This window comes from Mesorhizobium kamtschaticum (assembly GCF_056174585.1).
The window spans coordinates 6,605,858-6,663,528 of the sequence record NZ_CM149691.1 but is presented as its reverse complement, the minus strand read 5'-3'; the positions used below and the strand labels follow the sequence as shown (position 1 = coordinate 6,663,528).

The 57,671-nt window shown below is 63.1% G+C and carries 43 protein-coding genes and 1 pseudogene (1 of these 44 cut by a window edge); 15 read left to right on the top strand and 29 right to left on the bottom strand.

Annotation, left to right across the window (positions count from 1 at the left end; translation table 11 throughout):
* The 8 genes from AC0V7N_RS32970 to AC0V7N_RS32935 form a co-directional block, all read left to right on the top strand.
* A protein-coding gene (locus tag AC0V7N_RS32970) for an aromatic/alkene/methane monooxygenase hydroxylase/oxygenase subunit alpha (protein ID WP_197033322.1) crosses the window boundary here: on the top strand, positions 1 to 1,305 show its 3' portion. It extends 369 nt beyond the left edge of the window; 1,305 of the gene's 1,674 nt are visible here — the last part of the coding sequence; the start codon falls outside the window, past its left edge; the stop codon is at positions 1,303 to 1,305.
* Positions 1,306 to 1,358: 53 nt separating this feature from the next.
* Complete coding sequence (locus tag AC0V7N_RS32965; RefSeq protein WP_475452394.1) at positions 1,359 to 2,420, top strand: NADH:ubiquinone reductase (Na(+)-transporting) subunit F; 1,062 nt, start codon at positions 1,359 to 1,361, stop codon at positions 2,418 to 2,420.
* Between the two features lie 50 nt (positions 2,421 to 2,470).
* Positions 2,471 to 3,529, top strand: a complete 1,059-nt coding sequence (locus AC0V7N_RS32960; protein WP_475452393.1) for an aromatic/alkene monooxygenase hydroxylase subunit beta — start codon at positions 2,471 to 2,473, stop codon at positions 3,527 to 3,529.
* A 16-nt stretch (positions 3,530 to 3,545) separates the two neighbouring features.
* Positions 3,546 to 3,917, top strand: coding sequence for an MmoB/DmpM family protein (locus tag AC0V7N_RS32955; RefSeq protein WP_027045792.1), 372 nt, complete (start codon positions 3,546 to 3,548; stop codon positions 3,915 to 3,917).
* A 73-nt stretch (positions 3,918 to 3,990) separates the two neighbouring features.
* On the top strand, positions 3,991 to 5,013 hold the full coding sequence (locus tag AC0V7N_RS32950) for an amidohydrolase family protein (RefSeq protein WP_475452392.1): 1,023 nt from the start codon (positions 3,991 to 3,993) through the stop codon (positions 5,011 to 5,013).
* A 5-nt stretch (positions 5,014 to 5,018) separates the two neighbouring features.
* The gene (locus AC0V7N_RS32945; RefSeq protein ID WP_475452391.1) at positions 5,019 to 5,816 is read left to right on the top strand and encodes an iron-sulfur cluster assembly protein; all 798 of its coding nucleotides are present in this window, start codon (positions 5,019 to 5,021) and stop codon (positions 5,814 to 5,816) included.
* 77 nt (positions 5,817 to 5,893) lie between these two features.
* A complete protein-coding gene (locus AC0V7N_RS32940; protein ID WP_475452390.1) occupies positions 5,894 to 7,525 on the top strand; it encodes a molecular chaperone GroEL in 1,632 nt (543 codons plus the stop codon).
* Positions 7,526 to 7,578: 53 nt separating this feature from the next.
* The gene (locus AC0V7N_RS32935) at positions 7,579 to 8,622 is read left to right on the top strand and encodes an alcohol dehydrogenase catalytic domain-containing protein (RefSeq protein ID WP_496627548.1); all 1,044 of its coding nucleotides are present in this window, start codon (positions 7,579 to 7,581) and stop codon (positions 8,620 to 8,622) included.
* 85 nt (positions 8,623 to 8,707) lie between these two features.
* Here AC0V7N_RS32935 and AC0V7N_RS32930 read toward each other — a convergent pair whose 3' ends face one another.
* Entirely contained in the window at positions 8,708 to 10,726 is a 2,019-nt protein-coding gene (locus tag AC0V7N_RS32930; RefSeq protein WP_496627547.1) for a sigma 54-interacting transcriptional regulator, read from the bottom strand.
* Positions 10,727 to 10,873: 147 nt separating this feature from the next.
* Positions 10,874 to 11,347, bottom strand: coding sequence for a hypothetical protein (locus tag AC0V7N_RS32925; protein ID WP_475452387.1), 474 nt, complete (start codon positions 11,345 to 11,347; stop codon positions 10,874 to 10,876).
* A gap of 415 nt (positions 11,348 to 11,762) precedes the next feature.
* Here AC0V7N_RS32925 and AC0V7N_RS32920 point away from each other — a divergent pair, with 415 nt between their 5' ends.
* Together AC0V7N_RS32920 and AC0V7N_RS32915 are read left to right on the top strand one after the other, a co-directional pair.
* Positions 11,763 to 12,863, top strand: a complete 1,101-nt coding sequence (locus AC0V7N_RS32920; RefSeq protein WP_475452386.1) for an OmpA family protein — start codon at positions 11,763 to 11,765, stop codon at positions 12,861 to 12,863.
* A 7-nt stretch (positions 12,864 to 12,870) separates the two neighbouring features.
* Positions 12,871 to 14,115: a caspase family protein gene (locus tag AC0V7N_RS32915; RefSeq protein ID WP_475452385.1), complete on the top strand. Its 1,245-nt coding sequence runs from the start codon at positions 12,871 to 12,873 to the stop codon at positions 14,113 to 14,115.
* 93 nt (positions 14,116 to 14,208) lie between these two features.
* Here AC0V7N_RS32915 and AC0V7N_RS32910 read toward each other — a convergent pair whose 3' ends face one another.
* Positions 14,209 to 14,802: a DUF6931 family protein gene (locus tag AC0V7N_RS32910; RefSeq protein ID WP_475460612.1), complete on the bottom strand. Its 594-nt coding sequence runs from the start codon at positions 14,800 to 14,802 to the stop codon at positions 14,209 to 14,211.
* A 191-nt stretch (positions 14,803 to 14,993) separates the two neighbouring features.
* Here AC0V7N_RS32910 and AC0V7N_RS32905 point away from each other — a divergent pair, with 191 nt between their 5' ends.
* A complete protein-coding gene (locus AC0V7N_RS32905) occupies positions 14,994 to 15,530 on the top strand; it encodes an OmpA family protein (protein WP_475460610.1) in 537 nt (178 codons plus the stop codon).
* A gap of 111 nt (positions 15,531 to 15,641) precedes the next feature.
* On the opposite strand, the gene AC0V7N_RS32900 is transcribed toward AC0V7N_RS32905, so the two are convergent.
* The 8 genes from AC0V7N_RS32900 to tagH (AC0V7N_RS32865) form a co-directional block, all read right to left on the bottom strand.
* The gene (locus AC0V7N_RS32900; RefSeq protein WP_475452384.1) at positions 15,642 to 17,261 is read right to left on the bottom strand and encodes a caspase family protein; all 1,620 of its coding nucleotides are present in this window, start codon (positions 17,259 to 17,261) and stop codon (positions 15,642 to 15,644) included.
* Between the two features lie 166 nt (positions 17,262 to 17,427).
* Positions 17,428 to 19,860, bottom strand: a complete 2,433-nt coding sequence (locus tag AC0V7N_RS32895) for a M23 family metallopeptidase (RefSeq protein WP_475452383.1) — start codon at positions 19,858 to 19,860, stop codon at positions 17,428 to 17,430.
* On the bottom strand, positions 19,857 to 20,267 hold the full coding sequence (locus AC0V7N_RS32890) for a DUF1036 domain-containing protein (RefSeq protein WP_475460608.1): 411 nt from the start codon (positions 20,265 to 20,267) through the stop codon (positions 19,857 to 19,859). The genes AC0V7N_RS32895 and AC0V7N_RS32890 overlap by 4 nt, the downstream gene beginning before the upstream one ends.
* 108 nt (positions 20,268 to 20,375) lie before the next feature.
* Positions 20,376 to 22,940: a protein kinase domain-containing protein gene (locus AC0V7N_RS32885; RefSeq protein ID WP_496627546.1), complete on the bottom strand. Its 2,565-nt coding sequence runs from the start codon at positions 22,938 to 22,940 to the stop codon at positions 20,376 to 20,378.
* A 5-nt stretch (positions 22,941 to 22,945) separates the two neighbouring features.
* Positions 22,946 to 23,719, bottom strand: a complete 774-nt coding sequence (locus AC0V7N_RS32880; RefSeq protein WP_475452382.1) for a PP2C family protein-serine/threonine phosphatase — start codon at positions 23,717 to 23,719, stop codon at positions 22,946 to 22,948.
* Positions 23,720 to 23,878: 159 nt separating this feature from the next.
* Positions 23,879 to 27,442, bottom strand: a complete 3,564-nt coding sequence (gene tssM / locus AC0V7N_RS32875) for a type VI secretion system membrane subunit TssM (protein WP_496627545.1) — start codon at positions 27,440 to 27,442, stop codon at positions 23,879 to 23,881.
* Between the two features lie 22 nt (positions 27,443 to 27,464).
* Positions 27,465 to 28,952, bottom strand: a complete 1,488-nt coding sequence (gene tssL, locus AC0V7N_RS32870; protein ID WP_475452381.1) for a type VI secretion system protein TssL, long form — start codon at positions 28,950 to 28,952, stop codon at positions 27,465 to 27,467.
* 294 nt (positions 28,953 to 29,246) lie between these two features.
* Entirely contained in the window at positions 29,247 to 30,299 is a 1,053-nt protein-coding gene (gene tagH / locus AC0V7N_RS32865) for a type VI secretion system-associated FHA domain protein TagH (protein ID WP_475452380.1), read from the bottom strand.
* A gap of 248 nt (positions 30,300 to 30,547) precedes the next feature.
* Between tagH (AC0V7N_RS32865) and AC0V7N_RS32860 the strand changes: the two genes are divergently transcribed.
* The 3 genes from AC0V7N_RS32860 to AC0V7N_RS32850 are packed head-to-tail and all read left to right on the top strand — an operon-like array spanning position 30,548 to position 34,474.
* Positions 30,548 to 32,872 carry a type VI secretion system Vgr family protein gene (locus tag AC0V7N_RS32860; protein ID WP_475452379.1) on the top strand — a complete coding sequence of 775 codons (2,325 nt, stop codon included), beginning with the start codon at positions 30,548 to 30,550 and terminating at the stop codon, positions 32,870 to 32,872.
* 10 nt (positions 32,873 to 32,882) lie between these two features.
* Positions 32,883 to 33,305, top strand: coding sequence for a DUF6484 domain-containing protein (locus AC0V7N_RS32855; RefSeq protein WP_475452378.1), 423 nt, complete (start codon positions 32,883 to 32,885; stop codon positions 33,303 to 33,305).
* Positions 33,306 to 33,313: 8 nt separating this feature from the next.
* The gene (locus AC0V7N_RS32850; protein WP_475452377.1) at positions 33,314 to 34,474 is read left to right on the top strand and encodes a hypothetical protein; all 1,161 of its coding nucleotides are present in this window, start codon (positions 33,314 to 33,316) and stop codon (positions 34,472 to 34,474) included.
* On the opposite strand, the gene AC0V7N_RS32845 is transcribed toward AC0V7N_RS32850, so the two are convergent.
* From AC0V7N_RS32845 to tssA, 18 genes and pseudogenes are all read right to left on the bottom strand, one after another.
* The gene (locus AC0V7N_RS32845) at positions 34,475 to 35,524 is read right to left on the bottom strand and encodes a hypothetical protein (protein WP_475452376.1); all 1,050 of its coding nucleotides are present in this window, start codon (positions 35,522 to 35,524) and stop codon (positions 34,475 to 34,477) included.
* Positions 35,512 to 36,597: a DUF2169 family type VI secretion system accessory protein gene (locus AC0V7N_RS32840; protein ID WP_475452375.1), complete on the bottom strand. Its 1,086-nt coding sequence runs from the start codon at positions 36,595 to 36,597 to the stop codon at positions 35,512 to 35,514. Before AC0V7N_RS32840 ends, AC0V7N_RS32845 begins: the two co-directional genes overlap by 13 nt.
* A 3-nt stretch (positions 36,598 to 36,600) precedes the next feature.
* Positions 36,601 to 37,098 carry a hypothetical protein gene (locus AC0V7N_RS32835; protein WP_475452374.1) on the bottom strand — a complete coding sequence of 166 codons (498 nt, stop codon included), beginning with the start codon at positions 37,096 to 37,098 and terminating at the stop codon, positions 36,601 to 36,603.
* Between the two features lie 3 nt (positions 37,099 to 37,101).
* Positions 37,102 to 37,521, bottom strand: a complete 420-nt coding sequence (locus AC0V7N_RS32830) for a hypothetical protein (RefSeq protein WP_475452373.1) — start codon at positions 37,519 to 37,521, stop codon at positions 37,102 to 37,104.
* The gene (locus tag AC0V7N_RS32825) at positions 37,518 to 38,399 is read right to left on the bottom strand and encodes a PAAR-like domain-containing protein (RefSeq protein ID WP_464611910.1); all 882 of its coding nucleotides are present in this window, start codon (positions 38,397 to 38,399) and stop codon (positions 37,518 to 37,520) included. Before AC0V7N_RS32825 ends, AC0V7N_RS32830 begins: the two co-directional genes overlap by 4 nt.
* Complete coding sequence (tagF, locus tag AC0V7N_RS32820; protein ID WP_475452372.1) at positions 38,396 to 38,935, bottom strand: type VI secretion system-associated protein TagF; 540 nt, start codon at positions 38,933 to 38,935, stop codon at positions 38,396 to 38,398. The genes AC0V7N_RS32825 and tagF overlap by 4 nt, the downstream gene beginning before the upstream one ends.
* Complete coding sequence (tssM, locus tag AC0V7N_RS32815; protein WP_475452371.1) at positions 38,917 to 42,453, bottom strand: type VI secretion system membrane subunit TssM; 3,537 nt, start codon at positions 42,451 to 42,453, stop codon at positions 38,917 to 38,919. Before tssM (AC0V7N_RS32815) ends, tagF begins: the two co-directional genes overlap by 19 nt.
* 1 nt (position 42,454) lies before the next feature.
* The gene (gene icmH, locus AC0V7N_RS32810; RefSeq protein ID WP_475452370.1) at positions 42,455 to 43,777 is read right to left on the bottom strand and encodes a type IVB secretion system protein IcmH/DotU; all 1,323 of its coding nucleotides are present in this window, start codon (positions 43,775 to 43,777) and stop codon (positions 42,455 to 42,457) included.
* 4 nt (positions 43,778 to 43,781) lie between these two features.
* A pseudogene (gene tssK, locus AC0V7N_RS32805) lies at positions 43,782 to 45,115 on the bottom strand (type VI secretion system baseplate subunit TssK).
* Positions 45,116 to 45,154: 39 nt separating this feature from the next.
* Entirely contained in the window at positions 45,155 to 45,607 is a 453-nt protein-coding gene (gene tssJ / locus AC0V7N_RS32800; RefSeq protein WP_475452368.1) for a type VI secretion system lipoprotein TssJ, read from the bottom strand.
* A 3-nt stretch (positions 45,608 to 45,610) separates the two neighbouring features.
* Positions 45,611 to 47,083, bottom strand: a complete 1,473-nt coding sequence (tagH, locus tag AC0V7N_RS32795; RefSeq protein WP_496627542.1) for a type VI secretion system-associated FHA domain protein TagH — start codon at positions 47,081 to 47,083, stop codon at positions 45,611 to 45,613.
* A complete protein-coding gene (tssG, locus tag AC0V7N_RS32790) occupies positions 47,080 to 48,165 on the bottom strand; it encodes a type VI secretion system baseplate subunit TssG (protein WP_475452367.1) in 1,086 nt (361 codons plus the stop codon). Before tssG ends, tagH (AC0V7N_RS32795) begins: the two co-directional genes overlap by 4 nt.
* Complete coding sequence (gene tssF / locus AC0V7N_RS32785) at positions 48,129 to 50,003, bottom strand: type VI secretion system baseplate subunit TssF (protein WP_475452366.1); 1,875 nt, start codon at positions 50,001 to 50,003, stop codon at positions 48,129 to 48,131. Before tssF ends, tssG begins: the two co-directional genes overlap by 37 nt.
* A 1-nt stretch (position 50,004) precedes the next feature.
* Positions 50,005 to 50,760: a type VI secretion system baseplate subunit TssE gene (tssE, locus tag AC0V7N_RS32780; RefSeq protein ID WP_475460606.1), complete on the bottom strand. Its 756-nt coding sequence runs from the start codon at positions 50,758 to 50,760 to the stop codon at positions 50,005 to 50,007.
* Positions 50,747 to 51,202 (bottom strand): Hcp family type VI secretion system effector, encoded by a 456-nt coding sequence (locus tag AC0V7N_RS32775; protein WP_027042794.1) that lies wholly within the window; start codon positions 51,200 to 51,202, stop codon positions 50,747 to 50,749. Before AC0V7N_RS32775 ends, tssE begins: the two co-directional genes overlap by 14 nt.
* 48 nt (positions 51,203 to 51,250) lie before the next feature.
* Positions 51,251 to 52,756 (bottom strand): type VI secretion system contractile sheath large subunit, encoded by a 1,506-nt coding sequence (tssC, locus tag AC0V7N_RS32770; protein ID WP_172351722.1) that lies wholly within the window; start codon positions 52,754 to 52,756, stop codon positions 51,251 to 51,253.
* A 3-nt stretch (positions 52,757 to 52,759) separates the two neighbouring features.
* On the bottom strand, positions 52,760 to 53,299 hold the full coding sequence (gene tssB, locus AC0V7N_RS32765; protein ID WP_023767752.1) for a type VI secretion system contractile sheath small subunit: 540 nt from the start codon (positions 53,297 to 53,299) through the stop codon (positions 52,760 to 52,762).
* 6 nt (positions 53,300 to 53,305) lie between these two features.
* Positions 53,306 to 54,478, bottom strand: a complete 1,173-nt coding sequence (tssA, locus tag AC0V7N_RS32760) for a type VI secretion system protein TssA (protein ID WP_475452365.1) — start codon at positions 54,476 to 54,478, stop codon at positions 53,306 to 53,308.
* A 337-nt stretch (positions 54,479 to 54,815) separates the two neighbouring features.
* Here tssA and tssH point away from each other — a divergent pair, with 337 nt between their 5' ends.
* Entirely contained in the window at positions 54,816 to 57,611 is a 2,796-nt protein-coding gene (tssH, locus tag AC0V7N_RS32755) for a type VI secretion system ATPase TssH (protein ID WP_496627539.1), read from the top strand.
* The last annotated feature ends 60 nt before the right edge of the window (positions 57,612 to 57,671 follow it).

Here is a 57,671-nt window from a genome sequence, read left to right as displayed (position 1 = left end):
CCAGGCGAGGAACTCCGGACCGGCTTCACCATGCAGATGATCGACGAGTTCCGTCACTCGACGATCCAGATGAATCTCAAGAAATGGTACATGGAGAACTACATCGATCCGGCCGGCTTCGACATCACCGAGGAAGCCTTCGGAAAGTGCTACGCCACCACCATCGGCCGCCAGTTCGCCGAAGGCTTCATCACCGGCGACACCATGACCGCCGCTTGCATGTACCTGACCGTGGTCGCCGAGACTGCCTTCACCAACACGCTGTTCGTCGCCATGCCTTCGGAAGCTGCCCGCAACGGCGACTATGCGTTGCCGACCGTCTTCCTGTCGGTGCAGTCCGACGAAAGCCGGCATATCGGCAATGGCCACTCGCTGCTGATGGCAGCACTCAAGGAGCCGGAAAACCACCTGCTACTGGAACGCGACCTGCGTTACGCCTTCTGGCAGAACCACGCGATCGTCGATGCCGCCATCGGCACCTTCATCGAATACGGCACCACCAACCGCGACAAGAACAAGGAATCCTACGCGGAAATGTGGCACCGCTGGATCTACGAGGATTACTACCGCACCTACATGCTGCCGCTCGAGAAATACGGCATCAAGGTCCATCACGACGATGTCCAGGCCGCCTGGGAGCGCATCACCAAGAAGAATTATGTTCACAAGGTCGGACAGTTCTTCGCGGTCGGCTGGCCGGTCAATTTCTGGCGCATCGAAGCCCAGACAGACAAGGACTTCGAGTGGTTCGAGCACAAATATCCGGGCTGGTACGCCGAGTTCGGTGACTTCTGGAAATGGTACGCCAAGCTCAGCCACAAGGGCGAGAAGGTGCTGCTGTTCAACAGCGACGTCGGCTACGTCTATCCGCACCGCTGCTGGTCGTGCCTGGTTCCCTGCCTGATCCGCGAGGACATGGTGGTCGGCGAGATCGACGGCCAGCTCCACACCTTCGCCCATGAGCTCGACAAGTGGACCGCAACGGTCGCCTTCGCCGACGAATATCAAGGCCGGCCGACGCCCGCGATGGGCCGCTTCAGCGGCAAGCGCGAGTGGGAGACGCTCTATGACGGCTGGGACCTGGCCGATGCCATCAAGGACCTGAACTTCGTCCGCTCCGACGGCAAGACGCTGGTCCCGCAGCCGCATCTGCGCTTCGACGACAAGGAGATGTGGACGCTCGACGATGTGCGCGGCAACACGCTCGGATCGCCGCTCAACGCGCTGCGTGCCATGTCGCCCGCCGACCGTGAGAAGCACCTGGCGGAATACCGGGCCGGCTTCACGATCAATCCCTGCAACTGATCAGGCCAAAGGGGGGCGGGTTCGTCCCGCCCTCTCTTTCACTGGAGGTCCGTATGTCGGAAACCCACACGGTCAGGCTCAGCCCGGTCGGCGTCGAATTCGAGGTCGAGAATGGCGAAACGGTGCTCAACGCCGCGTTCCGCCAGGGCATCGCCCTGCCGCACGGCTGCAAGGAAGGGCAATGCTCGGCCTGCAAGAGCGTGTTGCTCGATGGCGAAGTCGACATGCTGAAATACTCGACCTTCGCGCTGAACGACATGGAGAAGGAAAGCGGCCATGTGCTGTTGTGCCGCTGCATCGCCTACTCCGACCTGGAAGTCGAGCTCCTCAACTACGACGAGGAGATTCTGGCGAAAGCGATCGCCGTGAAAACGTACAAGGGCCGGATTGCTCGCATCGAGCACCTGACCCACGACATTCGCGGCATCGAGATCGAACTCGGCTCCCCAATGAAGTTCTGGGCGGGGCAATATGTCGACATCACGGTTACCACGCAAAAAGGGGAGACGATTACGCGCTCGTTCTCCATGGCAAATACGCCGGACCAAACCGAAAAACTCTCCTTCATCATCAAAAAATATCCTGAGGGAAAGTTCTCAGGTGAACTCGATTCCGGAGGCATCAGCGCCGGAGCCGAAGTCACCGTCGTTGGACCTTACGGAACCTGTTTCCGTCGCGACGAACGGCAAGGACCCCTGATCCTGGTCGGCGCAGGATCGGGCATGTCGCCGATCTGGTCGATCCTCAACGACCATCTGAAGAGCGGCGAGAAACGTCCGGTCTATTTCTTCTACGGCGCCCGCACCCGCAACGACCTGTTCTATCTCGACAGGATCGCCGAGCTGGTCGGCAATCATTCCGACGTCACCTTCATTCCCGTGCTGTCGCACGCCAATGACGACGCCGAATGGCAAGGCGAGCGTGGCTTCGTGCACCAGAGCGTCGACGCCATGCTCAAGCAACTGGCGGTCGACGGGCAGGGCGATGTCCATGCCTGTGGCCCGCCGCCGATGATCGATGCGCTGCAGCCGGTGCTGTTCATGAACGGTTTCGAAACGGAGCGGATCTTCTTCGACAAGTTCACCACTTCGGCAGGTGCAACGCCGGCTCATTGAGGGGCGGCCGACACCACAGCCAACCACAACTGCAACAAGGGAGAGAGACTATGCCTGCAACCTCGAGTTCAGTCGGATCCGGAGCCGCCGGCGCGGCAATCTTCGCCGACTCCGACAGCCGGAAATACCGGTATTTCGACCCGAAAGGCCAGCGCGCCACCCACTATGAGGACATGACGGTCGACGTCCAGCCCGACCCGGAACGCTACCTGATCCAGGACTGGATCATCTCCTTCGCCGACGGCAAAGGCGCCTATGTCAAGCAAAACACCGCCGCCCAGAGCTCCAACTGGCACGCCTTCCGCGCCCCCGACCAGGAGTGGGAGCGCACGCACTACCAGCGCCAGTCGAAGATCGAGACGATGGTGCAGAGCGTCATCAACAATGCGCGCAAGTCGGGCACCCCGAAGACCTTCGACAAGGCCTGGGTCAAGATCCTGCAGACGCATCTCGGCGCCTGGAAACATGCCGAATTCGGGCTCGGCACCTCGCTGATGCAGGCGCAGCGCTACGGCTACACACAGATGATCAACAACGCGACGCTGACCAACTCGTCCTACAAGCTGAGACTCGCCCAGGACATCACCCTCTACCTTGCCGAGATCGGCATGGACCTGCCCGGCTGGGACGACGAACTCGGCAAGAAGGCCTGGCTCGAGGACAAGAACTGGCAAGGCACACGCGAAGCGGTCGAGACCATCATGGGCGCGACCGATTATCTCGAGCAGTATTTCGCCATCAACATCGTCTTCGAACCGCTGGTCGGCGAGGTGTTCCGCTCCGGTTTCCTGATGCAGATCGCCGCCGCCAACCATGACTTCATCACCCCGGCGGTGATCTCGGCGGCCGAGGCCGACTACGAGCGCAACCTCGCCAACACGATCGACCTCATGCATCTCCTCGCCAATGACGAGAAGCATGGCGTCGCCAACAAGAAGCTCTTCCAGGGCTGGGTCAAGAAGCACGGCGCGCTCGCCGACAAGGCAGCCACCGGCCTGCAGCCGATCTGGTCGATGCCGCATTCCAAGCCGGTCGCCTTCGCCGATGTCCGCGCCAAATCCGAAGAGCGGATTGGCCAGATCCTCAGCGAACTCGGTCTCAAGCGCTGAAACAGGAGAAATCGTCATGTCACTATCTGCACGCGACGCAACCCATTCCAACATCTTCAAGGCGATGAAGGACATCACCTTCGAGCAGACGATTTCGCACCAGTGCGGCGTCACCATGAACGACTCGGTCGAGGCCCGCGCCATCGCCGAATTCATGGGCCAGAAGCCGGGGGTGACCATCACCTACCAGCCGGCGCTGATCCGCATCGACGGCGACGGCAAGCTGATCTTCAAGATGGATGCGATCGGCGAGTATCTCGGCCGCGAGATTTCGGCCGAGACCTTCGAGGTCAACACCTCCACCCATTACGGCCGCATGGTGCGCGTCGACGACAACACCGTGATCCTGTTCGGCAACATGGATGAGATGTTCGAATACATCGAATAGCCACCACGAAAATCCGGCGCGCCGCCGGGTGCGGCGCGCCAAACCGATCAACGCGATTGCTGCGGAGGCAACCATGTACAGAACACCGGAAGGCAAGGACATTTTCGTGGTCGACGGCCACACCCATTTCTGGGACGGCAGCCCGGAAAACCAGAAGAACATCCACGGCAAGCAGTTCATCGAATGCTTCTACGCCTACCACACGGGCTTGAGCCCGAAGGACCAGCTGTGGGAGAAGAGCAAGTTCGAGAAATACAGCGCCGACGATCTCTATCGCGACCTGTTCATCGACGGTCCCGATGATGTGGCGATCGTCCAGTCGACCTATCTCAAGGATTTCTACAAAACCGGCTTCAACACCATCGAGCGCAACGCCGAGGTGGCCAAGCGCTATCCCGAGCGTTTCATCGTCAACGGCGCCTTCGATCCGCGCGATGGCGAGAAGGCGCTGGAATACATCCACTTCCTCAAGGAGACCTACGACGTCAAGGGCGTGAAGATGTACACGGCCGAGTGGAACGGCGCCTCCAAGGGCTGGAAGCTCACCGATCCCGATGCCTACAAGTGCTTCGAACTCTGCGACAAGCTCGGCATCAGGAACATCCACGTCCACAAGGGCCCGACCATCCTGCCGCTCTCGAAGGATGCGTTCGACGTCCATGACGTCGATGACGCGGCGACGGATTTCCAGGGCCTCAACTGGATCATCGAGCATTGCGGCCTGCCGCGCCTCGACGATTTCTGCTGGATCGCGACGCAGGAAACCAATGTCTATGGCGGCCTGGCGGTGGCGCTGCCTTTCATCCACGCGCGTCCGCGCTATTTCGGCGAGGTGATCGCTGAGCTTTTGTTCTGGCTCGGACCGGAGAAGATCCTGTTCGGCTCCGACTACGCGATCTGGACGCCGCGCTGGCTGGTCGAGAAATTCTGGGCCTACCAGATACCCGAGGATATCGCTGCCGAACGCGGCGTGCAGCTGACCGACGAGATCAAGGAGAAGATCCTCGGTCTCAACGCCGCGCGTCTCTACAACATCGATATCGAAGCCAAGAAGAAGGCGCTGGCCAGCTCGCCCTTCAGCATCGCGGCGGAGTAGGGGCCATGGCAACCGCCAGCGTTTCGGGCGACTGCCAGAAAGAACTCTGGCGGCGCCTTGGTGAGGTCAACGACCCGGAGCTCGACGAACCCATCACCGAGATGGGCTTTGTCGAGCGGGCTGATGTGACGGGCGACGGCAGCGTGGAGATAGACTTCCGCCTGCCGACCTACTGGTGCTCGCCCAACTTCGCGTTCCTGATGCTGGACGGCGTTCGCAAGGCGCTCGACCAGCTCTCCTGGGCGCCGGCCTATCGCGTCAAGCTGCACGACCACATGTTCGCGGACGAGGTCAATCGCGGCATGGCGGAAGGCAAGGCGTTCGGCGACATCTTCGCCGTGCTTGCCGAGGATCAGGATCTCGGCGGCTTGCGCGAAACCTTCGCGATGAAGGCCTTCAAGCGGCGTCAGGAGGCGGTCCTGCGCGGCCTCAAGGCGCAGGGTCTGACCGATCGCGAAATCCTCGGCATGGACCTGCCGGCCTATGACGTCGCGCGGTTCGAGCCGGGCGAGGCGGCCAAACAGAAGCCGCGATACCGGGCGGCGCTGCTCGAGCGGTTTCCCGACCGCCGGGCTGACGATCCCGTCTTCGTGACCTGGGACGGGCATCGCATCCCGCCTGGCGCGCTCAGTGCCCATCTCGCCGAGCTGCGCGGTGTGCGCATCAACATGGAGTTCAACGGCGCGCTGTGCCGGGGGCTCAAGCAGACCCGATACAAGGAACTGGATGTGGTCGACGGCGAACCGACGCTGGTCGATTTCATCATGGATCGCGTGCCGGCACGAACCGCGCCGACCGCCTGAAGCAGAGCCTGCAGCAACGGCCTCCCTTGCACGAGGCCCCTAACCAACAACCCGCCCGTAAGGCGGAAGGAGGAATCATGCCCAAGATAATGCTTCACAATTCCGAGGCCCGCCGTGCGCTCGCCCGCGGTGTCTTCCGGCTCGCCGCCGCCGTCGAGCCGACGCTCGGCCCCAAAGGCATGAACGCCATGATCGACCGGCCGATCGGCACGCCGATGGTGACCCGCGACGGCGTCAGCATCGCCTCCGAGATCGAGCTGCATGACCGTTTCGAAAACATGGGCGCGCAGGTGGTCCGCGAAGTGTCGATGCAGACCAACGAGATCGCCGGCGATGGCACCACGACGGCCATCGTGCTCGCCAACGCGCTCATCCAGGGCGGCGTCGAGGCGAATGAGCGCGGTGTGAAATCCGTCGATCTGTGCAAGGGCATCGACCTTGCCGTGGCGGCGGTTGTGGCAGCACTCAAGGCTTCCGCCAAGCCGGCAAAGGGCAACGGCATCCTGGCGTCGGTCGCCAACATCGCGGCGACCAACAGCAAGCTTGGCGCACTGGTGGCGGAAGCCCATCAGCGGGTGGGCGCCGAAGGCGTCATCACCACGGACTTCAGCGTCACCACCGAGACCACGCTCGATGTCGTCGAGGGCATGTCCTTCGAACGCGGCTATCTCTCGCATCACATGGTGACCGACCAGGAGAAGATGGAGGCCGTGCTCGATCGGCCTTACATCCTGATGACCGACCTCAAGATCAAGGAGCCCGAGCAACTCGATGCGGTCCGCCGCATCGCCGATGAGGCCGGTCGGCCGCTGCTGATCGTATCCGAGGAAATGTCGCCGGAAGTGGTGGTGACGCTGCTCGGCAAGCAGGGGCCGGGACGATACCTCGTCGTCCACCCGCCGGAATATGGCCACTGGCGCAAGGCGATGATGGAGGATCTGGCCATCATCACCGGCGGCAAGGTGATTGCGCGCGATCTCGGCGGCCGGCTGGAAGATGTCACCGCCGAGGATCTCGGAACGGCCGACCGGGTGAAGACCAGCTCGTCCTACACCTCCATCATTCGTGGCGGTGGCGATCATGCGGCCATCGCCTCGCGTCGCGCCCAGGTGCAGCGGCAGTATGAAGCCTCGCCACCGAATATCGACCAGGACAAGCTGCGCGAGCGGCTGGCCAAGCTCTCCGGCGGCACCGCGATCCTCTATGCCGGCGGCGTCACGCCGGTCGAGCAGAAGCGGACCATTCAGCTGATCGAGGATTCCTTGAATGCGGTGCGCGCCGCCTCCGAAGAGGGCGTGGTCGCCGGCGGCGGCTCGGCACTCGCCCAGATCGCGCCGCTGCTCGACAAGGTGGCGGCCGGCGTCGATGGCGATGTCGCCGAGGGCGTGCGCCTGGTGCGCTCGGTCCTGTCGCGGCCGCTGTGGCGTATCGCCGCCAATGCCGGCGCCGATCCCGAAGCCGTGGTGATCGAGGTCACCCGCATCAATGGCGGCTACGGCTACAACGCATCGACCGGCGCGTATCAGAACATGTTCGAGGCAGGCATCATCGATCCGGTCCGCGTCACCTACACCGCGCTCGCCAACGCAGCCTCCGTGGCGACTCTGATCCTGACCACCGAAACACTTATTGGCGATCTTGCCGAGGATGAGGATCCGACGGCCGGGCCGGCACGTGGCGGCGGCTCCGAAAAGCTCGGTCGCGCCTGAAGCAATCCAGACAATCTCGACCCAGACAATCTCTACGTTGAAGGGATACGACAATGAAAGCTGCCAGACTCTACGAATACGATCCGAAGATGAACATCCAGCTCAGGATCGAGGAGGTCAAGGCGCCGACCATCACCGCGCCCGACGAGGTGATTGTGCGGGTCGGAGCCGCCGGTCTTTGCCGCACCGACCTGCACATCATCGAGGGCGTGTGGAAGCCGACCATGGACCCCGAGGGCACGCTGTTGCCTTACATTATGGGCCACGAAAATGCCGGTTGGGTCGAGGAGGTCGGCAGCGGCGTCCGATCGGTCAAGCGCGGCGACGCGGTGATCTGCCACCCCTTCCGCTCATGCGGCATCTGCCTCAACTGCCGCCATGGCGAGGACATGTATTGCGACAACGGCCAGTTCCCCGGCCTTGGCATGAATGGCGGCTTCGCCGAATATTTCATCACCAGCGAGCGCTCGCTGATCAAGCTCAACGCCAACATCACGCCGATCGAAGTGGCGCCGCTGGCCGACGCCGGCATCACCGCCTACCGCGCCGCCAAGCGTGCCGCAAAGCTGCTGCGGCCGGGGAGTTACTGCGTGCTGCTCGGCATTGGCGGGCTCGGCCACATCGCGCTGCAATCGCTGCACGCGATTTCGGGCTGCCGTATCATCGCCGTCGACCGCGAACCGGCGGCGCGGGTGCTGGCCAAGAATTCGGGCGCCGATTTCATCCTCGATGGTGGGCCAAACGTCGTCGAGGAGGTCAGCCAGATCACCGGCGGCGGCGCCCATGTGGTCATCGACTTCGTCGGTGAACTCGGCGTCGAGAACATCTGCTGGAAGATGGTGCGCAAGGGCGGGCAATTGTTCGTCGTCGGCTATGGCGGCAACATCAACGTGCCGACCGCGCATCTCGTCATCGAGGAGATCAACATCGGCGGCAGCCTGGTCGGCAATTTCACCGAACTTGTCGAGCTGATGGAGCTCAACGCCGACGGCAAGGTGAAGATGCACTACACCGAATACAACCTAGCCACCATCAACACCGCGCTCGACGATTTCAAGAACCGCCGGTTCACCGGCCGCGGTGTCATCGTTCCCTGAGGCATCCGGAGGCAGGCCACCGGCCTGACAGGCACAATTCCCCAACTCATGGCGCAAATGCCATGGGTTTCTTTTGTGCTGCGTTTCAGAGGAAACCGCGCCGGATGCCGTATTGGCCGAGCTTGCGGTACAGCGTCGGCCGTGAAATGCCGAGCCGTAGCGCAACCTTGCTGAGATTGCCGCTCTCCGCGGCAAGCGCGTTCTTGATCGCTTTGCGCTCCGCGTCCTCGAAGGTACATACGGGTGCTTCGAGCATGGTTGCCGGATGGTCGCTGTGCCCGGCCACGGTGCCGCGATCGCCGGCACTGATTTCCCCGGGAAGATCCTGCAGTTCGATCGTGCCGCCGCGCGCCAATATGTGCAGGCGCTCGACCAGGTTTTTCAGTTCGCGCACATTGCCCGGCCAGCAATAGGCCAGCAGCGCATCGAGTGCTTCGTTTGAAAACTCCAGCGGATCATTGCCGGCCAGCTTCGCGATCTGCCGGTTGAAATGCTCGATCAGCAGCAGCACGTCGTCGCCGCGATCGCGCAGCGCCGGGACATGGATCGAGACCGCGCCGATCCGGTAGTAGAGATCGCTGCGGAAGCGCCCGGCCGCGACCTCCTGCTTGAGGTCGCGATTGGTCGAGGCGACCAGCCGCACGTCCACCGGCCGCCCCCGTGAGTCACCGATGCGGTGGACCACGCGCTCCTCCAGGACACGCAACAGGAAAGGCTGGATTTCCAGTGGTAACTCGCCGATCTCGTCAAGGCTGAGCACGCCGCCATTGGCGAGTTCGAAGATGCCCGGCTTGCCGTCGCGCGAAGCGCCCGTAAAGGCGCCGGAGACGTGACCGAACAATTCGCTGCCGAACAACTCCTTGGTGATCGCACCGCAGTTCATGGCGATGAACGGGTCATTTTCGCTGCGCCGGCTGCCGGCATGGACAAGCCGTGCGAACAGCTCTTTTCCGACACCGGTTTCGCCTTCGATCAGCAGCGAGGTGACGCCGTTCGATCCGGCCACCCGGGAGGCGATATCGACGGCGGCCAGCAATTTTTCGCTTTCGCCGACAATCATCGCCGCGGCTGCCCGCAGGTGTTTGTTCTCCTCGCGCCGCATCACCGTCATGCTGGAGACGGCCGGCACCGAAGGGAACACCAGAGCCGCGCCGCGAAGGTCGCCGTCGAGCTTCAGCGGCGTGACGTGGCAGGATCGCAAATGCGGCGGCAGCGCGTTGGCTAGATCGGTGTCCGAGCCGGACGCCGGCAGGTTCATCAGCCAGCGGCCACGCCCTGGTTCCATCGGGCCGTCCATCATCTCCGTCGTGTCGCCATTGGGCACGTTGTTGCAGAAGATGGCGCGGCCGCGATGATCGACGATCACCAGTCCGTCCTTCCGGCGATAGCTGGGTGCTGAGGAAATGAAGGCTTCGAGCAGGCGCGTTCGCTGCTCCTGCTGCTGCTCGGCCAGCGCCTTTTCGATCTGCCTGGCGGTGGCCGCGACAAGCGCGGTGTTGTGCGGCCGGAAGATCGGCGAATAGCCCGACAGGTCGACGACGCCGATGATCTTGCCGTCCAGCGGATCGCGGATCGGCGCGCCGGCGCAGGTCCAGGATTTGATGCCGGCGCAGAAATGCTCGGCCGCATGGACGAAAGTCGGCTCACCGGTCCAAAGTGCTGTGCCGATGCCGTTGGTTCCGACGGCGCCCTCGTTCCATTTGCCGCCGATGGCGAGGTGGATGTCCATGCCGTCATGCAGCGTCTTCTTGTCGCCGATGGCGTCGATCAGGACGCCGTCGCTGTCGGCGAGCACCAGCATCGCGCCTGTCCCGTCCAGCAACTGGCCAAGCGAGGCGAACGACCGGCGCGCCGCCGAAAGCAGCTCGGCATTGGCGCGGGTCAGATATTCGATCTCGTCGCGATCACTGCTCAGCGGCGCTTCGATGCCTTGCGCGTTGATGCCGCCGGTGGCGCTGCGATACCAGGAATCCTGGATCAGCGAGCGAACGTGAACCGGAGCGTGGGCGCTTGTAGGCTCGTCGGAAAGAAAACTCTCCCAGGCGCGCATGGTGGCGCGCTCATCATAGTCGATCCTGTCCAGAACCAGTCGTCCGGTGGCCATCGACGCATGCGTCGCAAGAGCATCGGTTTTCATCGGATTGGGGCCGCTCGCGTGTCTCATTCAGTCATCACAGTACCTTTTGAGGTATGCCATTTCTGTATGCCGTCGCGGATTGGGCGTGCAGAGCCGCGCCCAACAGCTTGCCGGTCAGTCGATGCCGAGTTTCGCGCCGATGTCGGCCGCAAGCTGCTCCTCGGTATAGGTCGCGGTCAGTCGGGACCCGTCCAGCCCGGCGAGCGCCTCGGCGATGGTTTCGTCGACCGGCGACAAGAAGCCATTCTGCTTCGTTGCCAGCACGAAGACCTGGTCGCCATCGCGGTTGCGGACATCGCCGATATGATGAAGCTGGCGGCCCGTGTTCTGATCCTTCGAGATCACGCGGCCGTTCATGGTGACGCGGATGGACGGGCTTGCTTCGGTAGCGGTTGCAGCGCTGCCGCCGACATGGATGATCAGCCCTTCTGCCTTGGGTTGCTGGCGCGGCTGCCTGGAGGCGGAGTAGCCCCCACCGCTGATCTGGTCGGCAAGTCGAGTGATGGTGGAGCGGTTCTGCTCGATCAGTCGTTTGACCTGAGCATCCTCACGCCGCGGGCCGTCCCGCTTGGAGATGATCTCGACCATGAATCCTCCCAGATTCGTTGGTTTGGCAGTGCCGTGGACACGGCCATTCTTATTTGCAACGAATCCTACACTGCCATCGCCAGATCCGCCATTCACAATAGGTAGCGCCGAAATTCACATCGTTGGTAGCAGGTGGCTGCTACACGAGATGCCCTGCTGGCCCCTTCTGTTTCAAGAAAAGTTGAAGCTCGGAGCCAGACAGCCACGCCGGGGCGGTTCGACACTCATTGCGGATGGTTCGGCTCTGAGGTAGTTTGCACATTCGGATGAGGAAGGTGCCTGCTGCTGGGACGGATTTTCACTCTTGTTCCTGTTCTGTCTCGGCGGATTGTGAGTTCTTCAACAGACCTTGATACCGCAATCTGGGGAGCTTGTGGTGTCGTATCGAAACGGTTGTCCTGGGCAGGGGCGTTCCATGTACGAAGTCGTCGCATTCTGGTGGAACACAGCGTCGAAAGGCCCTGCAGCAAGAGCTCTTGGCCTGATCGTCGCGCTATCCGGCCTGTTGTTGCTCGGATCGCAAGCCGCGAGCGCCGCGCCGAACTGGACGCTCGATCCCGCCGCTTCGGTGATCACCTACCAGTCGGTCAAGAAGAACACGATCGTCGAGACCAACAAGATCAGGAACATCACCGGCACGCTGAGCGCGGCGGGTGATGCCAAGGTCACGTTCGACCTCAATTCGGTCGATACCGGCGTCGACCTGCGCAATGTTCGCATGCGCTTCCTGTTCTTCGAGACATTCAAATACCCGACCGCCGAGCTGACGGCGAAGGTGGATCCCGCCGCGTTCGCCGATCTGGCGACAAAGCGCAGGGTGAAGGCAACCTTGCCGTTCCGCCTCAATCTGCACGGCGTCGACAAGGATCTCGAGGCCAGCGTCGTCGTCACCATGATCAGCGACACCATGGTGTCGGTTGCTTCGGAGGCACCGGTCGCTGTCCATGTCGAGGATTTCGGCCTGTTGCCGAACGTCGACAAGCTGCAGCAGGCGGCCAATGTCACCAACATCGTGCCCACCGCCTCGGTGTCGTTCGATTTCGTCTTCACCGCCGACGGCAGCAAGCCGGCCGCCGCCCCGACCGCCGCGGCGAGTTCGGCCGAGGTTGGCCCAGTTGCCACCGATGCCGCCAAGGCGAACTTCAGCGACGAGGAATGCCTGAACAGGTTCGCCGTGCTCTCGCGCACCGGCGCCATCTACTTCCGGCCCGCCAGTGCGCGGCTCGATGCGAAAAGCCGTCCCTTGCTGACCGAGGTCGAAGGTGTCGTCGGCAAATGCCCGAGCCTCAAGGTCGAGGTCTCCGGTTACACCGATTCCGACGGCTCGCCGGAGGCGAACAAGCAACTGTCTGAACGGCGAGCCCAGGCGGTCGCCGATGCCATTGTTGCCGCGGGCATTCCGCGCACGCAGATAACGGCGACCGGGTATGGCGAGGAGCGGCCGGTTGCCGCCAACGATACGCCCAAGAACAAGGCGCTCAATCGGCGGATCGAGTTTTCCGCGACCAAGCTCTGAGGGTGCGGTGAGGTCCGGTCTGATCGCCCGCTGCGGCGGCCTCTTTCGCGCCGCCGGACTGGCGGTGCTCGCCCTGCTGTTGACTGTGACGGCCGCCAGCGCCGAGCGCCGCGTCGCCCTGGTCCTCGGCAACGCCCAGTATCAGCACGCAGCACCTCTCGCCAATCCGGTGCGCGACGCCCAGGCCATGGCCGATCGCCTGAAGAATCTCGACTTCGAGGTGGTTTCCGGATTCGACCAGACCAAATCGCAGACGCAGGCAACGATCGCCCAGTTTGCAAAACAGGTGCGCGGCGCCGATATCGCGCTGTTCTTCTACGCCGGCCACGGCTTGCAGGTTTCGGGCAAGAACTACCTGCTTCCGGTCGACGCCGCCCTGGAGGACGAAACTTCCCTCGACTTCGAGGCTGTGTCGGTTGATTTCGTTTTGCGCCAGATGTCGCGCGAGACCAGCATCAGGCTGGTGCTTCTCGACGCTTGCCGCGACAATCCTCTTGCCGAAGTGCTGGCCAAGACTGCGGGCGTCCATGGTGCGATGAGCGGCCTGGCCGAGATCCCGATCGAGAATGGTGGCGCCGGCACGCTCGTCGCTTTCGCCGCCAGTCCCAATCAACTCGCCTATGACGGGTCGGGCGAGCACTCGCCGTTCACCGCTGCACTGCTTCAGCACATCGGCGAAACCAACGTCTCCATCACAGAGGCGATGAACCGGGTGACCGGTGACGTCTTCAAGGCAACCGCCGGCAAGCAGCGCCCCTGGCTCAACGTTTCGCTGACCACGGAGGTCGTCCTGCACAAGGTCGATCTCAATGCGCCATTGATCGTGGGTGAGGCGAGCACACCTCAGACCGAGGGTGGCTCCGAAGCGCGCAACACCGGCGCGGCCGGTGCGTCAGGCCAAAGTGGCGATCAGCTCGCGCTCGATGTGCTGCGCCAGAAAATCCCCAAGCTGGCATCGGACGCCCCGATCCTTTTCAACCATCCGATCGACTTCGGCGATGCTGCAATCGACGGCAAGAGCATCGCCGAACTGATCAAGGGTAAGCCCCTGTTCAGCCCGGTGGAGGGGTTGGACAAGTCGGTCTGGGAAGGCAAGCACTGCGACGGCTGCCATGAATGGAACGAGGCCCGGCTGTGCGATCAGGCGAAAAATTTCGCCGCCAACGATGTCTCTGTCTTGCGTCTGCAACATCCGCTGGGAACACGCTTCAAGGTGGCGCTGGCCAAATGGGCGCAAGGCGGCTGCAAGTAGGCGGCTCTAACTCTTTGTTTTCACGCAATTCCCAAGGGAAAGCGCTACGCGCTTTTCCCGGGAAAACCGCTTCACACTTTTCCTGAAATTGCTCTAATAGGCATCCGCCGATTGGTGCTGCGCCTCGATCTCGGCCATCTGGATGCCCATTTCGACAAATGCCGAAAGAACGGCAAACCGGTCCGCGAGCGCGACACGGGCCAGTCCGGCCAATATCCCGGCATTGACTGCGTGGGCAGCAGGAAATGGTTGCGCAGGAAATGGTTGCAAGGCCGGTGCCATCGTCGCGGCCATGGCCGAACCATTGTCCCGCCATCCCGCAGCGAGCGCAATCCAACCGACCGGCGTTGTCGGTGCTGTCACTGCCGCTGCGCTGACGGCTGCCTGATGGCGGGGATTGTCCGGCTCACCCACCCAGTCACCAACATGCGCAAGCAATTCCCGATCGGTTCCATCGAACAGCTCGGTCAGATGGCTCAGGCATTCATGCGCCCACCAGACAGCGGCCCGCTCGGCAAGCAGGTAGGCACAGAAGGTTATCGCTTCTTCGGGAACGCGCCCGGCCAGCAGTTCGCGGCAAAACGCGATCGAGTTTTGTTCGGTTGGAAGGGTTCGCATGTCCCGGGCAATGGCGGGACAAGCCGTGAAAAGATCTCGCGCCGTCTTGAATCGGAGCCCATTGGCCATGACCGCCACGCTTTCATCGAGAAGCCTTGGCCACTCAAGCCTCAGGCGCGGCGCGGGTCAAGTCTCAACCGGCACCGCTGCAACACCCCTCGGCACAATCATGCCCACGAGCGTTTATCGACAGACAATTGCCATGAAATTTGGTATCGTCACGATCGTCGAAATCGGATGCTCAAACAGGAGTAACCGCTATGCAGTGGGGCAGGTCAGCCTTTGTGTTGGCGGTCGTGTTTTTCTCGACCCACGCTTCCGCCGATCCCGTTCAGAAATCAGAAGACATCGTGAAGTTTTTTACCGGCGCGGCCGATCTCGGCAAGTCGCGAGGAATTTGCGTCGGCACCGAGGAAGAGTGCAAGAGCAAGACCAAGGCAAAAGACGCGCCGGGAGAAAAATCCAGCCTCGATATGCTGATCAATTTCAGCCTGAATTCGGCCACACTCGACACCACCGCGCGCGCTGAACTCGACGAGTTCGCCAAGGCGCTGAAGGACAGCCGGCTGAGCACGTTCAGCTTCGTCGTCGAAGGCTACACCGACGCCACCGGCACGGTGCATTACAACGAAGGCCTGTCGCAACGGCGAGCGAAATCGGTGGCAGCCTTCCTGACGGCCAGTGGGGTCGATCCCGCCCGCATCAACGCGATCGGCATGGGCGAAAAGAATCCGCGCAGCCCCAACCCGTACGATCCGCTTAACCGCCGCGTGGAAATGCGAATAAAGACGCAGTAGCGTGCTAGAGCAATTCCAGGAAAGCGCGTAGCGCTTTCCCTTAGGAATTGCGTCAAAACAAAGAGTTAGAGCAATTCACTGTTTCCGTGAAACGGTGAGTTGCTCTAAGCGTCACTGCTTGAGCACGCTACCCACGGCCACACCGGCACCGAAGATCAGTGCCCTTGTCAGGAAGTCGTTGTTGCGCCGGCGCGGCGGAGGATCATCCAGCCGCACCATGGTCTCGCGGTTGCGCCACTTCGAAACGACCTGCTGCTGCTTGCGGGGTTTCTGCGCCGAGGGCCTCATCGTGCGGGCCTTCTGCACCACCTGCTTTTTCGGCTGCGCCACAGGGGCTTGATCGGCGGCGTATCTGGCACGCACGGCTTCCATCTGCGGATCTGACTGGATCACGAGGAACGCCAGTTGCTCGCGCGTCAGATAGGTGGTTTGCGGCAGTCCGTTATCGGCTTGCCAGATGCCGATCGCCTCGCGGGTCTGGGAGCCCAGGGTTCCGTCGATGCGCCCAATCTCGTTGCCTAACGCTTCGAGCCGCAACTGCAGGTCAATGCGGCCCTGGCGGTCGAGGCCGATCGCACTTTCCGTCAATTCGGTGCCCGGCGTCTGCTTCATCTCGTCCGGAACGCTGGCCGAGGTGCGAACGGCAGAGCCGGAACCGGCGTTAGCCTGGTTCGTATCGAGTGCCGCGACCTGCCGGTTTTGAGCGTTCGGGCCGTTCAATTCGTCGATGTTCAGCCGCGCCACGGTGGCGAAGCGACCGTTCGGAAACTGGTCGAGATAGGCCTGGTAGAACGGACCGGAATTGTGCTTCGAAGCCTCATCCCAAAGACGTTGCTCGACTTCCCAGGAAGGAGAGTCACTGGCGACAGGGGCAGGGGCGGATGTCGCGGATGCGTCGGCTACGGGATTTGCGGCCGGCGCTGCTGCTGCGACGGGTTTTCCAAGAAAGACCTCGCGTCCCAGTGATGCGTTATGCCACGGCCGCTGGCGGCCTTGCGTGGTTTCGGTCACTTCGCCGCGCACGCGCGTCAGCGCGCTCTGGATTTCGACGCCGGGTTCGGTCAGATGCCTGGCGAGCGCCGTGGAGTAAGGACTGTCGGTTCCGTCGCCGTCGAAAGCGATGGCGCCAGGATCCGTTGCATAGGCAATCAGCAGGCCGCCGGTACCGACGCCGTCCGATCTCGCTTCGACGGGCGCCAGGCCAGTGCCCAGCGAGGTGGAGCGGCTTTTCGGCAGCGAGGCCGCCAGCGTTCTCGCCAGCGGATTGTCGCGGCAGGCATCGAGGATGATGACGCCAATCGCCGGGTCGGGCGGCAGCGCGGCCATGAAGTCATCGATCTGAATGGTGCGGGTCTTGAGATAGGCCGGCGACGTCAGATCGGCGTCGACCGGTATCAGGTAGTTCTTGCCGTCGACCTGCATGCCGTGACCGGCATAGAAAATGACCGCGAGGTCGGCGTCGTAGGCTTGCTCGGTGAACCGGCTGATGAGGCTGTGCATGCCGGCATTGTCCTGATCGACCCCTTCGATCACCTCGAAGCCGGCATTGCGCAGCGTCGATGCGATGAGGCGGGCATCGTTGGCGGGGTTGGGCAAGGTAACCGCATGGACATAGTTGCTGTTGCCGATCACCAGCGCGACGCGCTTGGCGTCAGGCGTGGCGGCCCCGGCGCCGAAAGCGGCAAGGAAAGCCAGGATAATCCCGCTCAGAAAGACTGTGATCGTTTTCATGGACCAGCCCTCTACCCACCAGGGTGCTGAATTTCGTCGGCGACTGGGTCGCCTGTGCCAAAAGTGGCTCCTGGACGTGTGTGATCCTGACCGCGGCTTTGGTTCACAAAGGCCTGAAAAATAGTGACACCAATAGCCAGAGCGACTGATGCTGTGGGAGGCGGGTTCAAAGCGTATTCTGAATCGAGCTGATGAGGGCGGTGACAGCCTGTTTGTATTTTTCGAACTCCGGCGATGTCTGGCGGATCTCCGTGGTCGGCGGCGGCGGGGTGGCGTCGGTGGCCACACGGCTGAGCTTCTGGCCCATCTTCCTTTCGGCCCAGTCCACCACATAGCTGGCTGTCTTGCCGGTGAGGAACGGGTTGGCCTGGATGACGGCAGCCCCCAGCACGGCACTCAGTTGCGCCGAGCCTGGCGCCGACAGCACCTGATGCGCGCCTTCCATGCCCAGGAAATGACAGAGATAGAGCCGGCCGGCTGTGATCTGGTGACCGCGCGCCCGCAGATAGGCCTCGCCTTCGCGCGCCAGATTGCGCACCATCTCACGCGAGATGGTGGCATCGTAGCGCAGGGCGAGCAGGTCGGCGGTCGACAGCGTGCGTGCAAGTTCCGGCCGGTAGGTGTTCATCATCCGGATCCAGGTCTTGGTTATGAACTGGCCGGCGCCGGTCGCCGAGGAATTCGGGTTCTTGGCGCGGGCGCTGCCGCCGCTTTCGACATGAACGATACGCTCGGTGAGCGTTTCGACAGCGACATCGCCGGAATTGCCGGAATTGCCAGAATTGCCAGAATTGCCGGCATCATAGGTGGCGACCCTGGGGGCCGTCCCCAGCGGATCGATCGCCTCGCCGTTCTGGTAGAGCTCGAAATGCAAATGCGGGCCGGTCGAAAGCCCGGTGGTGCCGATATAGCCGATGACGTCGCCGGCCCTCACCTTGGTGCCGACGCCGCTGGCAATGGCGAATTTTTGCATATGCGCGTAGCGCGTCTCACGCCCGTTCGCATGCGAAATCTTCACCAGATTGCCATAGCTGCCGCCATCACCCTGGAAGCTGATCTCGCCGTCGAAGGCGGCCATGATCGGCGTGCCGACAGGGGCTGCCCAGTCGACACCCTTGTGGATACGAACGACGCCGAGGATCGGATGCTTGCGCGGACCGAAGGTCGACGTCATGACCCCGTTCACCGGCGTGACCATGCCGTTGGCGACAGTCAGCGAGCGGACCTGGTCATCACCCGTGACGCAGGCAAACTGGCCGTCGCTCTGCTGGAAGACGAAACAGTCGATGGTCTTCTCACCCCCCTGGACGCCGACATAAAGCACCCGCCCGGACGTCTCTTCCTTGCCGCGCGGCGTCTGCGAGTAGATCAGCACCAGGCGCTGGTCCTCGCTGGCGAAAGCGTCGAGGTCCTGTCCTCGCGACAGGTACATGATCGCCTCGCCGATGACGCCGGTTGGAACCTTGTTGCGCGCAGCCGTCGAATAGATCGCGTCGAGCAGGCGGTATTGCCGCTTAGGCCCGCCTTGATCGGCACCGGAATAGTTGAACAGGTCCTCGCGCACCCAGGGATCGACACCCGACACGAAGGCGCCCGCGGCGTTGCGCGTCAGCGTGCCGACAAAGACATTCTTGGCGTAGATCGAGACCTGCATGAGCGACATCGTCGTCGTCTCGCGGTTCGGCCGGAATCCGCGCATGGCAACGACATAACCCGGTTCCAGGCCGTCCCGGTTGAAGAGCGCCTTCAGGGCTTCGCCGGCCAGCTTGGCATCGTCGGCGGAGAAATGTGCATCGAGCGCAACGCTGTCCAGGCTGCGGTCGTTGAGGATCTTCACGAACGTGTCTTCAGTCGCCTCGAAGCGCTGGTACTCGCTGGTCACGGTTGCGACGGTCGTATTGTTCTCGATCTGGGTCTTCTTGAAGGTGGGCAGCGCTGCCTCGCCCTGATCGATGGTTTCTCCCCAGCCGGCCTCCGGGTCGTCGGCATCCGGCTTTGGCGCCGAACCGGCCGCAGCTTCGCTCGCATCGGATGCGGCCAGGTCATTATCCAGGTCGCCCTGCTGGTCGTCCGGCGCCATCGCCGGGGCAGGCGGAGCGGCCTGCTCGGTGGGTGCGGCAGCCGGAGATGTCGGGGCGGTCCGCCGCTGTGCCTGGAAGAACGCGAAGTCCTCCTGCGTCGACGGGATCGTCGTCATGAACTTTTCGCTGGCACTCAGCATCACGTCGGAGAGGATCTCGATCTGCGGCGAGGCGCCGGAACTGTCGAGCTCGGCCGGGCGCGCTACCGCATGGCCCTTGCTTGCTGTGTCGGCATCGGGCGCAAGCGTGATCCACATCGGATCTCCGGCCAGATCGATGATGGCAGGCACATAGACCGACGCATCGGCCGGCACATCGTCCGCACCTTCGACCGCGTGCAACTCCTCGTCTTCGTCGCCGAACGACCAATAGTCCGCGGTGAGGTAGAAACCGGCGGCGATGGAAAGCAGGGCAATTACGGCGAACCCAGCAATGAGCCGGCGCCAAAGCGTGCGCCGGCGCAGTGCGGCGCGCGCCTGCTTTTTCTCTCTGAAGCTGGTGTCGATACTGTGGGTCACGGATTGCTTCCGGTCAGGAAGAAGGTCCACCGCACCTGTTCAAGCGTATCGACTTCGAGAAATTGCGCCGCGATGTGGCCGCGCTGCCAGCACTCGTCGATGCCGCGGATCGAAAAACGCCGCCGCTCGATGCACATCTCGGTCGACCCGGTCAGGATCGCATGGCCGAACACATCCGTCGCGTAGATGTAGATGTAGCGGTTCGTCAGTTCCTCGCGGATGACGTTCACGCATTGATTTGCGCCGATGGTCCACCAGCCGTCTGTCTGGTCCGCATTGTCGACCTTCTGGCCGACCGCGAGATTGACGACGTCGAGCGTCTGGTTGCAGACCGTGAATTCGGCGCGCGCTTCGCCGGACGTCAGAACGGCCAGCAGTGCCGCTCCTGCCACGACCGCAAGCTTCATGCGGCCCGTCAGGGCAAGCACGGCTCGAGCCGAATCATGCTGCTCTACGGGCAGGTCGGCAGACGAATGAGGCAAACACGCGCGGCGGAGTTCCATCGGGCGCCCATGCTATCCGCCGAGCCGGAAATACTTGGCAGTGGCTGAAAATTGCGATCCGTCGGTCTCGATCTCTTCGAGAATCTTGGGCAGCAGCGCCGAGGCTGGCGTCGGCGTCGAGAAGGCAGCCGCCTGAATATCCTGCGGGCCCGTGATCACCATGATGATCTGCGGCACGGCCTTCCCGGCCGCCTTGTCGGCGGCGCCGAGGCCAATCGGAATGCTGAAGGTAGCCTTGTCGGATTGTGCGACGATGCGGTCGTCGAGATTGAACACCATGCCCTTGTGATCGATCAGCAGCACGCTGGAAATGAGCCCGCCGCGCGTCACCAGCGTGCCGCTGATCGGCGTACCATCAGGCACCGATGTCCGGTCGAGAACAAGCTGCGGCTTGTCGGCCGTGGCCTGCCCGAGAAAGCGCAGAAAGTTGGTGACTTCGCATTGGCTCGGCTCAATGAGGCGAACGCTGATGTCCGGCTCGACATGGAATTTTGCCTGGAAATCGCCGAGCATTCGCTCGAATGGCTGGACCGCCGTGCCAAATCCTTCGATCGCAGCGGCCTTGTCGGTCGACGACGTCATGGTGGCATAGAAACAGTCGCCGCCGCCGAAGTCGCGAACCCAGGAGACACGTTGCGCGATGTCGTCGACGACCGGGGGGATCGCCGGTTTGGGCACATTCAACGCGACGACAGCCTGGTCCGGCTGTTTGGCCGGCGGTGACGACGCGTTTTGGCCCTCGGCGTTCGCGGCATCCGTCTGGCTCGCAGTGGGCGCCGGCACGGTCGCCTTGGGCGCTGCCGGCGGGCTGATCTGCGGCTCGGGCTTAGGGGTCTCCACGGCCTCTTGCTGGGCCGGCGGCGGTGTTGAAATCTTCGCGGTTGGCGGGGCTGGAGCTGTCTCAGGCGATGGAGCCGAAGTTTGACCGTTGCTGGCGATCGTATCCGGCTGGGGTGCAGGCGATGTCTTTGCGGACGGCTGCTGCGTCTCCGTGGCGGGCCGCTTCACAGGTGCCTCGGTTTGCGGGGGAATAGCGGGCTTCGCCGGCTCCGGCGCTTGCACGGTCTTGGCATCTGCCTGGTTTACGGCCGGTGGCGCGCTCGCCTCCGTTTGCGCTGCCATTGCCGGCGGCTTCGCGGGTTCCTCGGCCGGTGAGGGGGCCTCAGCGGGCTTTGCCGGCTGCGGCTTTTGAGCCGCCTCTGCCTCTGGCTGTTTTTCAGACGGCGGGACGCTGGCCTCCGGCTGCGCGGGCGGAACCGGCTTTGCCGGCTCCGGGGCGCTCGCGACTTTGTCCGTCGAGGTCGGCTTTGACGTTTCCGCTACAGGCTTCGATGGTTCGGGCGAAAGCGATGTCTTGCCGGCAGTCGGCGTCGCCGGCGTCATGAAGCCGCTCAGATACAGGCCCGCACCTGAGGCGACAGCCAGCGCCGCCAAGGCAGCGATCGCGATGGTTCGGGTCTTCGCGGGTTTTCCGGGGACATCCGCTGCGCGAACACGCGGCGGGCCGGCGATCGGCGAAGGCTTCGGTTCGGACAGATGCGCTGGCCGGACATGCGGGACGAAGCGCTGCTCGCCCGGGTCCGTTGCCACAGGCGCGCTGTGTCCGGCGACATTGGATGGCTGGGGCTGGGCTCGGGGATCAGGAATAAGGGTATGTCCCGCCGCCGGCAAAGCCGGCCGGTCGCGAGGTGTCCTGGATGGCGGCGGCGTTGTCGCCTCGTCTTCGCCGCGCGTCATCCTGGCGATATCAGCCATGCTGACCGGCCGGTCTTGCGGATCCGGCTGCAGCATGGCTTCGACAATGCCACGAAAATCGTCGTCGATGTCGGAGAGATCAGGAACGGTCCGGCGCTTTTCGATGATCTCGTACTGCGATCCGCTCATGTCGATCGGCTTGCCGCGCAGGGCGGCGGCCAGCACCAGCCCAAGGCTGTAGATGTCGGACTGTTCACTGACGTCGCCGCTGTACAGCCCGAGCTGCTCGGGTGAAACGTAGTTGTATTTTCCCGCGAACTTTCCGCCGATCAGCGTCTCCCCGCCCACGGTCGCCGATCGCGCAATGCCGAAATCGATGATCTTTGCGCGGTCGACACGCCCCCCCGGCAGGATGATGTTATCTGGGGAGAGATCGCGGTGGATTGCTCCGGCCTGATGCACGGCGGCCAGGCCGGATGCGAGGCGATGGCAGAGCTTGCGCACCTCTTCCGTCGGCATCGGCCCCCGTCGCATGATGTCGAACAGCGACTCGCCGTCGACAAATTCCATGGCGAGGTAGGGACGGCCGATCCCGGGATCGATGGTGAAGACGTGGTATCGCACGACCGCGTCATGCGACAGATGGTTGAGGATCGAGGCCTCCTTGCGGAACAAGGACAGGATCGTCTGGTCGCGGGCAAACTCGGGCAGCACGATCTTGATGGCGACATGGTCTCCGGTCTGGATGTTGTGGCCACGGTAGACCTCACCCATGCCGCCGAACGCGATCCGTTCGTCAAGTTCGTAGATGCCGCTGAGCTGTGTGCCGACGGCGGTGTTGGCCACCTGCGGCGATATTCGCGTCTTGTCGTCGGCGCTCATCAGCCTCAGCCCTCCGCTCTGGACAGATCAGGGTGGAGCGATTGTCCATTGCGCCCGTTTCCGATCTTCACCAGCACAATGGTGACATTGTCCGTTCCGCCCCGCGCCAGCACCGTTTCCAGCAGGTTTTCGCAGGCCACCTGAGGCGTTGCCGACACCACCGCGGCCTCGATCTCGGCGTCGGTGACATGTGCCGTCAGCCCATCTGTGGCGAGCACAAAAATGTCCCCCGGCATCAGTTCGCCCTGCTGGAAATCGATGACGAATTCGTCGCTGACGCCGACCGCGTGCGTGATGACATTGCGGCGTGGCCAGGTCAGCGCCTCGGCCGCGCTGATCATGCCTCGATCCAGCAGTTCCTGCACTTCGGTGTGGTCCTTCGAAATCTGCGAGATCGCGGCGTTGCGGATCAGATAAACCCGGCTGTCGCCAGCCCATAGACAGGCAAACCGTCCGTCCATCGCCAACAGGGCGGCAACCGTGGAGCCGATGGTGATGCCGCGCGATTCCGATATGCTGCGGATCTCGGCATTGGCCCTGCTCAGCCTGTCCTCGAAACGCGCCCGCAGGTCCGGAGCGGAGCTTGCGATGCCGATCGTGGCCAGGTGGTCGACAATGCTGGCCGAGGCGACCTCTCCGGCATCATGTCCGCCCATTCCGTCGGCCACCACCCAAAGCCCGGTGCGTGGCTCGAGCAGATAGTTGTCTTCGTTGACCTCGCGGACACAGCCCTTGTGGCTCACGCCGAAACTGTCAAAGGGAAGGGCGACATCGCTCACCTTGCCACCAAACGCGTCTCACGCGTCCTCTGCGGCGCACTCCCCGGCGCCCGCTCACGCCAGTCTGCCACAGGCTCGGCCATTAAAGTATCGAAATTAAGGTCTGGGCGCCTGCGGCTCATGCAGGGCGTCAACGCGTTGAAAAGCGCGAAGCCCATCTCAAAACGCCTTCGGACAGCTGAATCCGGAAAGTGCCGGAAGCAGCAACGGGTTGGGGCCGGAGCCGGTCTGGATCGTATAGGTGACGTCGCGCCCGCCGATCACGAAGCGCGCTTCGACATTGTTGTCGGTGCCGGTGATGGTCGCCTTATCCATGAGCCGCTTCAGCGCCCATGGCCCTTCGAACTTGATGCTGGAGTCGCGGCCCGGCATCTCCGGCGTCAGGCTCAGGCTGGCGGATCCGGAAGCCGCGCCGCTCGGCCACGTCAAGGTGCTCGGCGCGTTGCTCGCCTGGTTGCTCTGGACGGTCTGACCGTCGACATCGAGCACCGCCGCATCGGCATCGCCATGCAGTGAGAACGGCGTGAAGGTGATGCTGACCGAAGGCGCCGAACCGCCCTGGGGAAAGAAGGCGCTGCGGATTTCGGCCGCCAGCTGGAAGTTTTTCAGCGTCGACTTCGACAGGTCGCGTCCGAAGCGCGCATCCTGTTTCCAGCTCCAGTCCTGACCGCTCATGTCGATCAGCGATGCGAGGTTTTGCGCGAAGAACCGGTCCATCAGCCCGCCCGGAGCGAACAGTTTGCCGAAATCCGCCATCGCCATGTCCTCGGCGCCATTGCCGGCGAAAGGATAACGGCCGTTGATCGCCGCCTCGCAAGGGGCCGTGACCGCCTGGTCGAGCATCTGGTTCAAATTCGCCACCGAGGTCGCCGTGACGTTGCCTTCAAACTCGTCCGCCGTCGCATTGACCATTCTGGCGAGTGGTTTGGGCAGGCGCGAGGAATTGGCGCGAAGGGTGGCTATCTGCAGCTGCAGGTTGGCGTTGACGCGTTCCGTCTGTGAAGGCACGTCGGTCGCCAGTTGCAGGCTCTGGTAGATGTCGCGGAAATTCTGCGTCAAGGCATCGATCGGTCGGCGTCCGGCAGGACCGCTCACCAGGGCCTGGAACGACCTGAACTGCGCTTCGATATTGGCCCCGGGGCTCTGGTTTTGCGCTGCTGCCGATCCTGCGCCGGCACGGCTTTGCGATTTTCCGGTGGCGATCTGAATGCCGATGCGAGCCAGGCCCTTGGCCATTTTTGCTGCGTCCTGCGACTGGCCTTGAACCGTGCTGGCTTCAACCCCGGCGCCTGGCTCCTTGCCGGAAGCAACGTCCCGCGTCAGGGCGGTTTCGTCGGCGATCGCCGTAAACAGCTGTTCGATCGGCGAGCTGGGCGAGGCGACGGCGGAAAGCGCGATATAGTGCGGTTTGTCCTTCAACATCGCTTTGAACTTCAACCCGTCGAGAACGCTGTTCCACGCCGTTGCGAACTCCTTGCCATAGCGATCGAGAAGTTCGGGGCCGAGCTTGAGCAGCTCCTGATCGATGCCACCCTGTTCGCCGCCGCCGCCGAGCACCCACTGGTCGTCGACAAGCGTCTGCGCAATGCGCGAGAGTTGCCCGAGATAGAAATGGTTGAAGCCGGCCCAGCTGTAGAGGCCCGGAACACGAAGGCCTGACAGATCGCCGCCGTCGACACGCTCGAACAGCAGCTGCGCCTCCGGTCCGCCTTTGACGGAAACGGAAAAATCCTCCAGCGCTGCCGAATACACCGCAGACTTGATCAAGGCGGAGGCGCGGTCGGCAAGGCTCATGCGCCCGAGCGAGCGCTGAGCGGCTTCGACGAGCGGCTGGTTGAGTTCGAAAACCGGATCGTAGGCGTCGTCCAGGGCGAGCATGGCGCGCAAATGCTTTTCGAGCTGCTCGCGTCCCGCGCGGTTGTTTTCGCCGGGATAGCGGTTCTGCTCCCAATCCTGCTTCATCCACGAAACGATCAATGCGTCGTCGACCTTCGGCGCCTTGCCGCCGAGCATCAGATAGATTTTCAACGGCTCGTAGAGCGCGGCGGGATCGGCCATCTTGGCCTGGATCGTCCGTTCGGCCTGGATCAGCAGGCGTGATCGGAACATGCGTTCCAGCGCTTGCCGGTAAGCCGTTTTGGATGCCGAAAGCAGTCTCTCCCGCTGGCTGAGGCCGAACGTCTCCTCGATCGGTGTCGGCACGTCGCCGGTTTCGAACCCGGCCGGCAGGTCACGCAACTGGTCGAGCGGACCGATGACGTTTTCGAGGTCGACATCGGTGACCTCGGTGTTTTTGAGCAGCGGGTCCGCCGTCGTGCGATACTGGCCCATGGCCTGCGTGGTCGAGGCAATCAGCGACCTGTTGGCAGTGAAACTCAGGGCCAGGGTGCCGAGGGCCGCCGCCGCGATCAACGCGATGGCGCCAAGCCCGGCAAATCGGACGATCGCCGCCCGCCTTGCCGCCGATTTGTCGTACGAGACCCATCCGGATTCAGCGAAAATGACGCCGGTCAGCAGATCATGCAAAAAGAAGCTTTTGCCGCTTCCGGAAAGATGGGCGCGGGAATTGCTGCCGAAGCTGCGGCCGATCGCACCCAGCACCTGATCGATCGGCGTCCCCTCTTGCGTGCCTGACGAGAAATAGAGCCCACGCAGGCTGGCATTCACCTGGCTGCGGCCCGGATCGAACAGGCCGGCGACAAAACTGGCAACTCGGCCCTTCAGCGCGCCAAACTGCGCCGGAAAACCGAAGGCCGATATGCGCGCGACCGGGTCAGCCTCTTCCTGAAGGCGGTCAGGCATCTCCTCGACCAGGCGTCTTGCCAGCGCATCGAATTCGGCCGGAGCCTCGGCGGCCATGTTCTTGGTGCGATCGGTGGTCTGGAATGTCGCGCCCCAGACCTTGCGCCGGCGCGGTTCGTCGAAACCGCCGAAATAGTCCATGAACCCGACGACAAGATCGGCCTTGGTGAACAGCAGATACACCGGAAACTGGATTTTGAGCGTTTCGTGGATTTCCCGCAGACGGCTGCGTATCTCGACGACGTGAGCGTCAAGCTGCTGGTCGTCGAGGCCGATGAGATCGGCAAGGCTGATCGCCAGGATGACGCCGTTTATCGGCTGCCGCGTGCGGTATCTCTTGAGCAGCGACAGGAAGGCGAGCCAGCTCTTGCTGTCGCTCTGAGCATTGGAATCCTGCGTCGTGTAGCGTCCGGCGGTGTCGATCAGCACGGCCTGGTCGGTGAACCACCAGTCGCAGGCGCGTGTTCCGCCAACACCGGCGACTGGCTGGGCATCACCCGAACCGGCCAGCGGAAAATTCAGGCCAGAATTGACCAGTGCCGTTGTCTTGCCTGCGCCGGGCGGCCCGATGATGATGTACCAGGGGACCTCATAGAGGAAATTGCGCTTGCCGCTCGACCGTTTGAGCGCGGCGACCGCCTCATTCATGCGCGCCTCGAGCACCTGCGAGTCGCTATCCCTGTCGTCGTTGCGGGCAACGACCGTCTCCAGCGCCTTTTGCGCCTTGCGCATCCGCCAGAAACGCAATCCATAGAACAGCGCCACGGCCGCCACGATCACGCCGATGATTGCCGCGCGCAGCCAGACGGGCCCGAGAGGACGGCTATCGGCGAAGCGGATCAAAGGTCCAGCAAACCACACTGCCGCCGAAAAACCGGCCAGCGCGATCATGCTGAATATCCGCAGCAGCCAACGCGTCATCGGCGCTTCCAACCGGCCGTGCTCACAATGTTTCCTCCTTGGCGATCATCACATCGACACGGCGGTTCCTGGCGCGGCCTTCCGGTGTTGCATTGTCGGCGATCGGCTCGTCCTCGCCCTTGCCGTCGACCGTCAGTCGCGAGGGATCGCTGAACTTTGGCGCCATCATCGTTTCGACGGCCTTCGCCCTGGCGACGGACAGGTCGAAGTTGGACTTGAACGGGCTCGATTTTCGCGGCTTCACATTGTCCGTATGGCCGACGATCCTGATCGGTCCGCGCTCGGGTTCCAGGGCGGCTGCGATATCGGCGGCTATGGGCTGGAATTCTGGCTTCGCATCGGCCCTGCCGGACTGGAACAGCAGGAGATTGTTGATTTCCACGACGATGAAGTCGCCCTTTGTGCCCACGGTCAGCCCGCCGGCTTCGACGTCCTTGGCCAGTGCCGAGCGAATGCGATCGATCTGCGTGGTTGTGGCGGGAGGCGGGGCGACTGTCACCGGCTCGGCCAGCGGCGCCACGCTGGCGCGCTCGATGGCGATCGGCGTCGATGGGTTGAGTGCCAGCAATTCACCAGCGGTAGCGTCGCCTTCATTGGTGATGAAGACCCGTAGTGCGAAAAACGCCGCTGTCAGCAGCGCCGTTGCCGCTGCCGCAACGGCCCAGAGCGGCAGGCGTGTCGACGATTGCGACATCGTCGCCGCCAGGCCCTGCCAGCGAGGCGAGATGTCCTCGTCCGCGCGGGGCTTGAAATAGCGAAGCGTTTCGTAGACGTCGCGCCGAACACGTTCGAGATTGGTGTCCTCGCGTGTCAGGCCGCGATACTGGCCCTCGTACCCCAGCGACAGGCAGACATGCATCAGCTCGAGCAGATCGTAGTGTGCCTCCGGGCTGGCCAGGACCTTGTTCAGCGCTTCGAAAAAGCCCGTGCCGTTGGGTTCGACGTGGAAGAACTGCAACAGCATGCTGTGCTGCGCCCAGGCGTCTTTGCGTGGCCAGGGCAGGTTGCCGATGAGATCGTCGGCTGTTTCGCAGAGGACAAATTTCGCAATCCGCGCATCCTCTTCGGCAACGCCCGATTTCTCCAATGCCCTGTCGAATTTGTCGATCGCCTCAGCGACATGTTCGGCCAACGGCCCCGCCTGTCTCTCGACGGGGACAAGCCTGAACTGGCCGAACAGCATCAGCAACGGTGCGGCCGCGGCAAGGATCGGGTTTGCCGCGGAATATCGGACGCCGTCCGTGACATTGAGCAGGGTCTCCTGCCGCAGGGCCGGCGCCGGCGCGGCCGCGGGAGGCGTTCCCTGATAGATCACCGTCCCGGATGTCCAGCCCGGCGGCGTATGCCGGCCGACGCCGGGATCGAACACGGTCGAGTCCTTGACCGGCGAGGGTTGCCCGCCATCCTCGGCGGGCTCCTGTGGGATCGGCGCCGGCTTTCGCTCACGCCGTGGCGTGGCGCGAATGACGGTCTTGCCCGCCGGGCCGAAAGGATCGTCCTTCGAGTTCATGGCCGATCGTCCGTCCGCGCCTGACGCCCCCGCTCTTGCCGGTCAGGCGCAAAGCTTTTCGCGGTCAGGTAAAGCAAAGGCAAGCCCTGCGGGTCAGGGCTCTGTCTTGAGGAAGGCAGACTAAAACTTGCTATCCTGCCGTAAGATGACATTTGCCGCAGACCCCCAGGTCGATCAGGCTTACCCGCTTGGCGAATTGTCGTATGCGATCGTAATCCCGGAAATTCTCGATTGGAACCGGATGCCGCGCGCCGAAGAGGTATCTTCGTCGGCTGCAACGCTCCCCTGTAGCGCCTATTTCTGCTTGTCGGCCTTGGCATAGGCTTCGCTGAAATAGGCCAGGAATATGTCCAGCATGCCGTTCTCGTGTGCTTCCTCCATGGTTCGCCAGGTCGCGACAAAAGCGTCCCAGGCCTGGCTCTTTTTCGACGAGAACGACGTCGGCGGAAGCTTTCTTCCGATCGCTTCGGGAGACAGGTCGTCAAGCAGCCGCGACAGCGCCGCCTGCATGGCGGCATAGGTGGCGAATTCATGCGTCTTGAGATCGCGGAATGCATCTTCGATGCTGCGCCTGGCATCGAGATAGCCGGCTCGGCGCCTTGCGAACATGATTTCCAGGATGTCGTCGGTTCCCGGAACGAACTTCAGGGGATTGTTGTCGGCGGCGCTGATCATCGTTCGCTGCGTGCTCTTGGCCAGCATCTTCGCCGCCGCGCGTGCCTTCAGCAGCAAGGTCAGTTCCTCGACCACCGTCCGCAGCACTGCGCCGATTTCGGCGGCAACTTCATGCGGGTCGCGCGATTGCAGCAATTCCGGCGAGATGCCGGCTCCGATCGCGATTTCCCGCAGCACTTCATCCCTGGTCGAGGGCAAAGGCGGTTGCGACGGGAATGTCGATGGTGGAACCCGCTGCCCGGACCGTTGCTCCGCCGGATCGAAGAACGGCCCATCTCCGAATTCCAGCGGCCGGCCTGTCGCGACGGGCATTTCGCGCTGCGTCGAACCGTGGCTGGGATGGCCGGTCGTGGCGCGCTCCTCGTCGATCGAGACGAAGATGACATAACGGCCGATGAGCATGCGGTCGCCATTGCCCAGCCGATGCGGGCCGGCCATGCGCCGGCTTGACCCGTTGATGTAGGTTCCGTTGCGCGAGACGTCGTGCAGCCAGAACGCGCCTGCCTCGTAGCGGACCTCGCAATGCCGGCCGGAGATGAATTTGTCGGGGTCCGACAAGGTCCAGTCGCAAGCATCGCGTCCGATTTCGAAGCCGCGATCCCGCGCCGCGTAGCCGGTCGAGATGCCCGCAGGCAAGGCGTCGACATTGTTGATTTGCAAACTGATGTACATCCAGGATCGCCGTCGAACACTGACCGATACTCCACATTCTAGCAGTTTGCACATCCAACAGGACAGCAGCGTTTCGAGGCGATGCGTCGACATGGTAAGGTTTTTCCGCCGTGCCTCCTCTTTGGTCGGCGCGACAACATGTGGTAGGCTCAACATGGCCTGGTGCGGCGGGTCGGAAAAATTCCCGGTAGATGGCGGGAACTTCAAATTCACCGCGCCGGCGGCCGCGTCCAGGAGGGGCACGACCCATGCCGAACGAACGTGCCACGGTTGTGCAGACACCGGTCGGCGCCGAGCTGACCTTCACGCATCTTGTCGGCCGCGACGAGATCAGCCGCTGCTTTGCCTATACTGTCGGGTTCGTCGGGCCCAACTCCGACATCGATCCGCTGAAGATGCTGGGGGGCGTGGTTTCGGTCGAAGGCGAATCCGATCCGAAACGCTGGTTCAGCGGCCTGGTGTCCGAGTTTCGCCTGACCCGCATCGAGGACCGGCTGGCCTACTACGAAGCGATCGTCAGGCCGTGGCTCTGGTTCCTCGGCAATGCAACCGATTGCCGGATCTTTCAGAACATGACCGCTGTCGAGATCGTCGAAAAGATCTTCTCGAAATACGGAACGGCGAAATTCGAGAAGCGGCTGCAAGGGTCGTACCCGTCGCGCGAATATTGCGTGCAGTACGACGAGAGCGATCTGGATTTCGTGCAGCGCCTGCTCGAGCACGAAGGCATCTTCTATTTCTTCGAGCACGACGAGGGCAAGCACACGCTCGTGCTGTGCGACGCGATGAGCAAGCTGAAGCCGGCGCCGGGCTACGAGAAGATACCCTATAATTTCGAGGGACAGGGCTCGCGGCGCGACGTCGAATACATCACCGAATGGATTCCGGGCAGTTCGGTGCGGCCCGGCGCCTATGCCCACACCGACTATGATTTCAAGAAGCCCGGCGCCGATCTGATGGCGAAGTCGGCCCAGCCGTTCAGCCACAAGGAAGCCTCCGGCGAGAATTATCGCCAGCCTGGCGCGCATCTCGATGTCGGGCGCGGCGACACCCTGGCCGGTATCCGGCGCGAGGAACTCCAGGCCGTGCACCAGCGCATCACGGCCGTCGGAACCGTGCGCGGCCTCCATTCCGGCTGCACCTTCAAGCTGGAAAGCTTTCCGCGCGATGACCAGAACCAGGAGTATCTGGTGGTCAGCGCCGAATACCGATTGTTCGATCCGGGCTACAGAACCCAGAACGAGGCCCACAGCGAGAATTACAAGATCGTGCTGGGTGTCGCGCCGACCGCCTTGCCCTATCGCCCGCCGCGGATCACGGCGCGGCCGATCATGCGCGGGCCGCAGACGGCGACGGTGGTCGGCCCTTCAGGCGAGGAGATATTCACCGACAAATATGCCCGGGTGAAGGTGCAGTTCCACTGGGACCGCCTGGGCAAGAAGAATGAAAACAGTTCCTGCTTCGTGCGTGTCTCGCAGACCTGGGCCGGCAGCGGCTGGGGCTTCATCCAGATACCGCGCATCGGCCAGGAGGTGATCGTCGACTTCCTCGAAGGCGACCCCGACCTGCCCATCATCACCGGCAGGGTCTACAACGCCTCGCAGATGCCGCCCTACGGCTTGCCGGCCAACGCAACGCAATCGGGCTGGAAATCCAACTCGTCGAAAGGCGGCGGCGGTTACAACGAGCTGATGTTCGAGGACAAGGCCGGCTCCGAACTTGTCAATTTCCAGGCGCAGAAGGACCACAACCTTCTGATCAAGCACGACCGCACCAAGCTGGTGCAGCACGACCAGTCGGACCGCATCGACCATGACGCCAAGCATTCCGTCGGCCACAACCTCGACGAGGACGTCGGCAACAACAAGACGGTCAAGGTCGGCGTCGACCAGACCACGAATATCGGCTCGAACGACACCGAGACGGTGGGCAAGAACCGCTCACTGACGGTAGGGTCGAATGAGACGATAGGCATCGGTTCGAACTCGACGGAGACGATCGGCTCCAACCACTCGCAGACGGTGGGGATTGTCCAGACGGTGACTGTTGGCGCTGCCCGCATCGATACGGTCGGCGCATCCGAGACACGAAGCGTTGGCGGGCCGCAGACGAACACCATTGGCGCGACACGGTCGGTCACGGTTGGCATCAGCCAAAGCCATGATGTCGGAACTTCCGATAGCTGGAACATCGGAGCTGGACAAACCGTGAATGTTGGCGCGGATCAAAGCGTGACAGTCGGAAGCGCTCAGACTTTCAGTGTCGGCGCCGCGCGCAGTGCCAGCATCGGGGCCGACGATTCCGCGACGGTCGGAGGAGCTCATTCGCTGGGCATCGCAAAGGGCAGTTCGATCAGCGTCGGGGAGGACAGCTCGATCAAGGTCGGTAAGAACCTCATAATCGACGCCGGAGATTCGATCACCCTCAAATGCGGCTCAGCTACGATCACGATGAAGAAGAACGGCAACATTGCCATCGAAGGCAAGGACATATCCATCAAGGGCAGCGGCAAGATCAACATCAATGCGGACAGCGATGTGAACATCAAAGGCAGCACCGTCCACAACAATTGAGGATTCGGGAATGGATGTGTTGGATAGAATAGATGGGGTCGTCATAGGCCTGCTGATTGGGTTCGAGGATGGCGCACCGCTTGTGGTCTTCGTTGGCAATCCTCGCGAAACGGCCATTCCTGCGCGAAGTCTGGCAGATCTCGATATGGCCGCCGTGGGTTCGGAAGTGGCGCTGCTATTTGAGGGTGGTGATGCATCGAAGCCGCTCGTTGTTGGCCGTATCGTCGACCCCGCGCGCAATCGCAGCGGCGCCAAGGTAGTGCGCGACGGGGAAACAGTCACGATCAACGCAACTGATCGCATCGAGCTGCGTTGCGGGCTTGCATCGATTATCCTGGAAAAGGACGGGCGCGTCTCGATACGCGGCAGTCAACTCAATAGCCACGCCAGCGGGGTCAATCGCGTCCGCGGCGCGGCAGTGCACCTAAACTAAGCCGTGCCATGAGCATGCAGCGTGTCGCGACGATTGCTGCCATCGTAGTCCAGCATGTCGAAGATGCCTCTTTCCTGTGGTCGAGGCGCCGACGTGAGATCGACGGCCAAATTCTGGGTGAGGTCGATATCGGCCGTATCGACCAGCGCCTTCAAGCCAATATCGAGGGCATGTTCGCTTCAGGCGAAGCGGCGTGGACATTGGCCTTGGCGCGCTTCTCCGACTATGAAGCGCCAGCGGAACTTTTCGCCATAGGCGTGCTCGCCTTGCACTGGGGCGACAAGAACTTGTTGGATGTGGCGCTCGAAGGTGCCCGCGCCATAGATGGCGGCATGGCTGGCATATCCGGTGCGATCGCATGCACGAGACGTGACAAGCTCCGCTCCTATCTACCGCAATGGCTGGATGAGCGGGACTCGTTGCTGCAGGCTCTGGGACTGAGCGCTCTGACACACCACCGGGTAGACGCTGGCGACCGCCTGCGGGACCTTATTTTGAACCCCGCCGTCGACGTACGGAGCCGCGCCATCCGGCTGGCTGGAATCATGCGACGGTCTGACGTGATCGCGGATGTTTCCACCGCGCTGGAGGCAAACGATCCGCGCGAGAGGCTGGCGGCGGCGTGTGCGCTCTGCCTTCTCGGCGAGGCGCGGTATGCTTATGCCACCCTGGACAAACTGGCCCGGACAGACGGGCGCATAGGCAGGGAGGCGATCGACATCCGTCTTTTGACTACGCCCAAGCTGGAAGCAAAGAGATGGCTGCAGGAGAGACTTGACCAGCCATCGATGCGCCTTGCAGCGCTCGGTGCGATCGGGGTGTTGGGTGAAACGTCGATCATGCCATGGCTTGTCGAAAAGATGCGCGATCCATCGCTCGCCTATACCGCCGGTCTGGCCTTGCGCGATCTCGTCGAGACGGATTTCAACGATACGGACGTTTTTACCCTGGACCCGTCATCGTTGGGCAAGGAATTCGAAAAGGTCGAGGACTTTCCGCTGCCGATCGCCAACAAGGTCGAAGCATGGTGGAATAACAGCAACGGGAAGCCCAAGCGCTTTCTGTCGATGCGGCGTCTCAAGCTCGACGCCTACCGCACCGCACTTATCAATCCGTCAGCGCCGCTCGCCGATTGGCGAAGGACACGGCAGTATCCGGCCTGGATGTAGCTATCCGGCGCGGCTAACCAGGGCCGCAGCGCGAAATCCGCCTTCTGAGGCCACTTCGACCATTACCACCGGTCCTGGCGCGTAACCCTTGGTCAGGCTGTCCGCCGCGACCATCAGGGCGAGCGCCCCGCTGGCCGAGCCGACATCGCCGACGGTCATGGCGGGGTACGCCGTGGGGAGGATTTCACGGCGAGTGCGATAGAAGCGCGGCTGCGCGATCATCTGTTCCCATCCATCGTAACGCTCGCCGTTGCTGTTCCTGACGACGAAAGTGATATCGGGCTCGGTTGGACGTGCCCCGTCAAGAGCCTCCCGCAACGCCGCGAGCATCGCATGACCTTGACTAAAGCGCTCGGACAGCACCGAGTCGCTCTCGGTCGCCATCCCAACGCCATGAATCTGGGCCAGAGGTGTTTCCCGCAGTCTGTTCGCTTGGCCAGTAATCCTAACGAAGGCTGCGGCCTCGCCAGGTATCAAGCCGTCCGAATTGGCATCGCTGCGCAACCGTCCGGCCGCCCCCAGTCGCACGATATCCGTGTCGTTCACGAGGCTATCGACGCCGCCGAGGAGAACCTGCCGCACGTCGCCTCGCGCGAAAACTTCCGACACTCGCGTCAGAAGGCCCAATCCTGCAGCTGCGCCACCATCGATGGCGCGGGACGAAGAGTGAAATTCACGTCCAGTCGCTCCGACCACCGCGCCGAGGAAGTCGCGCTGCGCAATATCAGCGAAGGCCGGATGGTCGCGAAATCCCTCGGGCGGAGCCAGAAGTATGCAGGTCGACCTGGAATCGACGTCTCCGCTTGCCATCGCTTCTTCCAGAGCCCTCGCTGCCATGTTGACGAGCCACTCGCCATGTGTACGCCGGAGCTGCTGATGTGCAGGGATACGGGAAACGGTTTGGACCGCCCCGAACGGATCACCGACAACATATTCGCCATATGCCGAGAGGCCGCCGCGAATAGCGGCAATTGTTTGGCCGGAATTCAGACCGGCCGCGGTTACGGCGCCGGCGCCGCAGATGTAGAGTGGGGTGGTTAGCTTCGCCATGTCGGCCTACCGGCAATTGTCCCGTTACCTCCACGCGGATCGAAGTATTTCTTCCCTTTCCGTCGAGCGATCAGGAAAGCAGGCGTCACGTGTCCAAGGATCACCTCGCGCAATGCGGGGATATTGCGGCGCGTCACACGCGCAATGCGCGCCTTGAGGGTTACCCGCAGATTGTCCGGTTCGATCAGTACCGTGTCGACGCGTAGTGTTTCGTCCTCCGATCGGTCTTCGTAGATGAATCGCACAGGCACGGTGAGGGTCGGCAGCCGAAAGTCCCAGCGTCCTGATGGAGTCATGCCGATCACCGTTACGGCCTCGCCGCCGCGAAGGGCAGGAAGTTGCTGATCAGCCGGCGCGCACAAGTTATGGCGCGGATCGTAGTCCTTGGGTGGAAGAGGCCATTGTGTCGCCAACCAATCTGCATCGAACGTCCCAGCATATTTCAATCGTGGCTGCCAGCCTCTGCCAACAGCTCCGAAAGCGGCGGGCGCGGGGCGATCCGTAGCGGCTTGGAAGGGCTCGTTCGGATATGTCACATTTGGAGCCTCGGACCGTACGGCAGGATCGGCCGACGTGGCATTCCGATACCCGATGCCTACCGGATTTCGCACTTCGACATTTCCATCGGGGGCGGTCCCGCCATAAGCGCGTTCGTATACGATAGGCATCTTCGCAAAGGGATGGGGCGCGCTGTATCCGCCAGCTTCATGAACGCGGTCGCCGACGACATTCAGCACTTTGCGCAGTGCTCCTATCCGGAACCCGACCTGCATCTCCCGGACCGCTTTGCCGTCAGGCGCATGAGCCGCGCCATTGATGATGACTTCCGCGGCTGGCTTTACGATTGCAATGTCCGCCTCGTAGCGCGTCGAGGAAAGCATTGGATTGCCGAACGGGATATCGGAGAAAGCGATCGGTAATTGTGCGGAAGCTGGGGCGAGCACTGTGCCGGAGTTTTCGCCGTGGAATGTCGCGGAGACTATGACGACAACGACTTCCTGGCCGTCGGCGTTGGGTTCGACATGTGTATCCGCGAGAAATGGCGTCCGGTTCTCGACCCAGATATCAGACATGGTTCAACACCACATTCCGCGGGCGTCGAGTCCGATCGGCCAATAAGGCATCCCGGTTAGGACGGTCCTTTCGATCGATTTCTCCGGCAGCCAGGCTAAGAGAAAAACCTCGGGCGCGACCCTGTCGGCCTTCTTCAGTGTCTCACCGATATGACAGACTTTCAGCCAGTATTCTCGGACCGCTTCGACCACCCGGTCATTGGACGATGGGCCCGCCGGCCATCCCGAATACGCTGCCACCAGTCCTTTCTTGAAATCACCCGCCTCCTTTTCGACAAGACCATCCACGACGTCGTTCCACCACTCTCCCGCTTCCTCCACCGCATCGTGCAATCTGGCCCTGTAGTGCTTGAACAAGGTGCCATAACCGGGATGTGCCTCCTTGAGGTCGATCTCTTTGGCACAAAAATTCGCATGCTGCGGAATGTCCTTGGGGGACTCCATTAGCCTCTGGAAACCCGTCTCGATATTATGAACCATGTATTTTGCCGGAAGAGCCACGGATCAGTCCTCACCATAGAGTTCGCCGAAATCGTCCGCTCCAATCGGGATAAACATGAAGTATCGAAAGTGATCGCCGAGCGCAGGATTTGCCTGGATCAGGTCTTCGATGAGAATCGACTGTGGCTTGGCGACTCGATCCCCCTCGCCAGTTTCTCCCTTCTCCCAAAGATCCTGTTTGGACAGATGTGGTTCGTCGATTCTTTTCTGATGCTCGTCATTAACGCGCAAGATCTCCAGCATATACCGGCGGTAGATGGCGATGAAACGCGGATGACCAGAAAGCCCGAGGGGCCAGCGGTCGTCACGCCCTGTCTTCCCGCGCTTGACGCTGGCGATTTCTGACCACCAGTGCTCCAACTGAGGCAGGAGTTCCAGAACTTCGCTTTCGTAGTTGGAGTAGATGTCTGTGTAGAGGCTCATACCGCACCTATCGCAGCCATTAGCTTGTTCATCGCAGCCTCACCGTTCGCGCCGCCGCAAGAGCCGCCTTGCGACGCCGAGCATTTGGCGCATTGGGGCCGGATGCAGTTCGGGTCGTCAGCCCAGTTGTTGAATTTCTGCCGGCAGGCTTCGTCGGCGGGTGCGGGGTCGCAAGCACCTTTGCAGCCGCCAAGTTTGAGCCAGACATAATCCTGAGGCGGCTGATGGTCAGGCGTCCAGCATTTGCCCCGATTCCACTTCGTACCATTTCCGAAGGTCCCCTGGTTGCGTTTCCGCTTGCAGGACCAACATCCTCCCTGACTACCCCCACGACCTCCAATCTCATCGGCTCTCGTCTGTTGATCAGTTGTGGGGTCTCGTCGCTTGAACTTACTCTTTTCGCAGTCTGTGCACTCATATTTCTCGTCGAAGCCGTGTGCGCTCAACGTGTCTCGAATGACCTTGGAGCGTGCGCAGACAATGTTCTTCGGCGTCGACATGCCGTTCTGAAACATTGGGTGGCTGTGGCAACAGGCGCCCTTGCCTTCCACTTTCACGACGAAAGACCAAAGGAGGAACGAGGCGGTTCCCTTGGTCTTGTGCGTAACGACACCCCCACCCTGAGTACCACCCTCGTCGCCACTGCTGGTCGAAACTTCCGACACATTTTCCATTGCCGTCGGATTGCCACCGTCAAAAAGAACGGACTTGCTACCGTTTGACAGGTCGGATGCAGAGCATGTGTTGACGTACGGCACCGGCACAGGGCCGGTTGGAGGCGGCGGCGGGCTAAGGCATACATCTATTGGCGCCGTGCCGGTGCCGCCACTGCCTTTGTGAAAAAAGCCGTTGCCCTCCGCGAAGGTCTGGCAGCTCACACGACGTCCCTCTCTTCATGACGGGGAGATCGCATTGCAGGCAGACCATTAGCGGCCAGATCATGAATGTCAGTAAAATGGAGTTCGTGGACTTCCCAATCGTCGCGCCAGAACATAATGGGGTTTGCTCCTCCCGACGCTGGCGGCGGTAGCCCGCCCAACGCCTCGGAAGCAGTTGCGCCGGCTTGCCGCCGTTCGATGCAGGCTGCCAAGATTTCCGCAACTCTGCCGAACCAGGGATCCGCTGGCTCGGGCATGGCGCCCACGGCGACGACTACGAATGGATATCTGCGTCCGACACGATCCTGGCTCATGCGCCACACACCGGCGCAAGGTAGGTCGCCGAAGATGCCGGCCGGCACCGTGAACCGCCAGGCTCTTGGGTCGAGTTCCCCCTCGTCGGGCCGCGCGCGCAACTCCGTCGACATCCAGCGGTCCCAGCGGTCGATGAAAGTCCGCGGCAGGTTGGCGGCGACGAAATCTCCGGTCGCCGGGATCTTGCCGAAGAATCCAATGTTTATATCTGCGGCGGACATGAGAATTTCTTGAACATCTGCAAATTGTAGGGGTTCTCGACGCTGGCGGCCTTGAGTTCGAAATCGGCCCACATTCCCTTCGTGCCCAGGCGCAGGCTGTAGACATCGGACAGCGACGTGCCGGCGAAGCGGCCGTTGCGCAGCATCCTCAGCCACGCCCAGCTGCCGGTCTCGTTGAGCATGATTTCGGGCGAACCGTCGATCGGCTGGAAGGCGAGTGAAATGACGCCGGTGCCATCCTTGCCGGGCCAGGTCATCGGTTGCGGCCGCGTCGCATTGTTGAAATAGACGAGGGTCTGGCCATCGAGATTGAGCGTGACGCGCGTGACGTTGGGCGACAGGTCCTTCGGTTCGAGCGTGAAGCTCATCACCGGTCCGGTGCCGCCGGGAAAGAGATCGTCGCGAATATGTCTGGCCTGTTCGAACGCCGCCAGCGCCGACGGATCGAGGCCGAAATCGGCGCGCCATTTCCATGGCTGGCTGGTGGTGTCGACATAGTTGATCAGGTGGTCGTTGATGAACCCGTCGATCAGCCCGGCTGGTCCGAACAGGCGGGCGAAATCACGCACATTGACGTCGACCGCGCTGTCGGGGCTGAACGGATAGCGGTCGTTCAGCGCCGCCTGGCAGAACGGCAGTATGTCCGCCCGCCAGATGGCGTTGAGCTCCGACGTCACCGCCTTCTGCGTCAAATTGCTGGTGTCACCGGCAATTCCGCTAAGCCAGACGTTGATAGGGTCGGGCAGGATCTGTGCCTGCCGCGCGACCGCACCGGTCAGCTCGGCAAGGCCGCCTTGCTTCTTGATGGCATCCTGCGGATTGGGGTTGGCGGTGACCGTCTGCAGCACGTTCGACAGCGCGGTCAGCGCGACAACGGCGGCATCCAGTGCCGGCGGCTGGCCGTCGACCTCGGCAATGGTGCTCTTCAGCGGCTTGAAATGTTCCGCCACCAGATTGCCGGTCAGGTCCACCTCGCTGGCTGACCCGGCGCGGGGCAGCAGCTTCGCACCGCTCGTCGCCAGCTTGCCGAGTTTTCCCAGCTTGCCGAGCAATTTCGAGGCGCCCTTGGCCGCCGCCTTGTCGTCGGCGGGCGCCTCATCGGAACGCGTCAGTTCGGTCTCCTGAACGATCGCCGTCAGCAGCCGCTTCAGCGCTGAATCGGCGCTCGACAGATCCTTCAGATTTTCGCTGGCGACATTGAGATCGGTCAATGGCGCGAGCCGCATGTCGCGCAGGAAGCTGTCCCATTGCGCGATGTAGTCGTCATAGTAGAGCTTCAGAATATCCTCGGACAGCGCCGAGACCGAGGTCTCGGAATTCTCCGAGCAGCCGCCGGCGAAAACCGCGCGATCGAGTGCCGCCTGGGCGGCGACATCGTCGATGCGGTCGAGAATGGCGTCGTGGAAGCCGGCATAGGTGAAGGCGCCGGCAATACCGACGCGAAGCGTCTTGTCGGAACGCCGCGCAAACACCTTGCCGCCATTGGGACCGGCGAAATTGGCCGGGATCCACTCCTTGAGCCCGGCCACCTCCGGATCGGCCAGCAACTGCTTGTAGGCTCGTGCCGGCAACGAGATCGTGCACACTGTTTTCAGCGCTTCGGCGACCAGCGCCTGGTCAGGTGCGACATAGCTTTCGTCGACCGCCATGCGGCGGATGGCGGCAAGCTGATGCTCCTCGGCATCGGCGGTCGGAAACGGTGCCGCGGCCGCGAATTCCGGCAGGCTGTTCACCCACCAGTTCTGGGCGAAATCGGGATCCATCTGCGACAGACCCGTCATCATGCGATAGGTCTTCAGCGCGCCGAGCATGAAATCCGGATCGCGGATCTGCCGCCACATGGTCGCCTCGAGCAACGCGATCATGCGCGGCTCGAGCACGTTGCGCAGGGCGTGGTCGTAGGTGTCGGTCTGTGCCCGTACCAGTTCGGCCGAGGCCGATGGCCCCAGCAGATCCTGGGCGCTGCCAGGCGGTGCTGTCCGGGCATTCGCGACCGCGTCCATCGCTTCGAGCGCGCCGTCGATGGCCGGCTGCTGCACCGATGCCGGATTTGCGGCAGTTGCGGTCAGCGGCGTTTGCAGCGCTTCGAATTGGCTCGCCTGCGCCGTGATCGCGTTGCGGTTGTCGAAATAGGACCAGGTGAACAGCCCGCCGGCCAGCAAGGCGGCCGCAGCACACGCGGCCGCAGCACCGCGCCAGATCCAGGCGCGGCGGCGCTGCGCCAACGGATCGAACGTGCCGAGGCCGGCCTCTTTGAAGATGACTTCGGTGAGCAGGTTCTTCAGGAAGAAGCTGCGTTTCTCCACCCTCTGCGCGGGCAAGGCCCGTCGTGGCGGCAGGCCGAAGGACGACGACAGCGCCGCGGTCAGCCGGTCGATCGGCGCCCCTTCCTGCGTCGCTGATGTCAGATAGAGGCCGCGCAGCCAGGCAGCCTCTTCATAGCGGCTTTCACCGAACATCGCCTCGACCAGCACCTGGATCGGTTCGGACAGGCTGGACAGCTGGGCGGGGAACCTGAAGATCTCGGCGCGGGCGGCGAGTTTGTCCTCGTCTTCCAGGCGCGGCACCAGCCGCCGCTCTAGCTCCGTCGCCAGCGTCGAGATCTCTCGTTCGATGGTCTTGGCATCGACGCGCGCATCCAGCGCGAACGTCGTGCCCCAGACCTGCTCGCGCGAGGCGGTCGACAGGCCGCCGAAGAAAGCCTCGAAACCCTTGATCAGGTCGGCCTTGGTCAGCATCAGGTAGACTGGAAGGCGGATTTCGAGCCGGTCGTTGAGCTCGGCCAGCCGCCGGCGGATCTTGCGGCCGTGCGCCTTGATGGCTTCGTCGCCCTCCGAAAGCACGTCGATCGATAGCGCGACGATCACGCCGTTGAGCGCGCGGCGGCCGCGATGCTTCTTCAGAAGGTCGAGGAAGCCCAGCCATTCCGCCGCGTCGACATCGGGCTGGCTCTCCTGCTGGACATAGCGGCCGGCGGTGTCGATCAGAACCGCGCTCTCGGAAAAGAACCAGTCGCAGTTGCGCGTGCCGCCGACGCCTTGCAAATCGTCCGTAAGGTCGATCGGAAAATTCAGTCCGGACTGCCGCAAGGCCGTGGTCTTGCCGGTGGCCGGCGGCCCGACGATCACGTACCACGGCATCTCGCGCAGGAACTTGCGTCCGCCGAGCTTGCGGCGCTTCAGTTCGGCCATCACCTCGGCGAATTTGGCGCCCACGGCGGCGACGTTCTCTTCGCCGGGACTGAGCGGCTTTTCCGCCACCGGTGCGGCGATCTCGGCGACGAACATGCGGTTGGCGCGGATCGCTCGGCGCTGGGCAACGATCAGCCAGATCAGCCAGAAGATGACCAGCAGCGCGATGATGACGATGCGCACATTTTCCGAAGCGAAGGGTTCGTAGGGACCGACCCTGACGATCGGACCGAACACCCAGATGACCAGGGAAAGCAGCGTGATGCCGATCAGCGTCCACAGCCAGCGCGATGTCAGGACCGCCCAGAGGAAGCGCAGGATGAACATCTCACAGCCTCTTTTCGACGAGCACCTCGACGCGGCGGTTCAAGGCTCGCCCCTCGCGCGTGCTGTCGCTGGCCACCGGGTCCGTGGCGGCGCGGCCCTCGGAATGGACGCGATCTTGCGGCACGCCGTTCTGGACCAGCATGTCGGCGATCGTCTGGGCGCGCGCCTCCGACAGCCGCTGGTTGGTCGATAGCGGATTGGTCTTTTGCAGGGGAACGCCGTCCGTATGACCGATCACCGTGATGTTCCCGATCAGCTCCTGATTGGCGAGGATCACCTTGGCGATCGAAGCGATCAGCGGCTCGAAGCCGTCGCTCAGTTGCGGCCGCGACGACTGGAACAGTTCGGGGTTGGAGGCCTGGATGATCAGCTTGGCCAACGAAACGCTCTCGGTGCCGCTGAGGGCGGATTTGAGGTCGGCTGGCGCTCCAGCCTGGAATTCCGGCAACAGCGCAAAATCCACTTTCTCCGGCGGCGGGGCGTCGACCTTGGGCGAGGTCCGGCTGATGTCACCGCGTTCAGGCGGCGGCAGTGCGCGTACAAGGGCTGAAAGCTCGACCGCCTGGCTGCTCAGCCCCATCGACAGCCCGATATGGATGGCCGTGGCGACGACCGCCGCGCCGAGCGCCATGACCCAGATCGGAATGATGAAGCGTTGCGGCTCGTCGGAAGCGATGACGCCTTTCCAGTTTGGCGACAGCGGCGCGCCTTCGGCGTCGGCATCGCGCAGGAAGCGGGCCGCCGCCACGCGAACGGCGTTGAGCGATCGGTCGCCTGAGCGGCCGGGCACGCGATATTTGCCGCGGAAGCCGAGCGCCATGCAGTCATATTGCAGTTCCAGCAATTCGCGGTCGCGGTTGGGATGGCGCTCCAGTTCGTCGAGACGCGTGAAGAACTGCGTGCCGGCATCGACATCGCCGCGCAGCATGACCACAAGCGGCTGCCGCGGCCAGGCGCTGGCCCCGCCCCAGGGCGTGTTCAAGGCGAGATCGTCGAGCAACGCCGCCACGACCCATGCTGCCTGATCGGCCCGCTCCATCGAGGAGCCCGTCGCCATTGCCGTGTCGCGTGCCCGAACCAGTTCTTCGAGCAGTCGGGTGCGCAGCGCTTCCGGGTTCTCCGGCGCCAGCGCGCTTTCAAGCTCGGGCGCGAATTCGAGCAGGGGCGCGAATGCGTTGACGAGCGCGTTCGGGTGGGTGCGAGACCGCTTTACCGCCGCGCCCGGCAACAGCGGTGCCATCGGCCGCGGCGTCGGCGCGCCGGTCAGCCTTATGCGGGTGCGTTCGCGATCCTCCGACAGTCCGAAAGGATCATCGCGGCTCATCACCTCACCTGTTCACCGAGTAGCAGTCCACCTGCGGCTCGCTTGGCAACACGCCCGAAACGCCGATGACGAAGCCGGGGCATCGAGCAGCGACGCCCAGTGCTCGCTTTTCTGGTCCAGTTCGAGGCACAGCCGATCGCCATCGTAGGGGATTTCGCGCGGCTGGGAATGAAGCGGTTTCAGCGGAATGCCGGGCAAACGCGATTTCCACAGGCCCTCGAACTGGTCGGCCGAGCCGACAGTCGCCTGATTGACGAATATCTTGCGCAGCGCGTCTTCCGACAGCTCCGAACCGACCCGGATGACGATACGGCTGGCCACCAGCAGCTTCGGATTGTCGATGCGGATTTTCCAGACATTGGTCGAATGCCGCATGACCGGCAGCGCGCGCGATTTCGGCTCGATGTAGCGCAGGCTGAGGATGAGCGAGCGCAGCGCATCCGCCAGCGCCATATAGGCAGGCCCCGGCGCCATGTGATCGTAGGCGGGCAACTCGCCCAGCCGCCGCGCGCTCGATCCGTAGGTCGCCATCGAACCGGCGAGCCCGGCAAGCTCCAGGTAAAGCTCGGCCGGATGGAAGACATCCTGCGCCAGCATGTGGGCCAGTCGTGGACGTGCCGCATTGGCGAGGTTGAGCATCAGCAGGTCTTCGACGCTGCGTCCTGGCCCGCCCATGACCATCTTGCCATGCGCCTCGGCGATCTGGTCGAGGCCGGTGACGACTTCCAGCAGCAATTGTCGGTACCAGGCCACCGCGCCGGTCACCAGCGTCGGCGGCAGGAAGGTCTCGTCCAGTGAGACGCCGCCATCGGCTCGAACCCCCTTGAGGTCGGCGATCGGCAAGGCGGTGTAGCCACCAACCGACTTCCCGGGTGCCAGCAGCAGCGCCTGCGGACAGGCGATCTCGATTTCTTCAGGGTCCGAACCGCCCTGGACGGCGTCACGCACCGAAACGATCCTCCCATGATAGCGGGCTCCCGAGGCGGCGGCGTGTGCCGGATCGAAGCCGACACCGCCGGGAGGCTCGAGCGGCAAGGCGACCAGCACCGGTCCGGCACTAGTGTCCGGGGTGACCGGCAACGGTCGCGGCGCGTCCATCATCTCTGGTATGGCGAAAGGTGTCCCGTCCGGGAATATGCCGCGAGCCGACAGGATGGCGACCTGGCCGGCGTCGAGCAACGCCTGGTCCAGCGTCAGCTGTTGGAAGCCGAACGTATGCAACTGCCCGGCCTGCAACGCGCCGCGCACCGTCGCCTCGAAAAAGCGATCCTGCTGCTGGAAATGCTGGGTCCGCAGGAAAAGTCCTTCGGACCACAGCACCCTGTTTGCATCGCTCATGCCGCTACTCTCTGCATCGAGCTCCCCTTGCCCTGGCCGCTAGGCGGAAATACCGCCGCTGCCAAGCGAGACATTGATCGTGAATTTTGATCCCGACGACACGGACTTGGTCGTCCGCCAGTTCCTGCCGGTGGGCTCGCGGATCAGCGCGACGAAGCCCAGCGCCGTCGCGTCCGGTTCGACGGTGATGGTCTTGGACGCGGATTTACCCGGCCCGACGGCGATCTGGTCGGATCCGATGAGATCGCCTGCCAGCGCCGAGCCGGCATCGCCCTGCAGGGCAAAGTAGTCGGCGGAATTGAATTTGCCGGTGCTGCGCAGCCGCATGACGAGAACCGTCACCGGCCGGTCGCCACCGCCAGGTCCCGGGTTCATGCCGGCCCCGCCGGTCACATTGATGGTGATCACCGAAGGTTTCGGCGGACCGCTCTGGCAAGCCGTAAGCAGCCCGGTCGCGCCCAGGGCAACGATAAATTCGCGTCGGTCGATCATGTCTCACTCCTCCTCATATGCGTCCCGAAAATCGGCGCCGATTTCGCCGAGAAAGCTTTTCTCCGCGCTCTCGGCGATTTCACGATGGCGTTTCTGGTAGAGCTCCCACAGCTTTGCGCCGCGCCCGCCCGAAAACAGGGTGCCGAGCGCCGAATTCGATTTCAGCTCTTCCTCGATCACTGCCGGGTCAAAACGGTCGACCATCCGCCGCAGGGCGGCCTGCACGCCGCGCCAGGCGCGCACGTGATGTTGCGCGAGATCGCGGACCGCGTCGGCGATAGCCGCTTCGCCGGCGAGAAAGCCGGGGCTGCGCTCGGCGATAAGCGTGACGATGGCGTCGTCGACCGTCGGCAGGAACTTGAGCGGATTGACTTCCGAAGCCCCGACCATGGTCTGGGCGACGCGGGCGTTGCCCTTTTCCTCGGCCCGCTTGCGCAGAAGTTGCATCAGGCCTTCCATCATCAGCCGGTATTCGCGGCCGAACTTCTCCATTTCCGCGATGCTGTCGCGCCCGGGGAAATCGGCTTCCTCGACGCCCATGCCGTGCAGGAATGCGGAGCGAAGCGCCATGTCGCCCAGCTGTGCCGCTGCCGGCATGCGGGCGGGTTTGGCGGCAGCACCAGTGCGCGCTGGAGGCGGGGCGTCTGCTGCCTGCACAGGCAGATCCCAGGGATTGGCGGATTGTGCTCGTGGGGCGATGCGCTCACGCTGTCCGTTCGAGCCGACGCCGTTTGCCGAACTGGAAACGGCCGCTGGTCCAAAACCAAAGTCATCCTTGAATTCGGATGGCTTTCCGGCGGCGGGTTCGGTTGGGCGGTTAACAGAAGGCACCGGGTCGAGGCTGAACGGATCCGCGAAGCTTGGTGTGTTGCCAGTTTCGGGACGAGGGCCAAGGCCCGCCGACACAGGCGTCGACACCGGATCGAGGCTGAACGGGTCATCGAAAGCAGGCGAGCTGCGCTGGCTGGAGGCGGCACGCTCGAACGCGCCAGCAACCGGCTGCTCGAACGGGTTGGGCAGATCGGCCGGACGTGGCCGTCGCGGCTCCTCCTCGACCTTGGCGGAAAAGAAGTCGTCATTGCCGATGCTTAGCGGCGCTCGCGATGCCGGCGGCAAGCGTTCGGAAACCGGCTGGCTGGCGGCAGGTGCCTGGGCGGTTGGCGCCTGCAGGTCGACATAGACGACATAGTCGCCCAGTCTCAGCCGCATGCCGCTTTGAAGGCGCGTCGACTGGCCGGCACCGAGCGGACTGTCGGAGTCGTTTATGTACAGCCCGCTGCTCGACGTGTCGGTGACGAAATAGCCGTCTCGCCCGCCCGTGATCTTGCAATGGGCGCGGGAAACGAACATGTCGGGATCGTTGATCTGCCAGCCTGCGTCGGCGCTGCGGCCGATCACCAGCTCGCCTTCGTCCAGCCGGGTCTGCCGTACCGCCTGGGTGCGTGGCCCTTGCTCCAGCGTCAGCAGCAGGCTCATGCCGCGACCCCCGCCATTTCCGGCCGCCATCCGACAATTGTCCGCAGCCGCAGATCGTCAGCATCGCCCCTTTCGGCAGGCCGCGCAAGCCAGGCGGTCCGGCCGAGCTGGACCGCTCCGATGCGCGGCGGCGGCACCGCTTCACGCGCCAGCACGATGCGCAGGTCGACGTCGAGCGTCTCTCCGACCATGTCGCGGACGGCCTGCTTGAACAGTTTGAGGCGCGAGCCTCCCGGCAGGAACGCCTTGAACTCCTCGAAACCGAGAGGGCCGACCCGCAGCTCGATCCTGCTTTGGCGGTTGAAAACGCGCGGGCCGATTGTCGCCCCCCGGCCGAGCCCCGCATAGGCTTTGGCGAGGCGGGTCTGCAGCCCGGTCGGGATGGTTATCCAGGCGGCGATGAACTCCTTGATCTGGACCGGCACCTTGAACGCTTCCGCCAGGAACAGAGTCAGCCGTTCCGGCCCGTCGACCTGGCTGGCGAGCGACGCCGCCTGGCGGAGCTTGACGGTGTCGAGGTCAGGGTTCTGGGTGCCGGGAAGCCCGATCCCCGCCATCGCTTCCAGCATGGCCCGAACGCGGCCGCCGACCGCGCGCTCGATCTGGACCGCGGGGTGCGCATCCGCCCAGGCCCGGTAGTAGAGGGCAATCATGCGGTGCTGAAGGATGTTGACGAAGTCCACGAAGGTCGTGTCGCTGGTCTGCTGTGCGTCGGCGCCGGCGAACCAGCGCTGCGACAGACGGTCGAGCACCCAGCGCGTCAGATGCAGCGGCATTGGGCCTTCAGGCCCCAGCAGACCGAGATTTGCAACCGTGACCCGCGCCGGCGCCTTGTCGCTGGCTTCGCGGAATTGAACCAGGTCCCGAGCGGAAAAGGCGAGGCGCACATGCTGGCCAAGCCGTGCCGGCTCGCGGTCGGGGCGTCCGGAATGGCCGAACAGGCCGCTTCGCTGTTCGAGACGGCGCAGCAGTTCGAAAAAGTCGAACGCTTCAGACAGGCCTTCGGCCCGGTCCCGCCCGGTCTTGTCCAGATCAGGTGTCCTATCTAGATCAGGTAGCGATTGCCGGGCGTCATCGGCCATGGCACATCCTCCTGCTTCTGCAGCAGCCGCGTGCGGGTTCGCACGAAGCCGTTTATTCCGGCATGACGGGCAAACAGCCGCGCCAGCAAGGCCGAAAGCAGCAAGGTGCTTTGCCCTGCCAGCACCGACTGATCGACATGCAACGTCACTTCCGTGCCGCGCCCGAAGCACATCGGCCCGTCGATCTGCAGCCGTTCGATCACCGACCGCGAGTCGATGCGCACGATCGAATGCACGTTGCGGGCAAGGCTCGGATCGCCGCGGTCGGCATAAAGATCGAGCAATGCATGCAGCGGATCGACGCCGCGGCCTTCCTTGGCGAGGCTCAAGAAATTGAGCGCGAGCTGCGCCACCAGTCGCCAGGCGAGATCGTCGGCCCGGGATTCACCATCGGCCCCTGTGGGCAGCGCCGCGGGGATGGCCGGCTGCGGCGGACGTAGCGCACCGAGCAGCCGCACGGATTCAACCGGGTCGCCGGCCTCCAGCGTCAAGGTCGGATTGTCATCGAGGATCGGTAGGTCACGGTTGGTGCAAAGCGCCATGATGTCGAGACGCTTCAACGGCCGGTTCGCGGGACTTGCGAGCGGCCGGGATACGGCCAGGAAAACATCGTCGCCGGTGTATGACGTGCGGGTCAGGCCGTCGCTCCGCTCATCCTCCGTCGCCCGGCGTGGGCGCCGTTCCGTCGAATAGACCCAGCCACTGCCGCGGTTCTGCCCGAGGCTGAACAACTCCGGTATCTCGGCGTCGCTGCCTTCACTGTCGGCATCCTCGACGCGGAGCACACGATAGATCTCGAAGTCGCGCGCCCGCGTGCGGTCGGCGTGCAGCACCTGCCGCGTCTTGCGCTGATCGAGCTCGACGACGTTGCACTCACGCTCGAACAGATTGATGATCGGCGTCGCGAAAAGCTCGAAATCCGCCGGCGTCAGGTCGGCGAGTTCGGGCACCGGGCGGCGGAACAGGAAGATGATCTCCAGTCCGGCCTCGCATTTGCGCACCACCGGCTGCAGGCCTGAGACCCGCACATAGTGAAAGCGCTCCGGCATGACGAAGTATTCGCGCAGCAGCCGGTAGCCTTCGAATGTCGGGCGGGTACGCGGCATCAGGGCCTCGTCGTCGCTGATGCCGACCATTTCGGGTGCCGGCAAGGGCGACAGCCGGTTGGTCTTGCCTTCCGGCCGTGCGCCAATGGCCACGCAGGCGCCGAAGATCGCGTCGAACAGAAGCGGCGCCTTGGTGCGTCCGGCAAAATAGAGGTCAAGCTGGTCGAGCGCCAATTCGTCGAGTTTGCCTTTTCCGGTCCGCGAAAGCGCCAGACGCAGCGCCGCCTCGCCGGCGATGCCGCCGACCGGTCCGATGCCGGCCGAGGCCAGCGCGCTGCGATCCTGAAAATAGCTGACCGAATTGATCGCTATCGGCCACAGCGTCATGTCCTGCGCGGTGGAGAAAGTGCAACGCGTCGACAGGCCGGGTTGCAGGCTGGAGACCAGCCGTGTGTTGCGCTTGACGACGTGGCCGGCGGGCATGGTCTGCACCTGCTGGCCGGGTTTCAGCACGGCCATCGCCGTCGCCGGCGCCGGTGTGACCAGATCGGGATAGAGGACATCGAGCACGCTGCGCGAAAATCGCGAGCGTTCGGCGTCGACTTTCAGCCGGGTGCGCGCGGCGAGGAAGGCGACGCCGTCCAGCAGCCGTTCGACATAGGGATCCGGGCAGGGCACCGTATCGAGCGAGAGGTTGCGCGCCACCGCCGGATGCATGTCGGCAAATTCCGCCGCAAGGCCGCGGATATGGGTCAGTTCCTCCTCGTAATATTCGACGAAAACCCGATCCATCTCAGGCGTCCCTAATTTCGGTCCGCGCCAAGCCGTTGTCGAGATTGATCGTGGTGCGCAGGCGCATGCGTTCCGGTGTGGGCGTCATGATCAGCACGGCGTCGATCTCGATCTTCAGGCCCACGGTCTTGTCGCCCAGGGTGACGGTAACCTTCGTCGCGCTTTCCTTGAGGCGAGGCTCGAAGGTGGCGAGCACCGAGCGGATTTCGCGCGCCAGCACGTCGCGGTCGAAGTCGCGGGACGACCGGCCCGAGAAGGACGGCACGCCGTAATTGACCACGCTTCGGCGCACTTCCGGAAAATCGGCGAGCGACGGCGGATTGTCCGCCATCTGCTCGTTTTCCAGGTCGGAAAGCAGCGGCGTGGCCTCGAAGCGCTCGGTGTTGAACAGAGCCTCGATGTCGCGCCGCACCGCTTCCCTGAGCACGCGGGCCGATACCACCACGCCTCGGCTTTCGATCTCGACGCGGTGTTGGGTCTGAAAGGCCAGGCGATGCAGACGCCGTTTCTGATCCGGCGTCAGCTCCGCATCGGCGTCGATAGTCCGCGCACTGCCGGCAACGAGGGTTTCGAGACGGTCCGCGCCAAGCTCGTCCAGCAGGACATGGCGCAGCCCGTCTATCTCCGAGGTCAGGCCCGGCAGGTCGTTGACGAGGCGATCCCACAGCGACGGCTGGACCGCCTCGCTTTTCGCCCGCAGGCTGCCCGCGATCTGTTGCTTGCCCGCGCCGGGCCGCCGAACCTCACTTGCCGACATAGACATCCATTTCGGCTTCATCATTGCCGTCATAGACGAACTTGATCTTCTTGTAGGCGAAGCTGACCTCTTCCTGGATCAGGTCCTCCTCATCCTCGGCCTGCGACATGTCGTATTCCATGATCGAGGCGTCGGTGAGCGTCACGACCAGATAATCCTTGGTCTCGCCATCGATGGTCCGCCGTGCGGAGAACACCACTTCATCGAGCGCCTTGTTCTCGAACAATGCCTTTTTCAGATAGGGCGAGGACTTGTCGTAGTGCTTGATGAACTTGATCATGCCCATGGACACGCGGCCACGGCGTGAGAGCGAATTCGGGTCATAGGGTGCGACCATCTTGTAGTCGACGCCATGGATTTCGATTTCGTCCGAGTGGCCGTCGCGGGTGCTTGGGCCCTTGATATCGGGAACCTTCAGAAAACCATCGATCTTGACTGGCATTGTCTTTCTCCACCGCTTTCAAACAAAACAAGGTCTGGTTGCTGCAAATCAGGTCTTCACGGACGGCAGTTCCGATACCAGCCGCAGCGAGGCGTTGATGCCTTCCAACTGGTAATGCGGACGCAGATAGAAGCGGGCGTTGTAGTAGCCCGGCCGTCCTTCGACGCTGTCTACCTGGACTTCGGCCGCGGCAAGCGGGCGCTTGGCGCGCGCCTTGTCGTCGGCGAAGGCCGGGTTGGCCAGCACGTAGCGGTTGATCCACTCGGTCAGCCAGATCTGCATGTCGGAGCGTTCCTTGAACGAACCGACCTTGTCGCGCGCAATGGCCTTGAGGTAGTGCGCGAAGCGCGAGACCGGGAAGAGGTAAGGCAGGTTGGCGCTCAGGCGCTCATTCGACTGGGCGTCGGGGTCGACCAGCCGTCCCGCCCGCGTCTCGTCGTCCTGCAGTGAATGGGCGCCGATGAAGGCCGCCAGATCGGTGTTTTTCCGGTGCAGGATCGGCATCAGACCGAGCTTGGCCAGTTCGGCCTCGCGCCGGTCGTCGATGGCGACTTCGGTCGGGCATTTCATCGCGATCGAGCCATCGTCGGTCGGGAAGCTGTGCACCGGCAAATTGAGCACCGTGCCGCCATTCTCGACGCCGCGGATCTGCGTGCCCCAGCCAAACAGCTTGTGGCTGCGGTTGATGTTGACGCCCATCGGGAAGGCGGCGTTCATCCAGACATATTTGTTGTGATCGCCCTGCACCTCTTCCTCGAAGGTGAAGCCCTTCACCGGAACGGTATCGGTGCCATAGGGCAGCCTGGCCAGAACGCGCGGCATGGTCAGGCCGATATAGCGGGCGTCCTCGCTCTCGCGCAGCGACTGCCACGAGGCATAGGCCGGGTTGGAGACGATCTGCTGCAGGTCTTGCGGGTTGGGCAATTCCTGCCAGCTGTCCATGCGAAACAAGCGCGGCGAGGCGGCCGCGATGAACGGCGTGTGCGCCGAGGCGCAGATGCCGGAGATGTTGCGCAGCAGGCCGACGTCGCGCGGGTGGTTGGAGAATTCATAGGCGCCGATCACACAGCCGATCGGCTCGCCGCCCAGCATCGAATACTCGTCCGTATAGACTTTCTTGAAGATCGGGCTCTGGTCCCACATCTGGCCTTCATAGTCCTCGAGCGTGTCGGCCAGCTGCTCCTTGGAGATGTTCATCACCCGGATCTTCAGCTTCTGATCCGTCTCGGTGTTGTTGACGAGATACCAGAGGCCGCGCCACGTGCCTTCCATCTCGCGCACTTCCGGTGCGTGCAGGATCTCGTTGACCTGTGTCGTCAGCATCTTGTCGATGCCGGCGATCAGCGACTTGATCGACTTGATCGCATTGGACGAAATGGTCGTGGTGTCGGAACGCGATTGTGCTGCCAGCGCGAGATTGCGCACGAGTTGCTGCAGCTTCTCGCTGTCGTCCTTCTTGACCTTGAAGTCCTTCTCGAGGAGCCCGCTGAATTCGTCGAGGTTTATGGCTTCGGCCTCGGCGGTGACGGCGGCGGTCTTTTGCTGTTCGGCCATGGTTTACTCCCCTGCCTTGTCGTCGTCGGCCAGTGCCTGGCTGGCGATCTTGCCAAGAAGTGGCTCATTGTTCAGAAGCTGCGCGATGCGTTTTTCGGCGTCGACGCGGCCATCCATGAAGCCGAGCAGTTCCTCGAGCTGGCGGCGCATCTTGAGGATCTCGGCCAGTTGCGGCACCTGCTCGGCGACCTTGTCCGGAGCGAAATCACCCATCTTGGTGAAGGTGAGATCGAGCGCCAGTTCCTCGTCGCGCTCCTGGCCTTCGGCCTGCGGCAGCGTGTTCTTCACCCGGGCTTTGACGCGGGGCCCGAGCGCCTCCATGAATTTGGGGAAGCGGTTGGCGTCGGTCTCGACGAAGGATCGGTCCAGCACCGATTTTGATGCTTCCTTGGTCTGCGAAGCGCCGGAAAGGTCGGCCATCACGGCCATCACAAACGGCAATTCGATCGTCGTCGGGCTACCGTAGGTTTCCACGTCGTAGGCGATCTGCACCCGCGGCGCGCGATTTCGTTCGATGACCTTCGCTTTGCTTTCGGCTGGCATGTGCTGTTACCTTTCATCCTTCTGAGCCGTCTTCTTGACATCGGGAACGCCGGCAAGGAGCCGGAATTCCTTCAGCCCCGACGGGGCGAGATCTTCCATCAGTTCAACGAAATCCATGTGCACCATGCGGCGCACGCGCCGCGCCAGATGCGGTATCGGGCTCGACGGTTCGGTGCGGTCATAGAAGGCGACGACCAGGTCGAGGCATTTCACCACGTCGTCGCGCGAGGAAATCCGGTCGGGAAGCCCCGTGCTCGAGTCCGTGTAGCTTGCCGCACTTGCCATAGTCTCGGCTCCATGACCGTTTCGAGCAGGCGTTGCTGGTTCTGCCGGCGTGGGCGGCTTGGCAGCGCCATTCGCCACGGTGCCGGCTGCCGAATTCCGTTCGAGGGTCGTCAGCAAACGCTGCAGAAACCGCTTTAATTCCGGAACGGGAGCGCCGCCGCCTTCGAGGCGGGCGTTCAGCGCCGTTTCGACCGCGTCAAGGGCTGCGATCGCCGCCCGGGCGTCGGCGACCAGCGAGACCATCTCCGCACCGGCCTGATCGATCTGTGCCGCACATCCGGCACGCACCCGGTTCAACAATTGTCCGTGCGCGCTGACCAGCGCGGCCTTTTCCGCCGTGTTCAATCCCGAGGCGGCTTCCTGGAGCATGACGCGGTCGTCGAGCGCGCTTTGTTCGAGGTCGCGTCCGCTGATCGGCCCGATCGAGCGGGGCGTAAAGAAAATCATTTGCCTGAGATTCGCCAACAACCCGTCCTGACCATTCTGCAGGTCGAGCAGCGCGTTGATACGGCGCAAGGCGGCATCGCGGGGCGAAGCGTTTGGCCGCAGGGCTGGATGCATGGTTTCCCAATGCTGATCAAAGGTCTGCGCAATGAGCGTCAGACCCTGCGCGAGCCCGGCCAGTCCGTCTTCATTGGCCAGCGCACGCGTGACGATGACCAGCAGGCGAAGGTCCCGGCCATGCGCGCGCAAGTCCGCCGCTCTTGCCAGTACCGCGGACCAGTCGACCGGAATGGTGCTTTGCGACGTGGGCTTGTTGTTGCCGTCGTGGACGACCTTGACCTCGGGCTCGGTCAGGCGCTCCAGCTCATGAAAAGCCGGGTCGTTGCGCAAATCCTCCCCTGACGGGTTTCCACCGTCGAGCGGGCTAAGCCAGAGCGCGGCATCAATCACTCAAACCCCCAGCGACCGACCTCAAACCGTAAGTGACGCGACGTTATCACACGGTTGCACTTTACCACAATTCAAGGACGGCTCAAAAATTAACAGAGGCTAAACGCAATCGTCGCCAGAGTGCCGGAATCCTTGGTGTGGTTGCCGAAGCTGCAGGCGAACCGCATTGCGGAGCAGCGCCCAAGTCAGTGGCTGTTTGCAGCCGGTGGTGCGGGACTTTCCACAAATGGAAAGGAGCCGGCTAAACCGGGCATCGCGACATCGGCCCGCCACGCGCTTTGTCAAGTGACGGCTTATGTGGCAGTTTATCGGCTGGCAGACTGCAGGAGCACGTTCGATGGAACAGCGCCGGTCATCGCAGACTTTCAAGCGCAAGGAACTGGTCGGCAAGCTCAATCCTGTCGGTGTCCGCGCCTTCAAGGCTGCTGCCGACACCGCCAAACTGCGCGGCAATCCCTATGTCGAACTCGTCCATTTCATCGAGCAACTGGTGCTTTCAGACCGCTCGGATGTGCAGATGATCATCGCCGATGCGGGCGTGGATGCGAGCCGGATCACGGCGGATATGACCCGCGCCGTCGACAAGCTGCCGTATGGCGCCACCTCGATCGAGGAATTCTCCGACCATATCTTTCATGCCATCCAGGAAGCTTGGAACCTTGCGACGCTTGAGTTCGGCGTCGAGGAAGTCCGCAGCGCCCATATTCTGCTTGTTTGTCTGAAGACGCCGGTGCTGGAAGGCCTGCTGTCGAAGATCAGCGCCGAGTTCGACAAGATCGACGCCGACGCGGTCATCGCGCGGTTCGCCGATGTCGTGGAGGGCTCGCTCGAAGCCGGCGCCTCGACCACGGTCTCCAGCCCGGAGGCGCCGAAGCGGGCTCCGGGCGGGGATTCGGCGCTGGCGAAATACGCCACCGACCTGACCCAGCGCGCCCGCGACGGCAAGATCGATCCGGTCGTCGGCCGCGATCCGGAGATCCGGCAGATCGTCGACATCCTGATGCGGCGCCGGCAGAACAACCCGATCCTGACCGGCGAGGCCGGGGTCGGCAAGACCGCCGTCGTCGAGGGCTTTGCCTTGCGCATCGCCCAGGGCGACGTGCCGCCCACCCTGCAGAATGTCAGCGTGCGCATGCTAGACGTCGGATTGATGCAGGCGGGCGCCAGCGTGAAGGGCGAATTCGAAAAACGGCTGAAGGCCGTCATCGATGAGGTGCAGTCGTCCGAAACGCCAGTCATCCTGTTCATCGACGAAGCCCACACGCTGATCGGCGCCGGGGGTGCTGCTGGAACCGGTGATGCCGCCAATCTCTTGAAGCCGGCGCTGGCGCGCGGCGAACTTCGCACCATCGCGGCAACGACCTGGGCCGAATACAAGCAGCACATCGAGAAAGACCCGGCGCTGACCCGCCGTTTCCAGGTGGTCAAGATCGACGAGCCGTCGGAGGCGGTGGCCGTTCTCATGTTGCGCGGTGTGGCCGGCGTCCTGGAGCAGCACCACAAGGTGCAGATACTCGATGAGGCGATCGAGGCGGCGGTCGGCCTGTCGCATCGCTACATCCCGGCACGGCAACTGCCTGACAAGGCCGTGAGCCTTCTCGACACCGCCTGCGCCCGTGTCGCCATATCGCAGCACGCCACGCCGGCCGAGGTCGAGGACATCATGCGCCGCCGCCAGGCGCTGGAGGTCGAGCGCGGCATCATCGGCCGCGAGGCGGCGATCGGCATCGAGGTGACTGACCGCCAGGCGCGCGTTGAAGCCGGGCTCGCCGAAACCGAGACCACGCTGGCCGCCGCCGAGGGGCGCTGGGAGCGCGAAAAGGCGCTGGTCGTCGAGATCCTCGAACTGCGCGCAAGGCTGCGCGGCGAGGGCGTGCCGCTCGATACGGCGGCGACCACCGAGGCCGATACCGAAACGATAGTGGCGGACGCAGAAAAGACCAAGGTGCCCAAGACCGAGCCGCCCAAGGCTGAAACGACGAAGACCAAGGCGGCCAAAGCCAAGGCCGAGGCGCCGGCGGTTGCCGATCCTGCGCCGTCAGATCCGGCGGCCGACCTTGCGCGGCTGCGCGAGCTGATGGCCGAACTGGCCGAGGCGCAAGGCGAAACACCGCTGATCCTGCCGTCCGTCGATCGCAATGCGGTGGCGGCCGTGGTCCAGGACTGGACCGGAATCCCGACTGGACGGATGCTGTCCAGCCAGACCGAAAAGGCGCTCAAGCTCGCCACCACGCTTTCGGAGCGGGTCGTCGGCCAGGATCACGCCATGGAGATGATCGCCAAACGCGTGCAGACCAGCCGCGCCGGGCTCGGCGCGCCGGAAAAGCCGGTCGGCGTCTTCCTGCTCTGCGGCCCCTCGGGCGTCGGCAAGACCGAGACCGCATTGGCGCTGGCCGAAACGCTCTATGGCGGCGAGCAGAACCTGATCTCGATCAACATGTCCGAGTTCCAGGAGGCGCATACGGTCTCGACGCTCAAAGGCGCGCCGCCCGGTTATGTCGGCTATGGCAAGGGCGGCATCCTGACCGAAGCGGTGCGCAGAAAACCCTATTCGGTGATCCTGCTCGACGAGGTCGAGAAGGCGCATCCGGACGTGCACGAAATCTTCTTCCAGGTCTTCGACAAGGGCATGATGGATGACAGCGAGGGCCGGCGGATCGATTTCAAGAACACGCTGATCCTGCTCACCTCGAATGTCGGCTCCGAGGTCATCATGGACCGGACAAAAAATGGCACGCTGCGGGCCGGGCTCGACGATCTGGATACCGCCTTGCGTAGTCCATTGCTGAAGGTCTTCCCTGCGGCATTCCTCGGACGCGTTGTGACCATTCCCTACTATCCGCTTTCAGATGGAATGATCGAAGCGATTACCCGTCACCAGTTTGCCAAGATCGCTCGTCGGCTGCGGGCAACCAATGACGCGGAATTGGTGATCGGCGACGGTGTCATGGATCTGGTCAAGGCCCGCTGCACCGAGATCGAATCCGGGGGCCGGATGATCGATGCCATCCTGACCAACACGCTGCTGCCGGAACTGAGCCGCGGCGTGCTCAACCGCTCGCTCGGGGGCGAGAAGATGACAAAGGTCACCGTCGGCGCCTCGAAGGAAGGTTTCACCTATTCCTTCGAGTAGCTTCGGGTGAATGGTGATGAAACATCAGCGATCGACGCTTGCCCGGGCGCAGCGGCAAGA

What these genes read in the sequence shown, in the direction of transcription:
- AC0V7N_RS32945 (WP_475452391.1), top strand. Translation starts at nt 5,019, where the DNA reads ATGGCAACCGCCAGCGTTTCGGGCGACTGCCAGAAAGAACTCTGGCGG.
- tssE (WP_475460606.1), bottom strand. Translation starts at nt 50,760, where the DNA reads ATGTCGGCAAGTGAGGTTCGGCGGCCCGGCGCGGGCAAGCAACAGATC.
- AC0V7N_RS32955 (WP_027045792.1), top strand. Translation starts at nt 3,546, where the DNA reads ATGTCACTATCTGCACGCGACGCAACCCATTCCAACATCTTCAAGGCG.
- AC0V7N_RS32850 (WP_475452377.1), top strand. Translation starts at nt 33,314, where the DNA reads ATGAGCATGCAGCGTGTCGCGACGATTGCTGCCATCGTAGTCCAGCAT.
- tagH (WP_496627542.1), bottom strand. Translation starts at nt 47,083, where the DNA reads ATGAGCCTGCTGCTGACGCTGGAGCAAGGGCCACGCACCCAGGCGGTA.
- AC0V7N_RS32910 (WP_475460612.1), bottom strand. Translation starts at nt 14,802, where the DNA reads ATGGCCAATGGGCTCCGATTCAAGACGGCGCGAGATCTTTTCACGGCT.
- tssJ (WP_475452368.1), bottom strand. Translation starts at nt 45,607, where the DNA reads ATGATCGACCGACGCGAATTTATCGTTGCCCTGGGCGCGACCGGGCTG.
- AC0V7N_RS32830 (WP_475452373.1), bottom strand. Translation starts at nt 37,521, where the DNA reads ATGAGCCTCTACACAGACATCTACTCCAACTACGAAAGCGAAGTTCTG.
- tagH (WP_475452380.1), bottom strand. Translation starts at nt 30,299, where the DNA reads ATGTACATCAGTTTGCAAATCAACAATGTCGACGCCTTGCCTGCGGGC.
- tssM (WP_475452371.1), bottom strand. Translation starts at nt 42,453, where the DNA reads ATGTTCATCCTGCGCTTCCTCTGGGCGGTCCTGACATCGCGCTGGCTG.
- AC0V7N_RS32885 (WP_496627546.1), bottom strand. Translation starts at nt 22,940, where the DNA reads ATGAGCGCCGACGACAAGACGCGAATATCGCCGCAGGTGGCCAACACC.
- tssL (WP_475452381.1), bottom strand. Translation starts at nt 28,952, where the DNA reads ATGAACTCGAAGGACGATCCTTTCGGCCCGGCGGGCAAGACCGTCATT.
- AC0V7N_RS32840 (WP_475452375.1), bottom strand. Translation starts at nt 36,597, where the DNA reads ATGTCTGATATCTGGGTCGAGAACCGGACGCCATTTCTCGCGGATACA.
- icmH (WP_475452370.1), bottom strand. Translation starts at nt 43,777, where the DNA reads ATGAGCCGCGATGATCCTTTCGGACTGTCGGAGGATCGCGAACGCACC.
- AC0V7N_RS32965 (WP_475452394.1), top strand. Translation starts at nt 1,359, where the DNA reads ATGTCGGAAACCCACACGGTCAGGCTCAGCCCGGTCGGCGTCGAATTC.
- AC0V7N_RS32890 (WP_475460608.1), bottom strand. Translation starts at nt 20,267, where the DNA reads ATGAAGCTTGCGGTCGTGGCAGGAGCGGCACTGCTGGCCGTTCTGACG.
- AC0V7N_RS32950 (WP_475452392.1), top strand. Translation starts at nt 3,991, where the DNA reads ATGTACAGAACACCGGAAGGCAAGGACATTTTCGTGGTCGACGGCCAC.
- AC0V7N_RS32920 (WP_475452386.1), top strand. Translation starts at nt 11,763, where the DNA reads ATGTACGAAGTCGTCGCATTCTGGTGGAACACAGCGTCGAAAGGCCCT.
- AC0V7N_RS32905 (WP_475460610.1), top strand. Translation starts at nt 14,994, where the DNA reads ATGCAGTGGGGCAGGTCAGCCTTTGTGTTGGCGGTCGTGTTTTTCTCG.
- AC0V7N_RS32845 (WP_475452376.1), bottom strand. Translation starts at nt 35,524, where the DNA reads ATGGCGAAGCTAACCACCCCACTCTACATCTGCGGCGCCGGCGCCGTA.
- tssC (WP_172351722.1), bottom strand. Translation starts at nt 52,756, where the DNA reads ATGGCCGAACAGCAAAAGACCGCCGCCGTCACCGCCGAGGCCGAAGCC.
- AC0V7N_RS32925 (WP_475452387.1), bottom strand. Translation starts at nt 11,347, where the DNA reads ATGGTCGAGATCATCTCCAAGCGGGACGGCCCGCGGCGTGAGGATGCT.
- AC0V7N_RS32935 (WP_496627548.1), top strand. Translation starts at nt 7,579, where the DNA reads ATGAAAGCTGCCAGACTCTACGAATACGATCCGAAGATGAACATCCAG.
- AC0V7N_RS32940 (WP_475452390.1), top strand. Translation starts at nt 5,894, where the DNA reads ATGCCCAAGATAATGCTTCACAATTCCGAGGCCCGCCGTGCGCTCGCC.
- tagF (WP_475452372.1), bottom strand. Translation starts at nt 38,935, where the DNA reads ATGTCCGCCGCAGATATAAACATTGGATTCTTCGGCAAGATCCCGGCG.
- AC0V7N_RS32900 (WP_475452384.1), bottom strand. Translation starts at nt 17,261, where the DNA reads ATGAAAACGATCACAGTCTTTCTGAGCGGGATTATCCTGGCTTTCCTT.
- tssG (WP_475452367.1), bottom strand. Translation starts at nt 48,165, where the DNA reads ATGGCCGATGACGCCCGGCAATCGCTACCTGATCTAGATAGGACACCT.
- AC0V7N_RS32775 (WP_027042794.1), bottom strand. Translation starts at nt 51,202, where the DNA reads ATGCCAGTCAAGATCGATGGTTTTCTGAAGGTTCCCGATATCAAGGGC.
- AC0V7N_RS32960 (WP_475452393.1), top strand. Translation starts at nt 2,471, where the DNA reads ATGCCTGCAACCTCGAGTTCAGTCGGATCCGGAGCCGCCGGCGCGGCA.
- tssH (WP_496627539.1), top strand. Translation starts at nt 54,816, where the DNA reads ATGGAACAGCGCCGGTCATCGCAGACTTTCAAGCGCAAGGAACTGGTC.
- tssB (WP_023767752.1), bottom strand. Translation starts at nt 53,299, where the DNA reads ATGCCAGCCGAAAGCAAAGCGAAGGTCATCGAACGAAATCGCGCGCCG.
- AC0V7N_RS32855 (WP_475452378.1), top strand. Translation starts at nt 32,883, where the DNA reads ATGGATGTGTTGGATAGAATAGATGGGGTCGTCATAGGCCTGCTGATT.
- tssF (WP_475452366.1), bottom strand. Translation starts at nt 50,003, where the DNA reads ATGGATCGGGTTTTCGTCGAATATTACGAGGAGGAACTGACCCATATC.
- tssM (WP_496627545.1), bottom strand. Translation starts at nt 27,442, where the DNA reads ATGACGCGTTGGCTGCTGCGGATATTCAGCATGATCGCGCTGGCCGGT.
- AC0V7N_RS32930 (WP_496627547.1), bottom strand. Translation starts at nt 10,726, where the DNA reads ATGGCCACCGGACGACTGGTTCTGGACAGGATCGACTATGATGAGCGC.
- AC0V7N_RS32860 (WP_475452379.1), top strand. Translation starts at nt 30,548, where the DNA reads ATGCCGAACGAACGTGCCACGGTTGTGCAGACACCGGTCGGCGCCGAG.